Here is a 57,671-nt window from a genome sequence, read left to right as displayed (position 1 = left end):
CGGCCGAAATTGGCAATGCCTGAAGCAGCAAGAGTTTTAATCGGGCCTGCTGAAATACCATTGCATCGAATTCCTTCCTCTCCGAGGCAGGCTGCTGTGAAGCGGATACCTGCTTCCAATGATGCTTTAGCCATACCCATTACATTATAGTTAGGTATGGCACGTACTGCACCAAGATAGGTCAGGGCAAGAATAGAGCTGTTATGGCCACTCATTAACGGACGGGCAGCTTTAGCCAGTGCAGGCAAGCTATAAGCAGACACTTCATGAGCCGTCATGAATGCTTCGCGTGTAATACTATCCAGAAAATCCCCGTTTAAGGCTTCTTTTGGTGCAAAAGCAATAGCATGTACCAGACCGTCAAGCTGTGACCAGCTTTTCCCTAAATCAGAAAACAACTGGCTGATTTCATCATCACTTTGTACATCACAGCGATATACCAGTTCTGAACCCAGTTCGGCAGCCATTTTGCGTACCCGGTCTTCTAGTTTGTCTACAACATAGGTGAAAGCCAGTTCTGCTCCCTGTTCACGACAGGCTTTGGCAATGCCATAGGCAATAGAGCGTTCAGAAATCATACCGGTGATGAGGATTTTTTTGCCTTGCAAAAAGCCCATAATTATTATCCTTGAACGTGATTTGTGTTTAGCTTAAAGGTCGCATTATAACTAATATTTACTTTTACGCGAAATATAGCGCTAGAGTAGAAACTTTAAAACCGGCTGATGTGATGACATTCAGCCGGTCAGTTTATAACAATAAAAAATTATTCAGTTAATCCGGATAAATAATGGTCTGCATCCAGTGCAGCCTGACAACCTGATGCTGCGCTGGTAATGGCCTGACGGTATATGTGGTCTTTCACATCTCCTGCGGCAAATACGCCGGGAATGTTTGTTGCGCCGACATTGCCATCATTACCACCTTTGGTAATGAGATAACCTGTTGCATCCATATCCAGCTGGCCTTTGAAAATTTCGGTGTTGGGCTGATGGCCAATAGCAATGAATATGCCGGTTACTGCCAGAATTTCACTTTCATTATCGGCATAATTGATGCGTACTGAGTTTACTCCTTTGTCATCACCAAGAATTTCATCAACGGTAGCATTAAGTTTAAGAATGATTTTGCCTTCTTTTACCCGCTCCAGTAATCTGTCAATCATGATTTTTTCAGCACGAAAGTTGTCACGACGATGTATCAGGGTAACGGTACGTGCGATATTTGCCAGATACAAAGCTTCTTCAATCGCAGTATTACCTCCGCCGACAACAGCTATATCCTGATCTTTGTAGAAAAAGCCGTCACAGGTGGCACACGCGGAAACGCCTCTGCCAGCAAAAGTTTCTTCACTGGGTAATCCCAGGTACTTGGCAGAAGCACCTGTTGCAATGATTAATGCATCACAGCTGTAACTTCCCATATCACCAATAAGAGTAAACGGGCGCTGCTGTAAATTCACCTGATTGATATGGTCAAAAATCATATTGGTACCAAAGCGTTCGGCATGTTCCAGAAAACGCTGCATCAATTCAGGACCTTGCACACCATTGACATCAGCCGGCCAGTTATCCACTTCGGTTGTTGTCATCAACTGACCACCCTGTGCCATACCGGTAATCAGTGTAGGTTTCAAACCTGCACGGGCTGCATAAACTGCAGCTGTATAACCGGCTGGTCCGGAACCAAGGATAATTAATCGGCTGTGTGTGAGTTCGCTCATGACATTTCCTTATTATGTGGGCAATCCTAAGTAGGATAAATGGAGGTAACTGTACCACAATATCAAAAAAGAATTAAATTCTCCAATTTCGATTTAATAGAGTAGTTATTGGTTATCTGTACGCCTGAACAAAGTTAGTGATGATTGTCAGCAATACCATCCAGATGATATTGTTTGCCACAATAGGGGCATTCAATACTACTGTTAGACTGAATGGGTAAAAATACCCGGGGATGGCCATTCCATGTTTCATGTTCCGGGCCGGTACATATCAATGGTAAATCATGTGTTGTAATGGTTGTAACTGATTGGGCAGTATTACTCATAATTATTTCCCTTGGTTGAGCTGAGAGCTAATCATACAAAACAGGCCTGATTACAGCAAATAATGTTGTAATCAGGCCTTTTATTCAGATAATTAAATGATATAAGTCAGCCAGGATTCATATTTGGTATTTTTGCCATGAACAATGTCAAAATATCGCTGCTGAATCTCTGTAGTCAACGTACCGCGGGAGCCACAACCAATTACGCGACCGTCAACTTCACGGATAGGTGTGACTTCAGCTGCCGTGCCTGTAAAGAATACTTCGTCTGCGCAATAAACTTCATCACGGGTAATATGCTTTTCAGTAACGGTTAAATTCATATCAGCTGCGATAGCCATTACTGTACGCCGGGTAATCCCATCCAAAGCTGCATCCAGAGCCGGTGTGTAAAGTTTGCCATCATTGACGATAAATATGTTTTCCCCGGATCCTTCAGCAACAAAACCGTTTGAATCCAGCATTATTGCTTCATCATAGCCATTACGGGTAGCTTCGGTATTAGCCATAATAGAATTCATGTAGTTGCCATTGGCTTTGGCTTTAATCATGGTGATATTGGGGTGATGACGGGTGAACGAGCTGATTTGCACGCGAATACCCTTTTGCATACCTTCTTCGCCAAGATAGGCTCCCCATGGCCAGGCAGCCACAATTACCTGTACATCATTTTGATCTGGTGCTACACCCAGTTTGTTTGAACCATAAAAAGCCATAGGTCGAAAATAGCAGGAAGCCAGTTTGTTGGCTTTAACTACTTCAATGTGAGCCTGATTGATTTCTTCCATTGTGAATGGCAGATGCATGCCAGTAATTTTGGCGGAGTTAAACAGACGTTTAGTATGATCCTGTAAACGGAAAATGGCTGTTCCGTTTTGCGTTTCATAAGCACGTACGCCTTCGAAAACCCCCATACCATAATGCAATGTATGAGTTAAAACATGAGTTTGAGCATTTCTCCACTCAACAAGATTACCATTAAACCAGATAAAACCGTCTTGGTCGGCCATAGACATAATAAAACTTCTCCAAAATAAGACATTAAGCTGCGGTGGCCGGAACCCTGTGTTGCAATGGATAGGGCAAGGCAGGATTGGTGACTAGGCAGTACAAAAAATAATGGTAACAACAGCTGTTGGTCTTATCTTTAGCCAATAGCTGCTGTTACTTTATGTAAAAGTAAATATTATCACTGCCAGTTTTGCTTGCCAATGCTGAAAGCAGGGGGCAGTTTTTGCTAAAAAGGCGTGAAATCGTTTAAACTGTGTTGCTTCCTCAATAATCCGGCTTGTATCTGACGTCTGATTAAATCTTCAGAAAACAGTACAGAGTAAGGTGAATAAGTATGAAAATTATTTATGCATTAATAAAAATAGTGGTGTTGCTGATATTGTTGCTGCTTGCTGTAAGCAATACACAAATGACTGCATTCAATTATTTACCCGGACAAACTGTTAATTTGCCATTAATTGTCCTATTACTGATATTTTTTATTATTGGTGCTGTTTTTGGTGTGTTTGCCATGTTTGGGCGGTTATTACGTCTGCGCAGTCAGGTCAATCAGTTACAGGCTAAGCTTGATAAACAAATTAAGGCAGCCGCTCAGGCAGTACATACTGAAAATCTTGCCACTACTGCTACTCAGTCACAATCCGGTAATTCTGATCAGAAGAAAGTAAATAATTAATATGGATAGTAATGATTTCTGGATGTGGCTGGCACCGGTTATTTTGTTACCTGTATTTTTTGCTATGGGCTGGTTTGCTGCCCGGGTAGATATGCGGGCTGTGCTGAAACAGGCGAAAGCCATTCCGGAAGGATTTTATAAAAGTCTGGATGCTCTGGCTGAGAATAAAAGTGCGGTTGCAGTACGTGAACTGGCTGAGGTTGTCGATCAGCAAAATGATGCCCGTCAAAGCACGTATGAGCTGCATCTGACATTAGGGAAGTTGTACCGTCAGCGTGGTGAAAATGATAAGGCCATCGCTTTACATCAGAAATTACTGGAGCTGCCGGAAACTATCGCAGAACGTCGTGATATTGTTGCTTTCGAGCTTGGACAGGATTATCAGGCCGCCGGTCTGGTAGACCGTGCCGAGCAGATTCTGGTTGGTTTGCTCAATGGCAGTAAAGCCAGACAGGCACGGCAGATATTGCTGAATATTTATCAGCAGGATCGGGACTGGGAAAAAGCCATTAAGCTGGCAGAAGAACTCAGTACCGGAGACCAGGCTTATCAATTTGAAATTGCTCAGTTTTACTGTGAGCTAGCTCAGCTGGCTTTGTATCAGTCTGAGTACAATAAAGCACGTGAGTATATTTTTCAGGCTCTGGCTGTCAATCGCAAATGCAGCCGGGCTAATATGATTCTGGGTGATGTTGAACTGAAACAACAAAATTTTCAGGCTGCTGTAGATGCTTATAGCGCTATTGAAAAACAGAATTATGAATATCTCAGTCTGGTAGGTGAGCGTTTATATGATGCCTATGATGGAATGAATAAAGCCGCAGACGGTCTGGAAGTTCTGATTGGTTTTGCCCAGACGTTTCCGCAGCTGGATTTATCTGGTGTGATATATGAAAAGTCTTTACCTGTATATGGTGAAGACCGAGCTACCGAAATTGTTATTGATCTGGTGCGGCGTAAGCCTACTCTGACCGGAACTTACCGTTTACTCGGCGTTTTACAAAATACTATCAGTTCGAAGTGGAAAGCCGAAGTTGATATGATGCGTTCAGTAGTGGGCATGCAGATGCAAAAATCTGTGATGTACCGTTGCCGCCATTGTCATTTTAAATCTCAGGTATTCTTCTGGCATTGTCCGGCTTGTAATAAATGGGAAACATTTACGCCAAATCGTATTGATGTATAGTTGGCTGATAAGTCTTATCAGTTGCTGAATATTTGGTTTGATGTACAGAAATTCTGCACACAATCAGTTACAAATGATTTTTTAAAATCATAATTGCCTTTTAAAAATAATATGATATTAAATTAGAGTTTAATATCATAATTAAATGATTTCTATGAATAAGTCTTTAGCAATATACATATATGTGTATTGTTAAAGACAATATTGAATGATGACTTGCGTAATATGAATCCATTGATGCTTGATACTACTTTAATGAATCAGAAAGCTAAACCTGTCATTGTGGCACTGGATTTTGCCAATGCTGAAACAACGCTGGATTTTGTTCGTCAGTTGGACCCGGATTTGTGTCAGCTTAAAATAGGTAAAGAACTATTTACTGCTACTGGTCGCTATCTGGTTGAGCAGCTTGTATTACAAGGCTATCGGATTTTTCTTGATTTAAAATACCATGATATTCCCAATACCGTAGCGTCTGCCTGTAAAGTGGCTGCTGATATGGGCGTGTGGATGGTAGATATGCATGCATCGGGCGGCCGAAGAATGATGGAAGCTGCTGCTGAAGCTGTTAGTAATTGCAGCCAGCCGCCATTATTAATTGCAGTAACGGTATTAACCAGTATGACTCAGAATGAACTGGCAGAAACCGGTATAAACTCATCTATAGATGAAGCTGTTATTCGTCTGGCTGAATTAACCCGGCAATCCGGTCTTGATGGCGTGGTTTGTTCTGCTCAGGAAGCATCTTTATTACGCGAACAGCTCGAGCAGGATTTTTTACTGGTTACGCCCGGTATCAGATTACAAAATTCAATTACAGATGATCAGCGGCGTATTATGACTCCAAAAGCAGCTTTAGCAGCAGGCAGCAGCTATCTGGTAATGGGCAGACCGGTAACGCAAAGTCAGAACCCGATTGAGCTATTACAACAAATTAATAACGGTCTGATTTAAGCAGAAAAATTTTGATAAAAAATAGCTGCTAACACATATATAGTTAGCAGCTATTTTATTGGTTGTATAAATTGGATTATCCGGTTAGCTGTTTGCTAATCAGTTTTTTCACCGGAGGCAGATTATTGCTGATACGCAATACCAGTGAACGCATCAGTCGGGCAGGGTGGCTGTCGTTAGTAAATAAAGACACCATAGCGTTAGTTCCGTGATACAGAATCCGGGTATGAGGCATATGCTGTCTCTGGTATTGAGCCAGTAATGTCTGACTGCCAATATCTTTTCCTTTAGAGACGGCTTCGTTAATCAGTTTGGACAATATGCCTACTCCGCTTAGTCCAAGATTAAAACCATGAGCTGTTACTGGGTGCATACCAACTGCCACATCTCCAATAAGCGCACTGCGCTGAGCATAAAATGCATTGGCATGGACGCCGACAAGCGGGTAATGATGAACAGTGCTAACCAAATGCATCTCACCTAGTTTACCTTTGAGCTGTTGGGTAATATCTGCGGCCAACTCAGCAGGAGACATGGCTAGAATGTCTCCTGCATGTTCATTATTAATAGTAACAACACAATTAGTGAGATTTTCTTCAAGTGGCAGCAGAGCAAGAGTACGCCCGTAATGGAAACACTCCAGTGCAGTATGCTGATTACTCAATGTATGCTGCATTCGGAAAACAATTACTGTACGCCCGAAATCATGAATCTGAGCCGAAACACCCAACTGGCGGCGTGTGTTGGAAAAACGGCTATCGGCAGCAACAAGTAATTTCCCTTTGATTAGCCGGCCATCATCCAGCTTGGCTTCAATTTGATTTGCATGATCATTTTTTACATCAATAATACTATGGCCAGTAATAATATTTACATTATTAAAGGCTTTGACTGCTTCGTATGCAGCACGCCGGATATTATGATTACTGATTAAAAAACCCAGTGTATTGGCCGGTTTGCCGCGAGCCATTGTTGGCTGTTCAAAATGGAGCTGATAGTTAGAATAGCCGTTAATTACTTTAGCATCACGCAAAGGATAAATTTCATCTGGTGCAATTTTGTCCCACATATCTAACTGCTGCATTAATTCCTTTGAATAATGTGTCAGAGCAATTTCCCTGCCATCAAAAGGCGGGTGCGCCAGTACAGCCATTTCCTGTTTTTCAACTACAGTAATTGAAAGCCCTGATGGAGCTAAAGCGCGTGCCAGACTTAAACCAGCAGGTCCGGCTCCGACGATAATGACATCAGTTTCTTTATCTGAGTGTGAAGACACATTATTTGCTGCCATAAAATCCATTCCTGAATGAATATATTCAATACAGCGTTAGAATAACTGAAAATGAACTTGAATCCTATATCCGTTTGAAAGAAAGTTAATAAACGTCAAGCTTAACCCTTAAATTATTGCTCTGTTAAAATCATGGTAATAGGATTTATATATGAATGATTATACAAATGGTTAAAAACTCATTTCAGGATCAATTGCAGCAACTGGGTAAACAGGCTAAAGCGAAACGTCTGGCAGAAGAGCAGCAGGCAAAAGAAGTACAAAAGCGCCAGGCAGATGTCAATTTTGCTGAAGCGATCGGAAAAGATATTACGCCATTAAAGGCAAGAAATCAGTTTCAGCATCCGCGTGATACCAGCCCGATTAAATTGCGAACCCGTCAGGAAGAATCAACAGACGAAAGCAGCTATTTTTATGTTGGTGAAAATCAGAATGATACTGCACCGCCAGTATTCAGTAAAAATGGTCGCGGTACGGCTGATATTAAGCGCCTGCAGGCGAAGCAATGGCCTATCGTAGCTTATGTGGATTTACATGGCTATCGTCAGGATGAGGCCCAGGAAGTACTGAATGAATTTATAGATTATATTCAGCAATATGGAGTAGTAGGTGAAATAGTTCATGGCAGCGGACTGGGATCAAAGGATTATCAGCCTGTATTGAAAACACTTGTACGCCGCTGGTTAATGGCACACCCCGAAGTGCTGGCTTATGCCCAGCCAAATGAGCGTAATGATGGTGCAGTATATGTGCTGGTTAAAAAGAAGCATCGTGCGTTTGAACGGGAATAAATTTGTGTTTAAGTACCTGTCTTAACCCCTCAGCATAAAATAAAAGTGAAAATCAACAGAATCAGGTTAAACCGGATATTAGTATTAAGTTATTATCATAGAAAATGTCTGATTTTTTGTTTGATTTATAATTAAAAAAATAGGTTATGTTTTTTAGTATAAAAATCTGTATTGGTAATTTTCAAAATTGGTCTCGGCAAGATGATAAACATTAGCCTGACCAAATGGATTCAGTATATGCGGCAAAAAATGCCAACACAGGCATCATTATTTTCGTCTCCATGGTTTAAACCATTTGCACGCTGGTTTGACAGGCCATACTACTGGCAGCTCAATCGAGAACGTGCTGCCTCTGCTGTAGCTGTTGGCATGTTTTGTGGTCTCATGCCCGTACCTACCCAAATGCTTACCGCTCTGATAGTGGCTTATGTGGTACGCACACATTTACCCGTGGCACTTTTAACTACACTGTATACGAATCCGCTAACTTATATACCCTTATATTACTGTGCTTATCAGATTGGTGAGGGCTTATTATATGGTCAGTGGGGCAAAGCCATGCCTGAACTGCCAGAGTTTAAATTAGGTCATCTCGGGACTGAATTATGGCAATGGTTGATTCAGTTTGGTAAGCCTTTACTTTTGGGTGTGCCAGTATTGGGCATGATACTCGCAACCCTCGGATATATTGTGGTCTGGAATGGCTGGCAGTGGTTTGCCCGCAGACAGGTGACCACCATTCAGAAATAAAGACATGCAAAGATCATTAACGGATAACGAGTTGAGGTTGGTCAGAAAGTTTCTGGGTAATGCAGCAGACTGGACAAAAGTGCAGATAGTATGTGATGCATGGTGGCTAGTACATCCGCATGCTGCCATAACATGCGGAAATCATATTATTTTTCCGGCGGCATATTATGTTGATGATTTTACTCAGTCGGATTTGAGCATGCAAGGCTGGCTGATGCATGAGCTTATGCATGTCTGGCAAAGCCAGCATGGTTTTCCAATTTTATTTGCCGGAGTTTGTCTTGCACTTAAAGCAGGCTACTATCAGGCGCGTGCCTACCGGTATCCGCCTCCGGAAACAATTATCAGCCTTAATCAGCTGAATATGGAGCAACAGGCGAATATAGTACAGCATTATTTTCTGGCATTAAACGGTGATAAACGGTATCAGCATTCACAGGTGGATTTTCGTCGCTTGCTTAAACCGCTTATCAGACATCCGGATAATCGTAGTCTGTTACCGCATTATTAACAGCCGGCTTTGGCCGGTTATTTTAGATAACTTTTTAACTGTTATAATTCACACTTGTTTTATTGCCGGAGTGATACATGTCTGTATTTGAAGCAGCAGCGCAGCAACTGCATACTGTACGTGATTTTTTACGCTTTACTGTAAGTCAGTTTCAAGAGGCAGAATTATTTTTTGGTCATGGAAATGATAATGCCTATGATGAAGCTGCCTACCTGATTTTACATACCTTACATTTGCCACTGGACACATTAGAGCCGTTTCTTGATGCCCGTTTGCTCGACACAGAAAAGTCACTGCTGTTACAGCTTGTTCAGCGCCGTACCAGTGAACGCATACCAGTGGCTTATCTTACCCATCAGGCATGGCAGGGAGCATATGAATTTTATGTTGATGAAAGAGTAATCGTGCCGCGTTCATTTATTTATGAGCTTTTAGGTGCACCGCTTCATCCATGGATTGAATATGATGAACTGGTACACAGAGCACTGGATTTATGCACGGGCAGCGGTGCACTAGCTATTCAGATGGCGGACATTTATCCGGATGCGATGATTGATGCAGTAGATATCAGCCTTGATGCGCTTGAAGTAGCAGGTATGAATATTGAAGACTATGGATTAGAGGATCGAATCAATCTGATTCATACCGACCTGTTTACCGGTATTGATACAACTTATGATTTAATCGTGTCAAATCCGCCCTATGTAGATGCCGAATCAGTCGCACAATTGCCAGAAGAGTATCTGCATGAGCCAGAACTGGCATTAGGAAGTGGGATTGATGGTTTGGATGCTACTCGGCAGATTATTCAGCAGGCTGCCAGATATCTTAACCCAAAAGGGGTATTGCTGGTTGAAATCGGGCATAATCGCGAAGTACTGGAGCAGGCATTTCCGGAATTACCATTTACCTGGATGCCTACCAGTGGCGGAGATGGTTTTGTCTTTTTGCTGACACGCGAACAATTATTAGGTGAAGCGTAGATTAACTGTGATATATCTGGTTAGATTGTTCAGAAGTCTGCAAATTAAGAATTCTGCCACGATGTAAAAGGCTTTCTGACCAGATTATTATTGTAATATCTGGGATCATCCGATACTTCCTGTCCTATCCAGTCAGGAAAAATAATATGCTCATCAGTGTGGTTTAATTCAACTTCAGCCACAATCAGGCCTTGATTTACACCTAAAAATTCATCAATTTCCCAGTTAAGTCCATTTAAAGGTATGCGGTAACGATATTTTTCAATTATTGGCTGCTCTGCCATATGAGTGAGCATATGTCTGGCATCTGCAACCGGAATTGAGTATTCAAATTCAGTACGAGTAATGCCACGATTTGTGCTTTTAATCGTTATCCATGCTTTATCATCACAAATACGGATACGTACGGTTCGTTCTTTAACCGTCGATAAATAGCCCTGACAAAGATATTTAGCTGATGCCAGATTCCGCCACGCATTGCCTACTACCAGAAATTTACGTTCAATTTCCTGTGCCATAATAAAATCTTGTGAATTAACCTATATGCTAAAAAGCACCAGAAACTGTTTGGCAGTAAACTGGTGCACAGATTTGTGTCAAACTAAATAATAACAGTTAGGATGCAAGTCTGTTAGCAATTGCATTAAACATTAAAGATGCTTCCAGTGGCTGTTCCAGAAAAGAGGGCTCAGCTTTAGGCCAGGTAGACCATTGCACAATAACCAGCTTCTGTTTCTGATTAACCATAATAATCTGTCCGTAAATTCCTAAAGCCCACATGCTGTCCTGACTGTTCAGCCCTGTTTTTGGAGAAACATCATTTACAGTAGCCGGTACACTATTATTCCACCATTCATAGCCATAACTTCCTTCCGGATGCAGTTTGCTGACTGAATTTTTCGCCTGATTCCAGTTACGGGAATCTTTAACCCAGTTTTTAGGTAATATTTGCCTGCCATCTGACAGCGTACCATTATTCATCACGAAGAGGCCAAATTTACCCCAGTCTTCAAGCGTGGCATTAAATCCGTGTGCACCCACATCATGTTGTCCCACGGTATAACTGTGCCACACACCATCTCTGTTCATACCGAATGGTTGCCAGATTTTATTCTGTAGATATCGGGCAATACTTTCACCAGTTGCTTTTTCCAGTGTGTCTCCTAGCAGCCATGCACCACCGGATGAATAAGACCATGCTTTACCGGGTTTAGCATATGACTTGCGGCCGGGTGCTTTTACCAGACTGTTAACGCACGTATAAGTATTAGGATTGGCCTCACATTGAGTAAGTTGTGAAAAATCAGATTTCGGATCAGTGTAATCTTCGTTCCAGTTCACACCAGAAGTATGTTGAAGCAGTTGACGAATTGTCACGTGCTCCCATGCTGTTCCCCGCACATCAGGATTATATTTCACTATCTCATCATTCAGCGATTTGATTTTACCTTCTTTAAGAGCAATACCTACAAGTGTAGAAACCACCGATTTACCCACTGAGCGTGATGTCCAAAGTGTAGTAGGATTATTACCATTGGCGTAATAATCCCATACTACTTTGCCATCTTTAATTACCATCATTCCAGTTACATTATTACGCCTTAAATAATCTTTTAGCAGATATGACTGACCATGAATCTGATAATTTACATTAGACAGATTTTGAGGCGCTCTGGGCAGTGGCAGGCCATGAGCAGCGTGAAAAACATCACCGGGATAAGAGCGATAGTCATTACGAAAGCCAATTGCCCGTTGTTGCTGATTCCAGCTTAACATGTTTTTGACATCCGGTAATTTTTTGTCCAATGGAGCAGGGCAATTGTTGAGACCTAATGATTTACAGCTATTTGGCGTAGTTGCTGCATGAATGTTAAAACTGGTAGTTAAACACAGAGTTAATAAAGCAGTTTTAAAAGTTTTATTTATCATTTTCATAAAATATTCTGTATATCATCTAAATTATTATCAGGTATCTTATAAGCTTATAAATGCCACCAATATTTAAAGTGATAATTTCAATGATTTTGGTTTATTAATTATATAAAACAAATATATAAAGCTGATTTGAAATTAAAAAGAAACCTGCTTTACAGCAGGTTTCTCAATTAATAATCAGGCAAAAGTCAAAATACCATCCTGAGCCGTTAACATAATTGTACTGTTAGGAGCATAGTCTCCAGCCAGTAATTCTTTAGCCAATGGATTTTCGATTTCAGTCTGAATGGCCCGTTTCAGAGGACGTGCGCCATAGACCGGATCAAATCCCACCTTAGCCAGTACATCCAAAGCGGCATCATCAACCTGTAAATGTAAATCCATTTTTTCCAGACGCTGACGCAGACCAGCAAGCTGGATATTAGCGATAGCACGAATATTGGATTGGTTAAGACTATGGAATACAACAACTTCATCAATACGGTTAATCAGTTCAGGGCGGAAGTATTGTTTAACTTCATCCATTACTACTGCCTTAATCGCAGCATAATCATCGCTTTCCATTTTCTGGATTTCCTGACTGCCAATATTGGAAGTCATAACGATAACCGTATTTTTGAAATCAACTGTACGTCCCTGACCGTCAGTTAAACGACCATCATCCAAAACTTGTAGCAAAATATTGAATACATCCGGATGAGCTTTTTCGACTTCGTCCAGCAAAACCACACTATAAGGATTGCGGCGTACCTGCTCAGTTAAAAAACCGCCTTCTTCATAACCAACATAGCCGGGAGGCGCACCAATTAAACGCGCAACGGAATGTTTTTCCATATATTCCGACATATCTACCCGAATCAGATGGGTTTCGCTATCAAACAAAAAGCTTGCCAGAGTTTTACACAACTCAGTTTTACCCACACCGGTGGGGCCAAGGAACAAAAAGCTGCCATATGGTTTATTCGGGTCTGATAAACCGGAGCGTGAGCGGCGGATTGCATCTGCTACAGCGCGTACAGCTTCATCCTGTCCCACTACACGTTCATGCAATACTTCTTCAATTCTCAATAGTTTTTCCCGTTCACCGGCCATCATTTTGGATACCGGAATACCGGTCATACGCGAAACAATTTCGGCAATTTCTTCTGAGCCTACTTTAGTGCGTAACAGCTTGTTAGGCTGATTATTCTGTTGCCCGTTGTCAGCAGCCTGTAACTGGGATTCAAGCCGGGGTAATTCTTCATACTGGAGCTTGGCCACTTCTTCCCATTTACCATTACGCTTAAGCGCATCCATCTTAACTTTTAGCTGATCAATCTGCTCTTTAATTGTAACGCTGCCTTGAGCTTTGGCTCGTTCCGCTTTCCAGATTTCATCCAGATCAGCAAACTCACGCTTAACATTATCCAGCTCTTCATCTAGCAGTGCCAGACGTTTTTTGCTGGCTTCATCATCTTCTTTCACCAGAGATGCGCGTTCAATTTCCAGCTGTATTTCACGGCGTTTAAGCTTGTCCATACTTTCAGGCATAGACTGGCTTTCAACTTTAATTAATGATGCAGCCTCATCAATCAGGTCAATGGCTTTATCTGGTAAGAAACGGTCGGTAATATAACGATTAGATAATTCAGCAGCAGCTACTATTGCCGGATCAGTGATTTCTACACCATGATAGATTTCATAGCGTTCCTGTAAGCCACGTAAAATGGCAATGGTATCTTCAACTGTTGGTTCTTTTACCAATACTTTCTGGAAACGGCGTTCCAGAGCAGGGTCTTTTTCAATATATTGACGATACTCATCCAATGTTGTCGCGCCGATGCAATGCAATTCACCCCGCGCAAGAGCCGGCTTGAGCATATTACCTGCATCCATAGCACCATCGGCTTTACCAGCTCCTACCAGTGTATGTATTTCATCAATAAAAATAATGGTATTGCCTTCGTCTTTAGCCAGATCATTAAGTACTGCTTTCAGACGTTCTTCAAATTCACCCCGGAATTTTGCACCGGCAATCAAACTAGCCAGATCCAGCAAAAGCAAACGCTTATTTCGCAAAGAATCCGGAACTTCATTATTCACAATTCGTTGAGCCAAACCTTCAACAATGGCAGTTTTACCTACACCCGGTTCACCGATAAGTACAGGGTTGTTTTTAGTACGCCGTTCAAGCACCAGAATAGTGCGCCGGATTTCATCATCTCGCCCGATTACGGGATCCAGCTTACCCGAACGTGCTTTTTCAGTCAGGTCGGTTGTATATTTTTTCAATGCTTCTCGTTGATCTTCTGCGTTAGGATTATCCACACTTGCGCCTCCGCGAACGGCATCTATCGCCGAATTCAATTTATCTTCTGTAACACCAGCCTGTTTCAGAATACGTCCGCATTGTCCGTTTTCCTGAACAGCACCAAGCAAAAACAACTCGCTGGCAATATAAGCATCATTACGTTTAATAGCAGCTTTATCCATCAGATTGAGAATGTGCTGCAATTCAGTACTGGGTAGAATTTCACCCCCCTGACCGGATATTCTGGGTAAACCATTAATAGTAGAGTCAACCTGCTGTTTAACCTGTGCAACATTTGCACCAGCCTGGGTAAGTAAAGCAGCACAGCCACTATCATTATCATTCAGTAAAGCCTTCAATATAAATACGGCTTCCAGATAACCAGCATCCTGTCCTAAAGCAAGACTTTGTGCATCTTGTAAAGCTTGCTGAAACTTTGCGGTAAGCTTATCGAATCTCATCAAAATTTCCTTTAGTTATATTTTCATTAACAGATATATTGGTATCAGAAAATTAATGTCAAGTACCAGTATGAATAAATATTTTGATTAAATTTAATTTATTGATTTCTAAAAAAATCAACCTAAATATACTTATATTTTTTATTTATGTTTATTGAAGAATTCAAGTCTCAATTTCCTACTTTGTATAATTTTATAGTGCATCATCAATATTATTGAAACAAAATCTATACAAATAGAAATTGTGAGCGTTTGTCAGGATGCTTTTAATTCAAAATATCTAAAGCTACTGAACTTGAATTTCAATTATGTTGTTTTACTTTTTCAATTTGCTTAATAAATTAAAAATGTTTTAAAAACAAATATATATGATTGGTTATTTTTATTATTCAGCCTTTACTATCATTTCAAAGTCCTTCAGAATTTCACAAATTTTGTGAGTATATCTGTGGATAACTATAAAAAAACAAGGTGAATCAATCCAATTTAAGCGTGATTAATTTTTGTGCAATTGTTTAGCTTATATCTCTAATGTTTTGAGAAAAAAGTACTTGAAATTTTAATTCAGAATTTTAAATTTCTCTATTTCTGTGTTTGTGAGAATAAAGATAAATTTTTAACGAATGTAATATCAGATATTTATATCAATAATATCTGAATAACTTGAATATTAATTCAATTTTTCAATGCTAATTTCTGTAAATGGTGTAAAATTTAGATATTGAGATTTTTTTTAATATATTAGCCATGAGAACTGAAGAGTTTAATAAATGCCGTGAATTTCTTGAAGGGCAAATCATGCGAACTCCTGATAATAAAGAGTTGATTGCTACTTATCAAAAATTGCTCGAACTGAAAAGCATTTATGATACAGAAATTCATATATCAATGCTGGATAAAAAAGCCCGGAAAATGGAGTTTCAGCAACATGTTCAGACAAGTTTATCTTCAGGATCCAGTAGTACTGAAGATAATCCCGAGCTGAAAGATGGTAATTCCAAATATACTGAACTACAACAAAATCAACCTAATTTGATGTCAAATCAAACAAACTGGTATAACTATCAGCGAATCAAGCATCATGATTTCGGAAATAGTTAATTAGTTTCACATGGTAGAGTATAAAAAATATGTCTATGATATGTATGTTAAAATTGTAAAATAAAAGTTTCATGATATCGACGCAAAACTTTTATTTTACATATCACAATTATTTGCTGTATCTTTTAAAAACTATAGTAAGAATTTAGTTTTTTTATAAGTAGATAATCTTTCGTATAGAGTAGTCATTTCTACTAATATTTTCTAGCTAAGACAGTCTATGCAGTTTTCTGCTATTTATCCCATTAAAGCATTAATATCAAAAATTTTTTTGATAATTGGCAGAAATATTGCCAACCAAGAATAGTGAAATGAGTGGTAAAAATTATTTATTTCATTATGCAATTTACTTAGACTTATTCTTATAAAATATTCTAATATTTTGGAAATAACTGTGATCAGCAGGTTAAAGGTTTTGCTTAAGGCTTATCAGTCTTTATCTTAGCTTTTTTACAATCTACTTTCCTTTTTAATGTGTAATTCAATGCAGTATTTTATTTTTTATCTTCGACTTTAAGCTAGATAAATGAAATTTGAATAAAATTATCGTAGTAATATATCCGTTTTATAATTATTTAGTCTGTTAAAGTTGATTAGCATAGGACGGCATGCCGTAAACGGTGCAGAAAGACTGCCTCTGCGCATCGTTGGGAGAATCTGGGTATAAGTGGTGCGCGTAGCTGACGGACATGATAGAAAGACAATGGCAAGTCTATAGTGCATCGGTAGGGAGAACGACTAGGCAGTTAACCTGAAGTTTCGTTGATCGAAGCTCGCGACAAGACCTGCTAACTTTGTAAATAAGTTTGAAGCGGTATATCGACCCATCGAACAGAGAAACAAGACTGCGAAGCCTTGCGCATTCATTAATCGAAGGTAAAGACGTTCCGCGAATGCGCCCTAGTCGTGATTGTGAACGATTCGCGCGAACCCAAGTACGCATGCAATGGAAATCGAAGCTTCAAACCTACGCTTAACCGATTACTGTCGAACCTATCGTAAAAATATTATGAAGTCCGATGTTATCACCGTGCTTAAATCTATATGGCAGACAAAGATTAAAGAGAGAACTACCTTCACGGGTGCATCGAAACCATCTTGGATTATGCAAAAGCGATGGAATACTGCGAAGATGACAACCTCGCCGCATGGAAGAGAGCGCTAGAAACAATACTTGGTAAGGTAGGTTGAGAAGTGAAGGCGCAACCATCTTTATTTTACCGCGAAATCAGCACGTTCATTGTCGACTGCGTAAGCACGAAAACGTGTCACCGCGCGCCAGCCATGAAAGCGAAATTCGGAGTATAGCCGCGAACGGGCGATGCAAGCAGACGGTTCGACGAAGGTGTGTACGGCGGGCGATGCTCGAAAGCAAGGATGTTGCCGCCGTCATCTTCCATCCGCCCAGCTTCATTGTGGGCTTCAATGCCGAAACCCGTTCGAAGCTTTGTTACGATACGATGGAACGTTGGGTTTCAGACGTCCACAAGCGCATGACAGACAGCATCGCGCTTGGGGAATTTATACCGAAAGTCAACAAGGCTATCGGCAACATTTACAGCAGCTTATAAAATAGGCGTTTATTTCAAAAGCTTTGAAGTGCGTTCGTATGTGAATTCACAGTATCAGAAAGACTATGCCCGACCTTCATGCCGGGCTTTTTTTGTCTAGCTGCGGCTGTTCAGCCCCAAATCGCTTTCTTGGCTGCTTCGCTCAGAACGTCTACAATAATATTTCGAACACCGGATGCGATGGATTTTCCGGCCTTGCCCATTACCTTGTTGAAGCGAAGCGACGCAACTTGCGTTTTCGGACTGTCTTTCGTTAGCTCTGTCAAGTCGGAACGGAATTGTTGCATTTCTTCGGGGGATAGATCCGCCCCAACTTCGACCAACTCAACGGCGCTTGCGATCTTTCGTTCAGTCCAAGGAAACGCTTTACCGCAGTTGTGGCAGAACGCCGGAGGTTTATAGAAGGCGTCGAACCCGACTACTACTACGCGTTCATATTCAAATTTGCCCCGAATAGATGCGCTGCAATTTGGACATTGAGTGATGGTCGCTTCGCCACACTTCGAACAAAATGCTTCTTGACGTTCGGGCTGTACATCTGCGGTGGTTGTTACAACATGGCCGTTCAAACAGATCTGAGCGACTCGATACGTATCCATATCTTCCCTTTTCGGCAATGTCCGCTTCGTTGTAGATTTTTATGTGGGAGATAAAACTAACATTAATTAGTTAATTATTTATTTTATTTATTATTTGGCGGAAGCGGTGAGATTCGAACTCACGGAGGGCTATCAACCCTCGACGGTTTTCAAGACCGTTGCATTAAACCGCTCTGCCACGCTTCCGTCTTTGAAGATGCGCATAATAGACGATTAATACGGATTTGCCAAGTGTTTTGTATAAGCAAACAGCGAATTTCTGGTTAAATCGTTCATTTTATTTTTGATTAAATTTAGTGATGGCTGTTTTCGTCACGCAGGAATACCCACTCTGATTCACTGGATGAAGCTTTATCATAATAATAGCCATCATAATCGAATTCTTTTAACTGTTCTGGATCTGTTAGCTGATTTTCTGCTGCAAAGCGCATAAACAAACCTCGCGCACGCTTGGCATAAAAGCTGATAATTTTATATTTACCATTTTTTTGATCTTTAAAAACAGGTGCAATAACAGGTACAGATATTTTTTTAGTATTTATTGCTTTGAAATATTCTTGTGACGCGAGATTAATAAGTACTTTATATTCTTCTGACTGTATATTCTGTTCAATGGTGTTGGTAATGATGTCTCCCCAGAAAGTATATAAATCTTTGCCGCGAGCATTTTTAAGTTTAATACTCATTTCTAAACGGTAGGGCTGAATTAAATCTAAAGGTTTAAGAACACCATATAAACCTGACAGGATAGACATATGTTGTTGCAAATAATCTAATGCAGATTCAGTTAAATGCAGCGCATCCAAGCCTTCATAAACATCACCATTAAAAAGATATACAGCCTGTTTGGCGTTTTCAGGTGTAAAAGGGGGCTGCCAGTTATGATAACGTTCGGCATTTTGTAAAGCGAGTTTATCGGAGATACTCATAAGAGTAGCAATTTCGTGGGGAGCCTGTTGTTGTAGTAATGGCATTAGTTGTTGTGCCTGATCCAAAAGTTTAGCTTGCGTATACTTTTTTGTAGGAACCTCTACTGATTCATTTAATTTTTTTGCAGGTGAAATGACAAAATACATTTTTTATCCTTGTTTTCAAATATTTTTCCCAATATATATAATTTATCAAAATGTATGATAAACATATACTGAGGTGTTGCTATTTGCTTGATGTATGGGGCTTGAAATAAAGAATACTATATTCTTAATTTATAAAAGCCGGTTATTTGCACAATTATAAAAAAAGCGGCACAATTCTTTACTCAATATTTATAGATAAATTAAACAATCATGTCTACTTTACAATTGCATCCTGAAACTATCGCCATCCGGGGTGCTAAGGAACAAACTCCTTTCAATGAACACAATTCTGCACTGTTTCTGACCAGTAGTTTTATGTTTGAAAATGCAGAAACTGGTGCATCTTTATTTGCCGGTTCTACACAGGGTTATACTTATACACGTACTAATAATCCAACTGTTGCGGCTTTTCAGGCAAGGGTAGCTCAGCTCGAACAGGGAGAGGCTGGTCTGGCAACGTCTACAGGAATGGCAGCAATCAATGCTACTTTTCTTGCTCTGTTAAAAGCTGGCGATCATTTGGTAGCCAGTAAAAGTTTGTTTGGAACTACGATTGGATTACTGAATAATATTTTGCCACGTTTTGGGATTGAAGTGACACTGGTGAGTCAGACTGATATTACTGAATGGCAGGCCGCTATCCGTCCTAATACCAGAATGCTTTTTGTTGAAACGCCGTCTAATCCGCTGAATGAACTGGCTGATATCACTAGACTTGCAGAAATTGCACATAATAATCAGGCTATACTGGTTGTTGATAACAGTTTTTTATCGCCGGCTTTGCAACAGCCGCTGCGACTGGGGGCAGATTTATCAGTCGAGTCTGCTACTAAAGCGATTGATGGTCATGGTCGTGTAATGGGAGGAGTTATCTGCGGCAGTGCTGCATTGGTAAACGAAATTTTTTTACATGTCCGTACTACCGGCGAAGTGTTGTCACCTTTTAATGCATGGATACTTCTAAGTGGTTTGGAGACTTTGTATATCCGCATGGAAAAGCAGTGTGCTAATGCGCTGGAAGTTGCTCAGTTTCTTTCAACTCAACCACAGGTAATAACGGTACATTATACTGGTCTGTCTAATCACCCGCAGAAATCACTGGTGCAAAAGCAACAGCAAGGTGGCGGAATTGTTGTAGCTTTTGAGGTTAAAGGTGGTGAAAAAGCTGCCTGGCAGGTAATTGACATGTTAACTCTGTTTAGTAAAACCGGAAATCTGGGCGATGTTAAATCAACTGTCACTCATCCATGGACGACCACACATGGCCGCATGCCTCCGGAAGCCAAGCTGGAAGCCGGAATTCAGCCCGGACTGATTCGCTTATCTGTCGGTTTGGAGCATGCCTCTGATTTAAAAGCTGATTTGGCTAATGCATTAAGTAAGATAAGTATTTGATATATTGAAAATAATTTTCAGATTAATTTAAACAGCTATTAGTGTTTTGTGTACATGGTATCTGATTATCATGTAATCAGTTAGTTTTATTTTACTATTGCATTGATAGCTGATTAGCTATATTTTATATAGAAACCCGATAATAAAAGGAAACCATAATGAGTAGCGATTTAATTGTTCATGTAGGTGATGGCAATTTCGATAAAGAAGTTTTGCAGGCGAATGTGCCGGTACTACTGGATTTCTGGGCTCCATGGTGTGGGCCGTGCAAAATGATTGCGCCAATTCTGGACGAATTGGCTTCGGCTTATCAAGGTAAGCTGAAAATTGTAAAACTTAATGTAGATGAGAATCAGGATACTCCTGCTAAATTTAATGTTCGTGGTATACCCACATTAATGATATTTAAAGATGGCGCTAGTGTTGCTACAAAAGTTGGAGCTTTGAATAAAGGACAACTGGAAGCATTTATCAATGCATCTATTTAATAATTTCTAACTAAATTAAGAATTATTTCGTGCTTTTGAAAGACTGAATCATATATAAGCCAGATAAATAGCTTAATATGATTCAGTCTTTCAAAAGCATAATTTTTTATTATTTGTATGTATCTATTATTTTGTAGCTGGCAGGTTTTTCAAAATTTTCTCAAATCCATTAACTGCAAGTTTATTTGTATAAACTGAATAAATATTCTTATAATAAAGTTTTTTACTAGATTAATATAAAAATATATTTAATGTCTTATAGTTTTATTATTTATTGAATTTAAATAATAATTAATCCATCACCAAAACATATAATACTATCGCTATCAATATTTATAATTCATAAAATATTTGTTTATGTATTAATCTTGAGCTTAATTAAAATTGTGTTTATAAAACTTCATTTAATACTTTTGTTCATGCTATGATGTTTTTTGTGTCCTGTGTAAATATGGTGTAAATCAAAAATCCGATAATTAGTGAAATATAGTTATATTTGTAAAATTGAACAGAATATTTTATTAATTTGACATTTTGAAAGCATAATATTGTTCTAATAATGCTTAAGTTTGATTAATGTTTTATTTTTTTGTTTAAATTAATGTAATTTAATTATATTTTTTCTTATTTTAAGTATTTGGGAACTTTATTGTGTACGTAACACGGGTTTTGTTAGAATGATTTTGTGATATTTCATTCGGAATTAAACGAAAGCGAGTACGCTATGAATCATAAATCCAATATGTCAGTTTCTCCACCAAATGCTGATCAATCCAGTGCATTAAATAAAACGTTTATAATTGCCTGGTTTATTTGTGCCATTTTTTATTTTGTACAATATGCATTGCGCTCGGCCCCAAGTATTATGCAGGCTGAAATTATAGACACTTTGCATATTTCTAAAGTTGAAATGGCTGGCATTATCGGTCTGTATTTTTATTCATATGCTTTCTTTGCGCTGGTATCAGGTGTGATGCTGGATCGTATCGGGCCGCGTTTTACTGCCTCGTTGGGTATTATTTTAGTTGCTATTGGTTGCGTACTATTCTGTTCCGGAACAGTTATAACTGCTCAATTCGGTCGATTCCTGCAAGGTGCAGGTTCCGGACTTGCTTTTACCAGTGCAGTATTTCTGGCCACACGCGGTTTTCCGAAAAAATGGCTGGCAACTGCTGTCGGTATGACTCAGTGTTTCGGTATGCTTGGCGGATTTATGGGACAAGCTGTTGTATCGCCGATTATTAAAAATCAGGTGCTGACATGGCAGATGTTCTGGATAGTGGCTGCTGGTATACTGGTTGTGGTTTTCTTTGGCTCAGTGTTATCTACACCACGTACTCGTGAAGGTAAAATTGACTGGAGTGGTTTGAGCCATCCTTATATTGTGGTATTGAAAAATCCACAGTCTTACATTTGTGCTTTCATCGGTGCCATGATGTTCCTGCCTACCAATGTTGGTAATATTGCATGGGGAAATCAGTTTTTACAGGACGGACTGATTGCTAAAGATGATATAGCCTTACGTTTGGCAATGGTTCCGCTAGGCTGGGTAATTGGTTGTCCGATTTTAGGTTATTTATCTGATGTAATTGGTCGCCGTAAGCCAGTTGTGATGGGTAGCCTTATTGCTATGGGCATTACTGGTGGTTTTATTGTTTACTTGCCTGATGTTATGCCGCCTTTTGTGATGGGTTTATTATTCGGTATTGCTTCCGGCGCGGCAATGATCCCTTATACAATGATTAAAGAAGTGAATCCTGATGAAGTTAAAGGTACAGCTACTGGTGTGATTAACTTTTTCGTATTTGTGATTAGTGCAATTATGACCAATATGTTTAATATTCTGATTGACCATCTGACAAAAGCAGAAGGTCAGCTGAATTTGAAAGTTTTCCAGACTGCTGACTATGTTTTTGTAGGTGGTTTGATTCTTGCATTTATCATGACAATGTTTGTTCGTGAAACCGGCAGTCAGGCTAAAAAATAATGTTTGAGCGGATATAATAATCGGCTTTAAATTTAAAACGGCTACTTTATGTAGCCGTTTACTTTTATATATTCTAAGTCAGAAAATTATTGGACTAAAGAAAATTCAGTCCCAGTTTAAGTCCGGATTTTGAGCAATAACTGCTTTGAACTGAGCGATAATATTGGCTAAAGCCTGCTGATTATCAGCTTCAAAGCGTAATACTAGTACAGGAGTGGTATTGGAAGCTCTCATCAGGCCGAATCCATCTTTAAATTCCACACGCAGTCCGTCTATAGTGATGCGCTCAATCTCATTTTCAAATCGTGCATTTTGTGCCAGACTGGAAATAATTTCATGTCCGGTTTGTCCGGCCGGAACAGCAATATTCAGTTCTGGTGTAGAAACTCCTTCAGGTAAATCATTCAAAACAGCAGAAGGATTTTCATGTCTGGATAAAATTTCCAGCATACGTGCACCGGCATATAATCCGTCGTCAAAGCCTAGCCAGCGTTCTTTGAAGAATACGTGACCACTCATTTCACCGGCTAATAATGCATTGTGTTCTTTGATTGCTGCTTTGATAAAACTGTGACCAGTTTTGCTCATGATTGCTTCACCACCATGCTGTTCAATCCAGGGTTTTAATAATCTGGTGGATTTTACATCATAGATAATTTTTGCTTGCGGATTGCGTGCGAGAACATCAGCAGCAAAGAGCATTAGCTGACGGTCAGGATAGATAATCCGTCCATCTTTTGTTACAACACCAAGACGGTCACCATCTCCATCAAAAGCTAGTCCGATTTCGGCATCGCTTTTTTGCAGTACCTGAATTAAATCCTGTAAATTAGCAGGTTTAGCCGGGTCAGGATGATGATTGGGAAAATTGCCATCTACTTCGCAAAATAATTCCTGTACTTCACAGCCCAGAGCGCGATATAAATCGCCGGCATAGGCTCCAGCTACACCGTTTCCGGCATCAATAACAATTTTCATTGGTCGCTGGAGCTGAACATGATTAGTTATATAATTAATATATTCTGATGCAATAGGTAAGGGAACAACATTACCGGTATGTTCAGATTGAGCGGCAAGCTCGTCGGATTCGATAATTTTACGTAAAGCCTGAATATCATCTCCAGCCAGAGTAGTTCCAACCAGCATCATTTTAAAGCCATTATAGTCGGGCGGATTGTGACTGCCTGTAATCATGATGCCGCTGCCTTGGCAATGTTCAACAGCTGCAAAATACAGCATTGGTGTGGCAACCATACCTATATCGATTACATTGATACCACAGGCAGTAATGCCCTGAATCAGACTTGTTGCCAGAATCGGACCGGACAAACGGCCGTCACGTCCTATTGCAATCTGATCAACTCCTTTGCTGAGGGCTATTGTGGCAATAGCACGGCCAATCAGTTCGGCAGTATCTTTATTCAGTGAAACATCTACGATGCCGCGGATATCATATGCTTTGAATATGCCGGCATCTATCTGTTTGGTATTCATGTGTTTTTTCCTTGTTTGTTCCTGTATTTGGATCGAGGTATGTTTATATTTTATTGGTATTTGAAGATAAAACCGGAATATTGGTGCAACAATTAAGCTTTATTGCCGAGTGTAGGTAAACCAAAATGACTATAACTTAATTCAGTGGCCATGCGTCCTCGCGGCGTGCGCTGTAAGAATCCTTGCTGAATTAAATAAGGCTCGATAACATCTTCGATGGTATCAGTTGATTCACCAATTGCTGCGGCAATATTATCCAAGCCGACAGGTCCGCCTGAAAATTTGTATAAAATTGCTTCCAGATATTTACAATCCATAACATCCAGTCCGGACTGGTCAATATCCAGCATTTTTAAAGCCGCATCTGCTGTAACAGCATTTATTTCCCCCTGATGTTTTACTTCTGCATAATCTCGTACGCGTCTGAGCAGACGATTAGCAATACGCGGTGTACCGCGACTGCGTCTGGCTATTTCTGCCGCTCCGGTATTATCAATTTTGAGTTGCAGAAGCTGAGCCGATCGGCTCACAATCGTAGTTAAATCTGCATTATTATAAAATTCCAGACGTGAAACTATACCGAAACGATCTCGCAATGGGTTTGTTAACATGCCGGCGCGTGTAGTTGCTCCGACCAGAGTAAATGGCGGAAGATCGATTTTAACTGAACGCGCAGCGGGTCCTTCACCAATCATGATATCCAGCTGATAATCTTCAAGTGCCGGATACAATATCTCTTCTACTACAGGATTCAGCCGGTGAATTTCATCAATGAAAAGTACATCATGCGGTTCCAGATTGGTAAGCAGTGCGGCCAGATCGCCTGCGCGTTCGAGTACAGGTCCCGATGTCTGACGTAAATTGACGCCAAGTTCATGAGCAATAATATGTGCCAGAGTGGTTTTACCAAGTCCCGGCGGACCAAACAATAAAGTATGATCCAGAGCTTCGTGCCGTATTTTTGCTGCCTGAATGAATATTGAAAGCTGCTCTTTGGATTTGTGCTGACCTATATAATCTGATAACGCACGCGGACGCAGAGCTCGTTCGAGTAGCTCTTCCTGTGCTGAAGCAGTCTGCGGGCTGATGACGCGTTGTGGCTGTGCGCCTGATAGTTGGTCTGTTTGTAACATGAGTAAATAAAAAAATAAATTATATCAATATTGAACTGAAACCTGAGTAAATGGAAAACAGACTAAGTAAAATTGTGATTTTAAACAGGTGTACACATGCTGGCAAAAACCTGAAAATATTCAGGGAAGGTTTTATTGACACACTGCGGATCATCAATATAAACAGGTGTTCCCAGTAAACTGATAAGTGAAAAACACATGGCCATTCTGTGGTCATCATAAGTGCTAATATGAATATCTGAATGTAATTTTGCCGGTGGTGTAATGCTGATGCTGTCTTCAGTCTCTAATACTGTGGCACCTAATTTACGTAATTCACAAGCCATGGCATTGATTCGATCAGTTTCTTTAACACGCCAGCTGGCAATATTGCGAATATGACAGGTACTTTTGCTGGCGAGAGCGACGATAGCCAGTGTCATAGCTGCGTCAGGGATATTATTAGCATCAATATCAAAAGGCAGGATGTTCTGATGTGGTGCACGGGATATTTCAATAAATTGTTTACCCCAGTGTACAGTTGCTCCGATTTTTTCAAGCTCTTGCACAAATGCTACATCACCTTGAATACTTTGATTGTCTATACCATTGACACGAATAGGTTTTCCTGAAATCAGGCCGGCAGCAAGAAAGTAGGAAGCACTGGAGGCATCTCCTTCCACATAAATGTGAGCCGGAGCATGGTAATGTTGTCCTGCATTCAGTCTGAATGTCTGATAATGATCATGTTCAACGTCTACTCCAAACTGTTTGAGCAGATTCAGAGTAATTGCGATATAAGGTTTAGAAATTAATTCACCTGTAACTTCGATAGTATACTTTTTACCTGTTAATGGTAGGGCAATGAGTAATGCAGTTAAAAACTGGCTGGAAACATTACCTTTAACACTAATATGATCAGTATTCTGTTGCCGGATTTCATGAATTTGTAATGGCGGAAAGCCGTTTTGTCCTTTATACTCAATCTCGGCACCTGTCATTCGCAATGCATTAACCAAATCGCCGATAGGACGTTCATGCATACGATTTACACCATGTAAATAATATTCACCGCCTGTTATCGCCAGTACTGCTGTTAATGGTCTGAATGCAGTACCTGCATTACCAAGAAATAAATCAGCTTTCTGTTTAGGGAATTTACCCTGACAACCATATATTCTGATATTTAAACCAGAGTTAGTACTGTTTACGGGAAGATGTTCAACTCTAACGCCAAGTGTTTTCAGTGCTTCCAGCATATAGCGGGTGTCATCTGAATCAAGTAAATCATAAATTTCACTGACATTATCCGCCAATGCAGCAAGGAGTAAGGTGCGGTTGCTGATACTTTTGGAGCCGGGCAGATTAATACTGGCAGGATGACAGGTACAGGCTTTTAAATGCAAGGTCTTCATGTATAAATTGGTAAATTTGAAGTATTTGATTGAAAGTTTATCAGTTAATTGTACTGTGGGATATGCATATCAATCGCAAACAGGATAAATATACATAAAATCTGGAACCATGAAGGAGTATAATTCAGGTGAGCAGCAGTAATATTGGTTATAATAGCAAATATATTAATATATTAATTTAGTAAGTATAAATATGAATTTTGATTGGCGCTGGTCTAAATCCAGTACAGTTTGGTTATTAATGATACTGGCTGTTCCTTTTGTTCAGCAATTACATATTAATCCTGACTGGGTATCCTATGTAGAAAATACACAAACCATTTTTCTGCTATTTTGTTTTTTATTTACTTTACTTTCAACTTTATGCAGTGGTTTAAAAGGAAAAGAGAAAGCATTCTGGCTCTGGGCATCATTATGGTGGCTGGTATTGCTGGGTCGTGATCAGAACTGGGGCAGGCAAACTTTTTCCGGATATTCTCATGCTGTGTATCATGGAATTGCTGCTGTACTGATTTTAGGTCTGATTTTAATGTTGCTGTGGCCGCGGCTGCGTGCAGGAATCCAGTATTATTATCATCAGCCGTTTCCTGTATGGAATTTCCTTTTGGCTGCAGCCGGCTTTCTGCTGGCTGATGCAATTGAGCGTGGTCGCTGGATTGCACAGTTTATTTTGTTAAATCCAGTTTATGATGATATGCTTGAGGAATTGTATGAATGTCCGTTCATGCTTGCATTATTTACTGTCTCTGCAGTATTGCAATGGCGAACAATTATGCAGATGAAAAGATCTTTAAAGCAGGTTAAGGTGTAATATTTCATTGATACAGATAAAAATTGAGCCATCAGAGTTTGCTAACCAGTCTGATGGCTCATTAATTTTTGATATAAATGATATCAGTTTGTGTTTAGAACGAATTTTCTGATATATAAATATAATTCAGGACAATCTATAAGGCTGAAAAGAGCTTGTTAAAAGGTACTAATATGGTTGCAATACAATCAGAACCGCGATTAAAGGTAATTGCAATTGATGGTCCCAGTGCATCTGGAAAAGGAACGGTAGCAGCAAGGGTGGCGGCTATTTTGTCCAGAGATTATCTGGATTCCGGGGCACTTTATCGGTTAACTGCACTATATGCCCAGCAACAGAATATAAGCTGGCATAACGAACATGAAGTGGCTGCTCTTGCACAAGAGCTTCCGGTAGTTTTCAAGAATGATTCGATTATTCTGAATGATGAGGATGTAACTTCAGCTATACGGACAGAAAGTATTGGCATGGGTGCATCTGCTATTGCGGCATTGCCTGAAGTGCGGACTGCATTGTTGCAGCGTCAGCGAGATTTTTTAACTTCAAGAGGACTGGTTGCTGACGGAAGGGATATGGCTTCTGTTGTATTTCCGCAAGCCGAACTCAAAATATTTCTTACAGCCAGTGCACAAGTACGGGCGCAGCGGCGGGCTTTACAGTTAGGGCTGGCTATTGATGGTCCGGACTTTGTGCAAATTCTTACTGATATCGAAAAACGTGATCAGGCGGATCGTCAGCGTACTGTGGCACCGCTTAAGCCAGTCAGTGATGCAAAAATTTTAGACACTTCCTCTCTTAATATTGAAGAAAGTGTGAAAAAAGTACTTGATTGGTATCGAAAAATCTAAAATTAGGTTATAATTAAACTTTTTGTACTAACATTCTTAGCATTTCAATATTTGAAAATGTTTGAATTTTGTACTAAATAATTGTTTTACATGTTTTTATACTGACAGGCTTGTAATAGATGCCGGCAGTAATTATATGATTTGACTGGCACAGTCAGGGTGTGCCGGTTTTGATTAACTAACTTTTGTATCCCCTGACGATACCTGTTTGAGAACATAAATATATGACTATGGAAAATTTTGCCCAGTTGCTGGAAGAAAGTTTCACCTTGCAAGAGATGAATCCCGGCGAAGTCATCACCGCAGAAGTTGTTGCCATAGACAATAATTTCGTCACTGTGAATGCCGGTCTGAAGTCAGAATCTCTGATTGATGTGAGCGAGTTCAAAAATGCAGCGGGCGAGATTGAAGTTAAGGTTGGCGATTTTGTTACCGTAACTATTGAATCTGTGGAAAACGGTTTTGGTGAAACCAAGCTGTCACGTGAAAAAGCCAAACGTGCTGCTGACTGGATCAAGCTGGAAGAAGCCATGGAAAATGGTGAAATTCTGTCTGGCGTGATTAATGGTAAGGTTAAAGGCGGACTGACTGTGATGATTAACAGTATCCGCGCATTCCTGCCTGGTTCACTGGTTGATGTACGTCCGGTTAAAGATACTTCTCACTTTGAAGGCAAGGAAATTGAATTCAAGGTAATTAAACTGGATAAACGCCGTAACAATGTTGTGGTTTCACGCCGTGCTGTTCTGGAAGAAACTCTTGGTGAAGAACGCAAAGCCTTGCTGGAAAACCTGAAAGAAGGTTCAGTAGTAAAAGGTATTGTGAAAAACATTACCGATTACGGTGCTTTCGTTGATCTGGGTGGTATCGACGGTCTGCTGCATATTACTGATCTGGCATGGCGCCGTGTTAAACATCCAAGCGAAGTGCTGGAAGTTGGTCAGGAAGTTGAAGCTAAAGTATTGAAGTTTGATCAGGAACGCAGCCGCGTTTCTCTGGGCCTGAAACAGCTGGGTGAAGATCCGTGGAATGGTCTGGCCCGTCGTTATCCGCAGGGTACCCGTCTGTTTGGTAAAGTTACCAATCTGACTGATTATGGTGCATTTGTGGAAATCGAGCAGGGCATCGAAGGTCTGGTACATGTTTCTGAAATGGACTGGACTAATAAGAATGTTCATCCAAGCAAAGTAGTTCAGATGGGTGATGAAGTAGAAGTGATGATTCTTGAAATTGATGAAGATCGTCGCCGCATCTCTCTGGGTATGAAACAATGTCAGGCTAACCCATGGCAGGAATTCGAATCCAACCATGAAAAAGGCGATAAAATCAAAGGCGTTGTGAAATCCATTACTGACTTTGGTGTATTTGTCGGCTTGCCTGGCGGTATCGATGGTCTGGTTCATCTTTCTGATCTGTCATGGACTGACGGTGGCGAAGAAGCTGTACGTCAGTTCAAGAAAGGTGAAGAAGTTGAAGCTGTAGTTCTGGCCATTGATGTTGACAAAGAACGTATTTCTTTGGGTGTAAAACAGCTGGCTGGCGATCCGTTCAGCAACTATGTCAGCGTAAATGACAAAGGCAGCATCGTAACCGGTAAAGTGAAATCACTGGATGCTAAAGGTGCTGTTATCGCATTGGCTGATGATGTTGAAGGCTATCTGCGCGCATCAGAAGTTTCCAATGATCGTGTTGAGGATATTCGCAATGTCCTGAAAGAAGGCGATGATGTTGAAGCTGTGATTACTACGGTAGATCGTAAAAATCGCAATATCAATCTGTCTATTAAAGCTAAGGATGCTCAGGAAAGCAGTGCTGCTATGCGTTCGTTGTCTACTAACAACAATGCTTCAGCCGGTACTACCAGCCTGGGTGATTTGTTAAAAGCTAAATTATCTGGTGAAAGCGAATAAGCGGTTATGACGAAGTCGGAATTAATGATTCGCCTGGCGGAATTATATACTGCTAATAATGATAGTACTGTATTAAATGCTAAGGACGTTGAGCAAAGTATTAAGATTCTTGTTGATACGATGACTCGAGCTTTAGCTAAAGGTCAGCGAATTGAAATTCGTGGATTTGGTAGCTTTGATTTAAATCACCGTCCAGCTCGTGTTGGACGTAATCCTAAAACAGGTGAAAAGGTGTCAGTACCGGAAAAATATGTACCGCACTTCAAACCTGGTAAGGAATTACGTGAACGTGTTGACAAAGCTCTCGTATCTAAAGATAAATAATTCTGTTTTATTTTAGATAGACGTTAACGCCGCAGTTTCTGCGGCGTATTTTTATTTTATGGTGGTCGGATGTTAAGTAGGTATGCTAAGGTTACGTCTTTTAACTTTTGCTAAATACAATTCTGACATCCAGAAGAAATCAATTATATGACCACATCAGTCTTTGTTGCTCCCGAATTTAATAATCAAAGTCCTCTTACTTGGTATCAGGCTGCAGAACAGCAACCCGGATTTATACATGATGCAGCTCAGTTACGTGCAATTAAACAACTGGACAGACTCTGGACAGAGTTGATGATGTTCAAACGTAAACGAAACCGCTTTCTCGGGCGCAGTCTGCGTTCGCCGCGTGCACCGAAAGGTTTGTATATGTATGGCGGAGTCGGGCGTGGCAAAAGTTTTTTAATGGATGTTTTTTTTGGATGTTTACCATATCGGCGCAAACGCAGGGTACATTTCCATGCTTTTATGGCAGAAGTACAGGAACGATTAAAAGATCATCATAGTCAGACTAATCCATTAAGTGCAGTCGCACAGGATATTGCTCGTGAAGTAAGAGTGTTGTGTTTTGATGAATTTCATGTCAGTGATATTGCTGATGCCATGATTCTGGGAAGATTACTTGAGGGCTTATTTGAGCAGGGTGTGGTTATGGTGGCTACGTCCAATTATGCTCCGTCTGAGCTCTATCCGCAAGGTCAGAATCGTTCCAGCTTTTTGCCTACTATTGCACTAATTGAAAAAGAGCTGACTATTTTAAATGTAGATGGCGGTGAAGATTATCGAATGCGTACATTAAAGCCCGCAGATATATTCTATATACCAGCAGATGCAAGTAGTGAACAAAAATTAACAGAGTTATTTCACAAAATTAATGGTGAACAGGAAATTACTGGCGGAGAAATTGAAATACTTGGGCGTAAATTACCGTACAAAGCAATTTCTGATACAACAATCTGGTTCGACTTCAATACATTATGCTGTGGTCCGCGCTCACAAAATGATTATCTGGAACTGGCAAAAAAATTTCGCGTATTAATTTTGTCAGACATACCCAAAATGGGATCTGGTCAGATGGCTGAAGCACGGCGGCTTACCTGGTTAATTGATGTTTTATATGATTATCGTATTAAGCTATGTGCCAGTTGCGAGGTCGCTATAGACGATATCTATACAGACGGCGATTTCGCCAACGAGTTTACTCGTACAGCCAGCCGTCTTACAGAAATGCGTTCAGAAGAATATTTAACTTTACCTCATTTAACACTTGATAGTGAAAATGCAAGTATAGGAAAAGATATTAAATAAGACTGAATTTTGTTAAAATGACAAGATATGTTTTTTGAAGCAATTTTGCGGCAAAAAATTAGTATATTCAATATTTATGGAAACAAATATGACTATCGAGCGCACATTATCTATTGTTAAACCTGATGCAGTTGCTAAAAACGTTATCGGACAGATTTACAGCCGTTTTGAAAATAACGGGCTGAAAATTATTGCTGCTAAAATGAAACATTTGTCTCAAGCTGAGGCTGAAGGTTTTTATGCTGTTCATAAGGAACGTCCGTTTTTTGCAGATCTGGTAAATTTTATGATTAGCGGACCAGTGATGATTCAGGTGCTGGAAGGTGAAAATGCAGTCGCCAAGAATCGAGAATTAATGGGTGCAACTAACCCTAAAGAAGCCGCTGCAGGCACAATTCGTGCTGATTTCGCTGATTCAATTGATGCCAATGCTGTTCATGGCTCAGACAGCCTTGAAAATGCAGCTATTGAAATTGCATATTTTTTTGCAGCCGATGAGCTATGCGCTCGTTAATACTGTAAATAAATTTACTGAACTTAGTCCACCTGTACAGGTGGACTAATTTGTATAAATACAAGTAGGAGAAATAAAATGTCTGATTTTTTTAATTTATCTGTTTTGAAATCGCTTCCGGTTCAGAAATTTAATGAAACCAAACCATTTCCAAATCATTTGTTTAAAGAAATATTATTACCCGAAGCATTTAATGAATTGTATAACAATTTTCCCAGTCTGGATCTATTTGAAAAGCATGTGAACAGACCGCGCGGAAAAAGCGGGCAGCGGCCTCATAATCGATACTATCTGGCATTTGAAAAATCTATCTATCATAAAAATGATCAGGCCGGACTTGGTGTAACCAAAATTGAGCAGTTGCCGAATGTATGGCAGGAATTTGTACGTGAGGTACAAACATCGGAGCCTTATCTGGAGTTTTTAAATCGTTATTTGAATCTTAATGAATATACTATTCGTTACGCATGGCATGTAGGTGAAACTGGTTCTGAAGTTTCACCTCACTGTGATAGTCTTGATAAAATCGGTACACACATTTTTTATTTCAATACTTCAGCCGACTGGGAAATTGAGTGGGGCGGTTCCATTTTAGCTCTTGGCGGTAAAAAAACAGATAAAACGAATCCTGATATCAGTGATTTTGAAACGGTGGAAGGTTTTGATATCCGCGATAACAGCAGTTTTTTATTTAAAAATACTTCCGACGGATGGCATGCTACTGAAGTTTTGACTTGTCCTCCAAACCACTATCGTCGTTTATTTAATGTCATTGTTCAGAAAAAGAAAACGGAAACACCACTGAAAAAAATATGGCATTATCTGTCTGGTAAAAATTAAAGAATTGTATAGATTGTTGAATAAAGTTGTATTATCAGCATAATAGAATAACTGAAAACCAGTTATTACTATTTATTGCTTACTTAATGTATTACCCTGATGAAAACCAATTTGCTAAATTTTGACTTACCCGGTTTAACTGCCCATTTTGCTCAGATGGGAGAGAAGCCTTTTCGTGCCAGACAAGTGATGCGCTGGATGCACTTAGGCGGGATAGCCGATTTTACAGATATGACTGATCTGGCTAAATCTTTGCGTCATAAATTACTGGATAATGCTGAAGTGAAAGTACCGGATTTACTGATTGAGCAAAAGTCAGCTGATGGTACATGCAAATGGTTGCTTGATGTTGGTACTGGTAATGGTGTGGAAACGGTTTTTATACCGGAAGATACCAGAGGTACGTTATGTATTTCTTCGCAAATAGGCTGTGCATTGGAATGCATGTTTTGCTCTACCGGCAGACAGGGTTTTAACCGCAATCTGACCACAGCAGAGATTATCGGGCAGTTATGGTGGGCTAACAAAGCCCTTGGTGTTACGCCTAAGGATGAAAGAGTAATTTCCAATGTGGTTATGATGGGAATGGGCGAGCCATTAGCCAATTTTGATAATGTGGTGACAGCATTAAGTATCATGCTGGATGACCATGGCTATGGTTTATCACGTCGTCGTGTAACTGTATCGACCTCTGGTATGGTACCCCAGATGGATCGCCTGAAAGAAGTTATGCCTGTAGCATTGGCTATTTCACTGCATGCTTCTAACGATCAGGTGCGTGATAAACTCATTCCATTGAATAAGAAATATCCGCTTAACCAGTTAATGGCTGCATGTCAGCGTTATCTGGTAAAAGCACCGCGTGATTTTATTACCTTTGAGTATATTATGCTGAAAGGCATTAATGATGCTCCCGAACATGCGCGTGAATTAATCGCTCTGGTTAAAGATGTGCCGTGTAAATTTAATCTGATACCGTTTAATCCGTTTGCCAATTCGGGGTTTGAACGTTCAACAAATGAACGTATCCGTGTATTTCGTGAAATTTTGCAGGAAGCAGATTTTGTAGTAACAGTCAGAAAAACCCGTGGTGATGATATTGATGCAGCATGTGGTCAGCTTGCGGGAAAAGTAAAAGATAAAACGCAGCGACAACAAAAGTGGCAACTTGTACAGGGATGATTCGATGAAAAAATTGGGGTTAACTCTATTATGTGCACTGGTATTATCAGCCTGTGCTACTCAGACTATGAACAAAAAACCGACAGCGGCACAGCGAGCCAGAGAGGTAGCACAGATTAAAACTCAGCTGGCGGTAGAGTATTTGAAAAATCAAAATTACCGTCAGGCTGTTGAAGCAATTGATGAAGCGATAAAAAATAATAGTAGTTCACTTGATGCATGGTTGATACGCGCTCAGATATGGCAGTATTTAAAAGAACCGGCAAAAGCAGAAGAGAGTTTTCAGCGTGCTTTGTCATTAGCATCAGATAGTGCAGAAGTAAATAATAACTATGGCTGGTTTGTGTGTGATGTTTTGAAAAAGCCGAATGCATCATTAGCTTATTTTGATAAAGCTTTGGCTGATCCAACTTATCCTACACCGGAAATTGCCCAGTTCAATAAAGGTATTTGCAGTAGCCGAATGGGGCAGTATCAGCTGGCTAACAGCTATTTTGAACGATCTTTGGCAGCTAATCCGAATTTTATTGCTGCAAAGAAAGAAATGGCTCGTAATAATTTGCTGGCAGGTAATGCTTCGGATGCCAATTATCTGTTTAAGCAGTATCAGAGTCAGATAAATAACTTATCTGCCGATGATTTATTATTGGGGTGGAGAATTGCAAGATCTTTGGGTAATATGCAGGCCGCTTACGAATATGAAGCACAACTGCGTAATAATTTCCCTTATTCTGCTGAGTTAGAGCAGGTTTCTACAGGAAAATTCTGATGAATGAGCAAACCAAAAATCCCGAGTCCGGCCCAAATGCAGCAGTTACTCTGGGAACATTACTTTCACAGGCACGAAAACAGAAAGGACTGTCTGTAGGTGAAGTTGCCGAACGTTTAAAACTGCCGGCACGGCAAATTGAGGCAATGGAAAGCGGTAGCTATAAAGGTTTGCCAGAAGCTGTATTCATCAAAGGCTTTTTAAGCTCATATGCCCGTTTGCTCGAAGTAGATGAAAAAGAACTGAAGCAATATTTTCAGCAGATTTTTCCTGCTGCCAGTCATTTGTCAACTTCAGACAATAATAAAGTCGTTTCTGCGGATCTTGATTTTAAAGGTAAGCCGCAGCGTCGTCATTTTCCACGCTGGCTGATTGTTGTATTGGTAGTAATTTTAATCAGTGCAGTGGTATATGCATGGCAGACTAAATCTACATCTGAAAATGCCAGACAAACTGCTACGGCGGGTCAGGAAGTATCTGTGCAAACAGCTTCTATTAGTGATATCGCTGCCAGTAATATTCGTGTTGTACCAATGACGGACAATGAACACACCGGTTCCCAGACTGTTACCGAAGTTACTGCCGCCAGTCAGTCTGCTAGTACAAGCAATACTACAGATACACAGGTGTCTCAGCCTGCTGTATCAACTTCAGATACATTGGTAATAAAACTTGAAAACAGAGGCTGGTTACAGGTAAGTGATAAAAATGGCAAGCTGCTTATTAGTCAGGTAGTAGATCCCGGTAGTACACATCAGTTTAGCGGAGCTGCTCCATATAAAGTAATACTTGGTTATACCCCTGGTGCCAGTATCCGGTTTGCCGGCAAAGATATCGCTATTGAACAAAACAAGAAAAGAACCGCAGCAATGACGGTAGGTGGAAATTGAAATGACCTTGGCTGGAGTACGAAGGAAAACCTATCAAGTAAAAATTGATCATGTAGTTATCGGATCTGAAGCACCCGTCAGAGTACAGTCTATGACTAACACTGATACTGCTGATGCTGAACAAACAGCCATTCAGGTAAAAGCACTGGCAGATGCCGGTTCTGAACTGGTTCGAATTACAGTTAACTCACCTCAGGCGGCGGCCAGAGTATCTGAAATTCGCCAGCGTCTGAATGACATGGGCTGTAATGTCCCCTTAGTTGGCGATTTTCATTTTAATGGCGATCGCCTGCTTAAAGATTATCCGGATTGTGCGACAGCACTTTCAAAATACCGGATTAACCCGGGTAATGTGGGTAAAGGTGTGAAGGGCGATGAAAAATTTGCTTTCATGATTCATACAGCAGCAGAGCACGATAAAGCTGTTCGCATCGGAGTAAACTGGGGTTCGCTGGATCAGGCTCTTGCAAAGCGCATGATGGACAATAATCTGGCTTTAGCAACTCCTCAGCCTGCAGAAACAGTTATGAAAGAAGCATTGATTGTTTCTGCACTGGAATCTGCGCAAAAGGCAGAAAGTCTTGGTTTACCGGCTGACCGGATTATATTGTCTTGTAAAGTATCTAATGTACAGGATTTAATAGAGGTTTATCATAATCTTGCTTCCCGTTGTATGTATCCACTGCATCTTGGTTTAACCGAAGCAGGAATGGGTAGTAAAGGTATCGTAGCGTCTACTGCGGCTTTGGCTATTTTATTGCAACAGGGTATAGGTGATACCATTAGAGTATCGCTTACTCCTGAGCCGGGAAGTGCACGGACGCAGGAAGTAGTGGTTGCTCAGGAAATCCTGCAAACCATGGGATTGCGTTCTTTTACGCCGCTGGTAACAGCATGTCCCGGATGCGGACGTACAACCAGTACCGTGTTTCAGGAACTGGCGCGGGATATTCAGCAGTATTTGCGTGAAAAAATGCCAGTATGGCGGCTGCAATACCCGGGCGTGGAAAATCTGAATGTAGCGGTTATGGGTTGTGTTGTTAACGGGCCTGGTGAAAGTAAACTCGCTGACATTGGCATATCTTTGCCTGGTACGGGTGAAACACCTGTTGCTCCTGTATATGTGGATGGCGAGCGCAAAACTACCTTAAAAGGCGAGCATATGGCTGAAGAGTTTCTGGCCTTGGTAGAAGAATATATTCAGACCAATTATGGTGAGCAGGGTAAAAAGCGGGAAACAGCGAAAGTGATTCCGATTACGGCTTTATAAGATAAATATACTGTTATAGCTGTCAGCAGCTAATATAGTTTAACAGGGATAAACAAATTAATTAATATGGGTCAGAAAATCCAGGCCGTTAAGGGCATGAATGATTTACTGCCAGTAGAGCAGAAAGATTTTAAACTGACATCTGCACTCTGGCAGGCGTTTGAAGACGTAGTGGTCGCATGGACACGCAGTTTTGGTTACAACCAGATTCGGACACCGGTTGTTGAGCAAACTGGTTTGTTTGTACGTTCAATCGGAGAAGAAACCGACGTTGTGGGCAAAGAAATGTATACATTTGCCGATTCCAACGACAAGCTGAGCCTGAGCCTGCGGCCGGAAGGTACAGCCTCTTGTCTGCGTGCAGTTGTTGAGCACAACTTACTTTATAATAGTCCGCAAAAATTATGGTATATGGGACCGATGTTCCGACGGGAGCGCCCACAAAAAGGGCGGTATCGTCAGTTCCATCAGGTTGGTGTTGAGGCATTAGGATTTAACGGCCCTGATGCAGATGCCGAGCTGATTGCCATGACTGCTAATCTCTGGGAACGGCTGGGTATTCGGGAATACCTTACACTTGAATTAAATACTCTGGGTAATCAGCAGGAACGTACTGCTCACCGTACTGCACTAATTGCTTATTTACAACAGCATGAAGCCATTCTGGATGAGGATAGCCGGCGTCGTATGCATACTAATCCGTTACGTGTGCTGGATACCAAAAATCCCGATTTACAGGCAATGGCGAATGCTGCGCCACGTCTTATAGATTATCTGGGCGCAGAATCACTTGCACACTATAATACTTTAAAAAATATGCTGGACGGGCTGGGTATCACATATGTAGAAAATCCGCGTCTGGTTCGTGGTCTGGACTACTATAATCTGACCGTATTTGAATGGACGACAACTAAACTTGGCGCACAGGCAACTGTATGCGGTGGTGGTCGTTACAACGGGCTGATTGAAGAGCTTGGCGGTAAACCAGCGCCGGCTATTGGCTTTGCATTGGGTATTGAACGTCTATTACTGCTTGTACAGGAATTTGGCAAACTGCATATTAACAATGCGCCTGACGTATATATCATACATCAGGGAGAAGGAAGCAGTTTGATTGCCATGCAGCATGCCGCATTATTACGGGCAGCAGGTTTGAATGTTTATTTATACTGTGGTGATCAGAGTCTGAAAGCCCAATTGAAAAAAGCTGATGCCAGTGGTGCTGCAATAGCAGTAATTGTTGCTCAGGAAGAGCAATTAAACAATACACTAACGCTTAAGAATTTGAGTACTCATGAACAACAGACTGTTGCTGCCGAAGCAGCTTTACAGTTAATCCAACAATGGAAGAATGCATAATGGTTGTACATATTCAGGATGAACAGGAAGTTGCAAATTTCAAATATTTCTGGCAACGCTGGGGACGCTGGATTTTTGCTATACTGGTTATATTGTCATTGGCATATCTGGGTTATGTGCTGTATCAAAGCCATTTACGCAGTAATAATGAAAAAGCAGCAGAAGTATTTGATACATTTATTTCTCAGGCTAGTGCCAATAATTTGACTGAGAGTAAAAAGGCACTTGTACAATTACAGGAAAAATATCCTGATACCATGAATGCAACTCAGGCTACACTGATGATGGCCGGTTCAGCATTTGATGATGGTAAATATGATGAAGCCATCCGCCATTTGCAATGGGTTAAAGCCAGACAGCATGATGATTTATTGCAAACAATCGTTGCGCAGCGGCTGGCTACTGTATATTTACAGCAAGGTAAATACAATGAAGCTTTACAGGCGCTGGATGTAAAAGTAACCAATGAATTAAAGCCGGTTCTGCTTGAAACCAAAGGTGATGTTTTACAGGCGCAAAAGAAAAATACCGAAGCCGTTGCTGCCTACCAGCAAGCTTTGAATTTATTATCAAAAGATTCAGTACAACGCGAAGTCATCCAAATGAAAATAAGCAGTTTGAGTTAATCAATGCTTAATAAAACCTGAAATTCCGGCCGGAAAAACCGGTAGGAATTTCAGGTTTATCAGTTGTACTGAAAAGCTTGCCGCTGGCAGGCTATTGCTGTTTTAAAGCAATAGAAATTATCTGAAAGAATGAATATGAAACCAACGATTGTTCTGGTTGGTCGCCCGAATGTAGGCAAATCAACATTATTTAACCGCCTGACCCGTACACGTGATGCACTGGTTGCCGATTTACCCGGCCTAACCCGCGACCGGCATTACGGGCATGGCAGAGTGGGAAGTAAACCTTATCTGGTTGTTGATACCGGTGGTTTTGAGCCGGTAGTAGATAGCGGTATCTTATATGAAATGGCTCGCCATACTCTGCAAGCCGTAGATGAGGCGGATGCAGTTATCTTTCTGGTAGACGGACGTACTGGTCTGACACCACAGGATCAGATTATCGCCAACCATTTGCGCCAGAGTTCCCGGCCTGTATATCTGGCAGTGAATAAAGGTGAGGGCGCTAACAGACCGATTCTGGCAGCAGAGTTTTATGAATTAAGTCTGGGAGAGCCTGTCGTTATCTCAGGAGCGCATGGCGACGGCGTGTACGGACTGATAGAAACTGTACTGGAAGACTTTCCCGAAGAAGAGGAACCGGTAAACAGTCATCATCCGGTTTTTGCAGTTATTGGTCGGCCGAATGTCGGCAAATCAACTTTGGTTAACGCAATCTTGGGTGAGGAGCGGGTTATTGCTTTTGACATGGCCGGTACCACACGTGACTCAATTCACATAGATTTCGAGCGTAACGACAAACCTTTTACCATTATCGATACTGCCGGAGTACGTCGTCGTGGCAAAGTAGATGACGCTATTGAGAAGTTTTCCGTTATTAAAGCAATGCAGGCTATCGAAGCGGCTAACGTAGCTGTACTGGTACTCGATGCACAACAGGATATAGCCGATCAGGATGCAACTATTGCCGGCTTTGCTTTGGAAGCTGGTCGTGCTTTAGTTGTTGCAGTAAATAAATGGGACGGAATAACCGAAGAGCGCAAGCAACAGGTTAAGCGTGATATAGCACGTAAACTGTATTTTCTTGATTTTGCTAAATTTCATTATATTTCGGCATTGAAAGAAAAAGGAATTGACGGGCTCTTCAGTTCAATTCAGGCAGCCTATGATGCTGCAATGATTAAACTGCCTACCCCGAAAATTACCCGCGTATTACAAAGTGCGCTGGAACGACAGCAACCTCCGCGCGCCGGCTTAATTCGCCCTAAAATGCGTTATGCCCATCAGGGCGGCATGAATCCGCCAGTTATAGTCATACATGGTAATGCCTTACAGCATATCAGTGATGCTTATACCCGATATCTGACACAAACATTTCGCAAAGCATTTCATTTACAGGGTACACCTTTACGTATTCAATATAATGTAAGCGAGAATCCATATCAGGAAAATGACAGCAAACCAGCGCAGCCATTGCGTCGTGTCAAACTAAGTAACCGGATTGCCAAGCGTGAACAGATAAAACAATCGAAAAAGCAGGTAAAGCGTAAAAATAAAGTCAGTTCAAAGAAAACAAATGCCCATTAATGTGATAGCATTGACACTGCTTTCTAAATCGCTGTACGCAGGTGCAGCTAAGCGATAACATAATCAAAAAAACAGGAGTAGCCAAATGAGCGCCAAAGGACAAATGTTACAAGATCCTTTCTTGAATGCACTGCGAAAAGAGTATGTGCCAGTTTCAATTTATCTGGTAAACGGTATTAAACTACAGGGTCAGGTGGAATCATTTGACCAGTATGTTGTACTTTTACGTAATACTTCAGTAACACAAATGGTATACAAACATGCGATTTCCACAATTGTGCCTGCACGTGCAGTAAGCTTGCAGCATGAACCGAAACCTGCATCAGCAGAATAATACAGTCATACTGCATTAGCAAAAAGCCGTGGATTTCCACGGTTTTTTTGCTAATAAGTCATCGATTTGGAAAACAGATTAATCACAATAACACCCACCAGTATCAGACCGATGCCAATAATTGCCGGCATATCCAGCTTTTGTCCGAATTTGATCCAGGCTATGATTGACACACAAACAATGCCCACTCCGGACCACACTGCATAAGCAATGCCTACAGGCATAGTTTTCAGAGTTTGTGCAAGCGAATAAAACGAAATAATATAGCCCAGAACAGAACAAATACTGGGCATCAGCCGGGTAAAACCATTACTCAGCTTAAGCATACTGGTTGCAAATATCTCAGCCAGTATAGCGATGGAAAGAAAAATCCATTGATTCATGTTTATCCTTCTCGTTACTGCATTAGTTTCCTTGTGCAGCTATATTACGTATGGTTGGTATAAACTGAGTACAAATTTATCGAGTTTTACATAATGTTCAACCAAAAAATTTCAATATCAGCTTGAATGAAAATAAAGCCATTCCTGAAAAATTTAACCTGAACACTTTCCACTTTCCCATATAAAAACGGATTCAAGTCTGAATCCGCTTTTAGAGAGTAATACTGATGAAGTGACTCAAAATACAACCAATGATTAGCAAAAATACTTAAGCCTTTTCTTCAGTACCATAAAATTTCGTACCAATTTTAATGCTTTCTCTGCCATGCTCACGCCGCCAGGCATTGCTGTCACGTAAAGAATAAGCACAGCCACAGTATTCCTGCTGATAAAACTGCTCACGCTTACTAATCTCAATCATACGCTGGCTGCCGCCGCCTTTACGCCAGTTATAATCCCAGTAAACAAGATTAGGATATTTTTCTGCTGCAAGTTTGCCGCAATCGTTTATTTGCTGCATATTTTTCCAGCGGGAAATTCCTAATGAACTGGTAATAACCGAAAAACCATTTTCATACGCGTACAATGCTGTGCGTTCAAAGCGCATATCAAAACACATAGTGCAGCGAATGCCGCGTTCCGGTTCAAACTCCATTCCTTTAGCGCGTTCAAACCAGTTGTCCATATCATAATCAGCATCAATAAAAGGAATATTGAATTTTTCCGCAAATGCCTTGTTTTCATTCTTGCGGATTTCATATTCTTTTTTTGGGTGAATATTAGGATTATAGAAGTAAATCGTATAATCAATACCTGAGGCCAGCATTGCTTCCATAACCTCACCAGAGCAGGGCGCACAGCAAGAATGAAGCAATACTTTATTTTCCCCGTTGGGAGGAGTTAATTTCGGGCGTTGTATATCGGTAGTCAGTTTTTGTGGGTTCATTGATGTGATTTCCTGTTATTCTAGTTAAATATCTTTATCAGTAGATTTTAACAAAGCTGCCAGCGCAACGACATAGCCCGAAAGAAAAAAAGCGTTCAGATATCTGAACGCTTGTATGAAAAAGCCATTTTAAAGAGCGGCTAATGCCTGCTCATAATCCGGCTCTGTCGTAATTTCAGCCACTAACTGACTGTATAAAACCTGATTATTTTCATCCAGCACAATAACCGCACGGGCACATAAGCCGGCTAAAGCACCGCTGCTCAGTTTAACCCCGTAGTTTTCCTTAAATTCAGGATGACGGAATGTTGACAGAGTTTTTACCTGATCCAGTCCTTCTGCACCACAAAAGCGAGCCTGCGCAAATGGCAAATCGGCAGAAATACACAACACAACAGTATTAGAAAGATTGGCCGCAGCTGCATTAAAATGGCGTACAGATGCAGCACAAACACCTGTATCTACACTAGGGAAAATATTCAGTACTTTACGTTTACCGGCAAAATCGGTAAGCGATAATTCATTTAAACCGGCATCAGTCAGCGTAAAAGCTGGTGCTGTACTGCCTGTTTTTGGAAACTGACCACTGACTTCAACAGCGGTACCTTGCAGAGTTACTGTACTCATGACTGCATCCTTCTGATGTTTAATTTGATTAACAATGTGCAGACTTATTGTGGGGGATTGGCAGGGAACTGTCAAAGATTATCTATGCTGATTATATGCAGTAAATAGCAGACAAATATAGCGCCTGCATAAACGCAGAAAACCAACATTTTTCTGACAATTCAGCAAAAACGTAAATCTTAGAAAATACAACTAAGAAAATTTACAGCATCATCAATCAGCCAGTCTGCATTGCAGTCTCTGATTTCAGAGCAATCGGAATGAATACAAACTGGCTTGCGCAATAAAACTTACTCAACACCAGACCGGCGTACATAATGCTGTAAATCATAAGCAATATTATTTTTACTGCTTACATGACTGCTGCTTTCAGTTTGCTGCCAGATATCCGTATCAATTGCCGGAAAAAAAGTATCTCCGGCAACATCAACATGAATTCTGGTTAACCGCAAATCGGTAGCCAGAGGCATCGCCTGAGTATAAATTTGTGCCCCGCCCATAATAATAATTTCAGAGCAACCTGCTAATTGTCTGAGCGCATCTTCAACACTGTGACACAAAATTGCTCCGCTGAATGTCTGCGCATCCTGCCGGCTGATAACATAATTGGCGCGGCCCGGAAGCGGTTTTCTGGGCAGCGACTCCCACGTTTTACGTCCCATAACAACCGGCTTGCCCATAGTGTAACTTTTAAAAAATTCAAAATCTTCGGGTACATGCCAGGGAATACGATTATTTTCGCCAATACAGTTATTATCCGAAAGAGCGGCAATCAGCGTAATTTTATTCAGAGTATTCATACAGCTACTGGTGCTTTAATGTGAGCATCCGGATGATAATCAGTAAGCGTAAAATTTTCAAACTGAAAAGAAAACAGATCTTTTACATCAGGATTCAGATGCATTTGCGGCAGTTTTTTCGGTGTGCGGCTTAACTGCAGTTTAGCCTGTTCAAAATGATTACTATATAAATGAGCATCACCCAGCGTATGAATAAATTCCCCCGGCTCTAAATCACATACCTGAGCAATCATCATCGTAAGCAGAGCATAGCTGGCAATATTAAAAGGCACACCCAGAAAAATATCAGCACTGCGCTGATAAAGCTGACAGGAAAGCTTGCCTTCAACCACATAAAACTGAAACAGAGCATGGCAGGGCGGTAAAGCCATCTCATCTACCAGTGCCGGATTCCATGCAGAAACAATCAGGCGGCGGCTGTCGGGATTGTGTTTAATCTGTTGCAGCAGATTACTGATCTGGTCGATATGGCGGCCATCCGGTGCCGGCCAGCTACGCCACTGATAACCGTATACCGGCCCCAGATTACCATCAGCATCTGCCCATTCATCCCAAATAGAAACATTATGTTCATGCAAATAGCCGATATTAGTATCGCCGCGCAGAAACCAGAGTAACTCATAAATAATTGAACGTAAATGCAGCTTTTTAGTAGTCAGCACAGGAAAGCCATCAGCCAGATTAAAACGCATCTGATAGCCAAAAACCGAGCGCGTACCCGTGCCAGTACGGTCTGCTTTATCTGTGCCACGGTCTAAAACATGTTGCATTAAGTCAAGATACTGTTGCATGCGGATTTATCCAAATAAAAACGGCCTAATTGTAACTTAAATCAACTCAGACTGGTTTGCGGCACCTTCTTTTACCGCCTGCCATGCTTCCGCAATCAGGCTGGCATCGTTATTTTTTAATAACGAAGCATCAGACAGCATCCTCCGCCACTGGCGCGCACCGGGTAAACCATGCATCAGCCCCAGATAGTGCCGAGCCATATGGCGCAATGAAATATCCGGATTAGCCAGCTGCCGGTGAGCGTAGTCAAGTAACTGATTAACCAGATCTTCATATTCAACAGCCGGCTGGTGACTGGCGTAAAATTCAGCATCCCAGCTGCGCATCAGCATCGGATTATGATAAGCCTCACGTCCGACCATTACCCCGTCTACATGCTGCAAATGCCGGTGAATTTGTGCATTATCAGTAACCCCGCCATTAAGAATAATTTCCAGATCAGGAAATTCCTGTTTCAGACGATAAACATAATCATAACGCAAAGGCGGAATATCACGGTTATCTTTCGGCGATAACCCATCCAGCCATGCATTGCGTGCATGAACAACAAAAATACGGCAGGCCGTTTTTTCACGTAGCGTACCGACAAAATCAGCCAGAGGCTGATAGGCTGTTTCCTTATCCAGACCGATGCGATGCTTAATCGTAACCGGAATATTAACCGCTTCCTGCATAGCATTTAAGCATTGTACTACCAGTTCAACTTCACGCATCAGGCAGGCACCAAAAGCACCTTGCTGTACCCGCGGGCTAGGGCAGCCGCAGTTAAGATTAATTTCATCATAGTCATAACCGGCAGCAATTTTAGCAGCCTGTACCAGAACTGCCGGCTCACTGCCACCCAGCTGCAAAGCAACAGGTTGCTCCTGCGGATGATAGGCCAGTAATCTGTCACTGTTGCCATGGATAATTGCATTAGCATTAATCATCTCTGTATACAGCCACACATTTCTGCTAATCAGTCTGGCCATATAGCGGTAATGCCTGTCTGTCCAGTCCAGCATCGGCGCTACGGATAAAGTTCTTTTCGGTTTGGCATTTTGCCGGAGTTGATGTGCATCACTCCCTGCTGTATATTCTGCGGCAATTAACTGTTTATGTTCCTGCATAATCCGGCACTCTTTTAACACCGCCAAAGAAATACCGAACGGATATTTCCGGCCGGTATTTAGTCGGTTAAATTTCTGATACAGGCAGATTATACATGGGATAACCGAACTGCCAGTTTAGCAATAGCAGTAAAGCTGATATTTTAATCAATCCTGCTGTTTTAGCCTGAATCAGCGCAGCGGCATTTCAGATTTAATCAGCTTAATTTCTCTTTCACGCTGTTTCTTTTTAAAATGATTTTGCAGCCATATTTTATGCTGCATCTTACATTGCGGACCCAGATAAATATTATCAATATATTCTTCTACATACGTATATTCGACATACAAACTGTTAGCTGACTGATAATCTTGTGGTTCAACAATATTATCATCTGCGATATGAGTAATATAAATCATCCGGCACTCATCTTCATCTTCAAAAGCAGCATGTTTTATCAGGCAGGAAATGGGTAATACAGCCAGACTGAGTAGTTCATGCAGATTGGAGATTTTTTTTAACTCAGGATTATTCGAAATTTCTTCAATCAACTCTTTTATTTTTTCTAAATTGTCACGAATACAACGGATTTTTTCAGGTTCATCTAATAATTTAATATATTTATCCCATTCACTATCTATAATTTCTGGTGTTTTTTCATTTTTGTTTTCCAGATAAAAAGATTGCTTATTGCGTTTGGCTAACGTCATATATCCTGTTTTCGGGTCAAAATACAGGCAACGGTATAAAGGCAATGGAAAAATAGTATCATCACTTTTAATTTTAATATGTTCAGTTTCAACTTCAATTCGTTTATTCTCATGCGGATTAGTAGATTTAATACTATATAATGATATTATTTTGTTATTAATACTGCGTTCTGTATTCAGACCAAAAAAATTTTTATTAAAAGCAATACTGACGCCGGAACCAACAATATTATTTTCATTACCATATAATCGAAATTGATTTAAAGAGTTGTGATTAAATGAAAAACTGGCTAAAAAGCTTTTAATTTCATTATCCGGATGATTACCGATATTCAGCCAGCTGGTTAATACTTGATTTTCACTGGGGTCATTCATAAAATCAACAATATTAAGGCGGAATTTGCTGGGATTTTCCCCTTTAAGTAGATTAAATAAGACAGCTGGCTTAGTATAATGAGCGACCCGTCGTTCCGGCTTTTTTTCAATATGTTTATTATTATCTAATTGATTAAAAACTAATAAAGTATTTTTTATATCATTAGCTAAATCACATATTTTTTTAATTCTAGCAAAGATTATTTTATTAAGCTTTGCAAATTTATTTTTATTTGAAATAAAGCTGGAATCATTTTGTTTTAATTTTAAAATAAATTGGGCACAAATATAATAATATGGATGACAATTAGAATAAGTAGCTGTTTTGGCAGCTTCAAAAAAGCAGCTTTGAGCTTTAGTGAAATTTTTAAAAATTTTACTACTATAGATTTTGCCTAATTCGAATTTAGCTTGAATATATGCTTTAGGATTATCTTGTATAGAAACATTGAGATAACAGTCTATAGCATTACTATAATTGTGTTTTCTATCATAACATCTACCTAAATTAAACTGGGCATTAGCATAAAGTTCAGGATTATCTTTTTTGATGATATTTAAATAAAAAGCTTTAGCCTGATCGTAATCGTGTTTTATTTTAAAATATATATATCCTAATCCAAATTGAGCTTGAGTATAAATTTGAGGATTGTCTTCTTTGGTGATATTTAGAAAATATGTTTCAGCCTGATTATAATCTTGTTTTATTTTAAGATATATATACCCTAAACTCAACTGAGCGTTAGCATAAGCTTCAGTATAGTCTTCTTTAGTGATATTTAGAAAATATGTTTCAGCCTTATCATAATTGTGTTTTATTTCAAGATATATAACTCCTAAATTTGACTGAGCTTGAGCATAAAGTTTAGGATTATCTTTTTTCTTTATATTTAAATAAAAAAGTTCAGCCTTATCGTAATCACGTTTTATTTCACGATATATATATCCTAAACTAAACTGAGCTTCATCATAAACTTCAGAATTATCTTTTTTGTTTATATTTAAATAAAAAAGTTCAGCCTTATCATAATCATGTTTTATAAAATAATATATATATCCTAAAGCAAACTGAGCTAGAGCATAACGGTTTGGACTATCTTCTTTGTTGATATTCAAATAAAAAGCTTCAGCCTTAGCATAATTGTGTTTTATATCTTGATATATATATCCTAAATTAAACTGGGCTTGAGCATAAACTTCAGGATCATCTTTTTTGTTAATATTTAAATAAAAAGCTTCAGCCTTATCATAATCGTGTTTTATTTTTTGATATATATATCCTAAATAAACCTGTGCTTCAGCATAGTTTTCAGGATTGTCTTCTTTGTTAATATTTAAATAAAAAGCTTCAGCTTTATCATAATCGTGTTTTATTTCTTGATATATATATCCTAATTTAACCTGTGCATAAGTATAAATTTCAAGATTATTTTTATTAGTAATATTTAAATAAAAAGCTTCAGCCTTATCATAATCATGTTTTATAAAATAATATATATATCCTAAACCAAACTGAGCTAGAGCATAACGTTCTGGACTATCTTCTTTGTTGATATTCAAATAAAAAACTTCAGCCTTATCATAATCGTGTTTTATATCTTGATATAAATATCCTAAACTACACTGGGCTAGAGCATAAAGTTCAGGATCATCTTCTTTGTTGATATTTAAATAAAAATCTTCAGCCTTATCATAATCATTTTTTATTTCTTGATATATATTTCCTAATTTAAACTGTGCTTGAGCATAAGTTTCGTTACCATCTTCACGGGTAATTTTATTTAATTCTTCGATTTGTTGATTAATATCTTTTTCTTCCATTACTATTCCTGTTTATTTATGGCTAAGCAATTAATCTGTATGCTGTTCGTAACATAGTCTGGTAGTAATCAAATATATTGAAATTCTTAACCTTGTCGAAAAAGGAACAAATTTATTAATTTACAATTTAACTAATAATAACAAAAATTAAACTTAATATCATAAAATTCATAACTATCTACAGCTGTATTCAGTCAGATGGATTTTTATTGATAGATAAAGAAAATTGTTAATAAATTGATATTGAGTTAATTAACTGCATGATTTACCAATTAATTATTTTTATATGTAATTAGCTGCAAATATTGGCTTTTTCCATTGCTTACTACTAATTGTCTCTCTAAGATAAATTATTGAAGGATAAGAATTTACTTGTGTTTAATTGAATACTGTTGCATGCAGTAGACATACAGAATGGAGATGGTTATGAGCGATAATGGATTTGTAGATAAAGCCAAAGGCGAAGTAAAACAGAATGTGGGTAAAGTAGTGGGTGATACTAAAACCCAGTCTGAAGGAATGGTTGATAAGGCCGTTGGCGGCGTGAAAGAAGCTGTGCATGATGTGGCTAATGCCATAGATGGTGCAGTAGATTCAATCAAGAAAAAGTTTCAGGATTAATTCTGAAAAATGTGCACAAGGCCGCTTATTTCAGCGGCCTTTGATTTGAGTTTATATTTCTTTTAAATCAAAACAATTAGCTACAGCTTAAATTTTTCTGCATTGGCGGCATTAGATATAGAAATGTATAAGTGAAATATATTGGTTTTACTGCACCGGCTTATGCATTGTTTTACTGAATAGTAACTGAAACAGGCTGAATAAGGTGATTAAAGAAGCAATTAAATAAAGTATTTTCATATTGCCGAAATCAATAATTCCCGCTCCGATAATCGCCCCAATGCCTACGGCTCCATTAAAAATAGCTGCATAAATAGCAGAGGCGGGTAAAGCGTTATCGTTTCCTGCCAACCGGATTACCCATGCCTGAATACCAACAAATAATATGGCTACACCCAAACCCCACGCAAACACCAATACCATCAGCATGATTGGATTATGTGACAAGACTGCGCTCAGCAGAATCAGACTGCCACAAATCAGCACTAAGCCTGCACCAAGTATATTTTTCAGATACCTGTCTATAAACAGACCACATAACAGATTACCAACTACACCGGCTATACCGAATACAAACAGACAAACAGCAATCCAGTTGGCAGCAATAGCCATTTCTTCGGCCATAAATACTTCAATATAGGTAAAAGCAGCAAAATGGGCGATAATGGCAGCAGTAGCAATCAGATAAACTTGGCGTAACTGCTTAATCTGAAGAACTGCTGAAAATTGTTTTCGCCCCATTCGGGAAGTACCGGATACAGCCGGCAGGGTAAAAGCCAGAATAATTGCGGTAATTATGACCAATACGCCCAGTAACAAAAATGATAAACGCCAGCCAATAGTGCTGCTAATCCAGTTAATAAAGGGAACACCGAGTATACTGGCTATCGAAACACCGCTGAATATAATTGCTGTGGCTCTGCCGGTATATTTGTCTGATACCAGTTGTGCTCCCATAGTGCCCGCCATCGCCCAGAATGCACCATGAGCAATAGCACCGGTCAGACGAGCGATTAAAAGTACAGAAAAATGCTCACTAATAGCCGCAATACCATTCGATGCAGCCATCAGCAACATTAATACAATCACTACTGGTTTACGAGGCAGATGGCTGAATGTGGTAACTGAAACAAGAGCAGAAACAGCCCCCAGCCATGCATACAGAGTAACAACCAAACCAGTAGCACCGCTGTTTTGTCCCATAGACAAGGCTATAGCGGATAACATACCAATCGGTGCCAGCTCGGTAGCCACCACAATAAATGACGCTATTGCAAGCATGCAAACAGCCATCCAGTTACGCCTTTGTGTCTTATTTTCTGAATTATTCACTAAATTATTTCCTCTTTTGCAATCAATTTTTCAAACAGATAGAGTTTGACCTGATATACGAACCTAAAAGGTCGGCAATTGTTTACATCCGGCTGAAAACAGATTGTATTGAGTTGTTATAAATCTGCTTTTAAACATAGTTATTAGCTTGGTGAAAGCAGCGTTAATTCAGTATACTTTGCGAAAATAGACAGATATATAGCTAAATCTGGTAACTGGTTTTCCAGAATCGGAAATTAAATATGAACAAAAAACTATACTGGGATGATACTAAAGTATTTCTGGCAATCGTACGTGAAGGCACATTGAGTGGTGCTGCAAAGACATTAAAACTTGGCATTGCTACAACTTACCGCCGTCTGGAACGTATGGAAGAGGTACTGGGATATCGGTTATTTATCCGCGATCAGCAAGGGTATAAACTAACAGATGAAGGCAGAATACTCGTTTCGCAGGCAGAAATACTGGAACAGGCCGGGCACGCATTTGATGCCATGGCTACCGGAGTCAATGCCAGTGTCAGCGGGCACGTGCGTTTGGCTACGGCTCAGGGGCTGGCTGATCATCTTATTATTCCGGCTTTACCCAAGCTATATTCAGCTCATCCTGATTTGACCCTGGAACTGGTTACTGGAGTATCAACTATCAATCTGCAAAGAAGAGACGCTGATATGGCCTTGCGTCTGGTTCGCCCGGAGCAGGGTAAAGTAACCATCCGCCGTTTAGGCGAGCTTGGTTTTGGTTTGTATGCCTCTGAAAGCTATTTACAGCGCAAACCGCTAAACAAAGAAGAAACAATGTTAAAAAACGCTGATTTTATCGGCTGGCCGGAAACACACCAGAACTTGCCGGCAGCAAAGTGGATAGAAAAAAACAGCCGTGGCAAATGTTGTCTGAGAGCCGGCAGCATGTCTGCACACATCAGTGCAGTTGAAGCAGGTATCGGAATGGGTATCTTACCGAATTTTATTGCCTTAACCAAAAATCTGATTTGTGTTCGCAACGATATTGGCTGCAATCAACCCATTTGGCTAGTCATCCACTCCAACCTTACTAACTCCGGAAGAATAAGAGTGGTGGCTGATTTTCTGAGTAATTTAGTGCAAGAAAATCAAACTCGACTTGCTTGAGCAGCTTATCCAGACGATAGATTTATTTCTTCACCACTCATTAAATTAATCAATTAATATTCCTAAATACAAACAATATATCATTGGTTTAGCTAATGCTGTTTACTTATAATAATTAGTAAACTATGTTATATTTTAGGTTAATGCTCTTAACTATAATCGATGTATGGATATTAAACTTGGCAAAAACGATAAGCGTTATATAGAAGGTTCAGATGATGTATTCAGCATCATGCAACGCGTACTTCTTCGTGAAAATAAGATAGACAAAGAAAAAGAGCATTTCTGGATTATCGGCATGAACGAAGCAGGGTATATCCTCTATATCGAATTAATTGCTTTAGGTTCAGTAAAGGCCGTTAATATAGAGCCTATGAATGTATATCGTGTTGCCGTAATGAAAAATGCGACACGTGTCATTGCTATTCACAACCATCCCTCAGGGCGTCTTGTCCCTTCTAAAGCAGATTTAGATATCACTGATCGTCTTATCCAGGTAGGTCGTATACTTAATATTGCACTCGTTGATCATCTTATAATCAGCACAGAAGCCTATGAAAGTTTCAGAAGCATGGGCATTATGGATGATTTAGAGAAAAGTCTTACCTATGTCCCGACTTATCAGGTGGTTGAGCAGATTAGGAAGGAAGAGAAAGCCATTGCCCGAAATGCTATAAAGGCAACAAAAGAAATGCTAAAAACTGAGAGAGCTCAAAAGGAAGCTTTAGTTTTTGCTTTGTTAGAACAAGATGTTTCTGTTGAAACAATAGCAAAAATTCTAAATATAGAATCAAAAGAAGCTAAAAAGATAATTAATAAAATTAACAGGTAAAACTATTATGGAAGGTAGAGATAATAATGCTGGAGTCCATTCTAATAATGGATTTGCTTTGCAAAAACATATTGCGCTATATATTCTTTTATCAGATTATATGAATAAATTTAAGGATGCAAACTATTTTATTTGTTTAGAACATCATGATGATTTTCTGTTCTGTTTTTTAGATAATAATCAACATTGTGAAAGAATAGATGTATATCAATCTAAAAAAACTTCTTCCTATTGGACTATAAACGATAAACTTGATGAAATCCTAAACAAACTTTTGGAAACAGGAAGCCAATTACAGCAAGATAAAATCCCTAAAACTGCGGGTTATCATCATAATTTACATTTTACATCGAATTCTCCAATTAAATTGATTAAGAAAGAAAAGGGGAAACGTGATATTTCAACAATAGTCAATGAAGCAAATTGTTTGATTTGCTTTAAAGATATTAATATAGTTTTACAAAATATAATCAAAGAACGATTAAGCAAGCTTCCTAGTTCTAATATTTCAGAATTAAATAATCTTCATTTTTTATTTGTGGATATTAATAAAACTCATAAAGAACAAAAGAACCTTCTTATTGGCCAAATCAACACACTTTTTGGTCATCAAATAAATGATGCCAGTGCTGCAGTTGAAACAATACTATCTTTGTTTACTAATATTGAGAATGTTTTCAATCAAGGAAATAAAGTCAAATTACTTGATGTTAGTAAACGCGTAACAAGTCAAGAAATTAATCAAGCAATAAATTTAATTACCTCTAAATCTAAAGCCTTTGATTATTGGCGAAGGCAAGAGCGTCAAATAAGAGAAACTCTGAGAATAAAACATGCTGATGGAGATACCTTCAGTTATATGTTTCAAACATCATTTGATCTATTTAAAAGCATAGAAAATCAAAGCCATAGAATGATATTGAGATTTGTACAAGATAATTACTGTAATACTAACAGTTTACATTTAGAAGAAATAATTCAGGAGCTATATAATCTTTTCCTACGAACTAACAACAACTACTTTAATGAAATCGAAACAAAAGCAATTATGTATGCTGCTTATTTTGAAGCAACAAATAATAAAGGACTAGAAAAATGGGAAAAATAATAAAGTATGAAAAATTTTTTGTTTATTCATCATTAAATAATAAATATTTTTATACAGAATTTAATGATGGCATTAATTTAATTTATGGAAAAAATACATCTGGTAAGAGCACATTAATCCAAGCCATTCATTATACTTTTGGTATTAATGACGAAAAACATAAATTAAAAGAAATTTTAGATGAAAAAGTGTTATTTCGACTAGATTTTCTTTTAATTGATAAGAAATATTCAGAGAAAATTTCAATAATTCGCGATAATGATGTTTTAATTATAAAAAGAGAAAATTATTCCATAAAAAAATTTATAGGAATAAATAGTAATAATTCTTATGAACATAAATTATTAAAAATATGTTTAGCTAAACTTTTAGGTTCTACTCTTTATTTACAAAGTACTGATGGCTTTAAACCAGCCTCAATAGAGGCTATGTTTTTACCTTATTATGTAGCTCAAGATGTAGGTTGGATTGCTAGACATAAATCTTTTCGTGATTTAGATTTTATTAAAAATTTCAAAAATGATTTTTTTGATTATTATTTAGGTATAACAGATGTTTATGATAGAGAAGAAAAAGAAAGGTTGATAAACAAAAAAAGATCTTTGAATAATGAAATTTCAACTCTCGAAGAGACAGAAACAAAAGATAAAGAATTTCAATTAGCAAAATTGCTAGATGAACAATATATTAACATTACAAATAATTATCTTGAAAAATTTAAGATTGATAAAGACAATTTAATTACATTTGAGAAAGACCACATCGAATTGTGTAATAAACTTTCATTTAAAGAAAAGCAAATTAGATTACTATCGAAAGTTAAAAGCTCATTACAAAAACAACAGCCAGGCATTGATAAATGCCCAACATGTAATCAATACTTTTCTGGTAATTTAGAAGATATATATGAATATCATCAAAATAAAAATGATACCGAGCAACAAATAAACAACATTAAAGAAGAGTTAAAAAAAATAAAATCAAAGATCGACTCAATACAAGGTAAAACAAAAGATTTAAAAGATATTATCTCTAAAAATTATTCAATTTTATCATTATATAAAATCGATAATTTAACTTTAGGGAGTTGGATTGATAATAAAGTAAATATTAAATTATCTGAAAAAATATTGAGTAGAGTAGTAAGCAAAAAAATGGAGTTAAATAATATTTTAAAAGAATTAAAAAAATTTAAAACAGATGATCAAATAAATATTGAACGTAATAATTCGAGCAATCAATTTAGAATTTTATTTAAAAAACATCTTGCTGAACTTGGAGTAAAAACTTTAAGTGAGCAAAAATATTACTTACTTTATCAAATGCCAACTTTTCTCCCTAAACAAGGGGTAGAATTGTTAAAAACAATGTTAGCATATAATTTTGCATTTATTAAATTGATAAGTAATACAGAATATGTGCACAAATTACCTTTAATGTTAGATGCAATTTTCAAAGAGGATGTAGACACATCGAATAGAAATAATATTTTGGAATTCATTTATAATAACAAATCAATAAGCCATCAAATGATTATAACCATTGCTGATTCAGAAATTAATAGTATCAAGGTAACGGATTACAATAAGCAATATTTTAAAAATACAGCAAACTTGATTCTCATAAGTGAAATAAAAGAGAGAGCATTTTTGTCTGAATACAACAATGAATGTTCAGAATACTTAGAAGAAACAATAGATTATTTATCTTAAGGGCTACAGGGAGAATTGTAATGTCTAATGAAGTTGATAATATAAACGATTTAATTTTACCAGCACTACCAAAAAGAACTTTACCTGCAATTAGTGAATTAGTAAGTACTCTTAATATTCCAAGTAATATCTTAGCACAAAAAGAGGAAATAGAAGCAGCGTGGTCTGCTTTATCTAGAGAATTAAAAATTATTCCTATTGATTTAAGAAATGAGCTAATTGCTAAAATGTGTGTAGCAGTAAGTGTTGGGTTATTCGATGGTGCTCTCAACTATATCTGGAATGCTGCTATATTACAATTAAGGCAGAAAATTCGTAACTTTGGACTAGCTGTTGTTGCTGACATTATAAGAAAAGATTTTGAAGAAAACCATCTCTTAGAATTACAAGATAGCCAGCTTTTAGAATTGTGTTTGAAATTAAACATAATTGATGAAGATGGTTATTTTTTCTTAGATCAATGTAGAAGTATGAGAAATAATTTTTCAGCAGCACATCCAGCAAAGGGAACTATAAATGATAGAGAATTTATAATGTTTCTTAATCGTTGTGTGCGCTATGCATTAGCAGAATCAGGTTCATTAAAAGGCATAAATATAGGTAAATTTATATCTGCAATTAAAGGTACTCGTTTTAAACAACAACAGTTGGATTTTTGGAAAGAAAGATTATTACAAACACACGATGCACAAAGACAGTTGGTAATTGGCATGGTTCATGGTATATATTGCGATTCTGCAGTAGCTGAACAAAATCGCCTTAATTCATTAGATATTTGTTGTGCTTTACGAGATAACTTAAGTAATTCAGTTAAATTAATCTTAATAAATAATCATACAGAATATGTAGCTAAAGGACTTACAGAAAAACACACAGCATCTTCTCAATTTTTTGAAAAATTAGGACTCTTATCATTACTAAATCAATCAGAGCAACATTCTATTTTTTATCGCGCAGTTGAACGTTTATGGAACATTCATAATAATATAAATAATTTTTACAACGAACCGCCTTTTGCAGAATATCTTTTAGAATTATCAAAACAAATTGCTATTCCAGAAACTGTTCAAGAAAATCTAGTAAAAGTCATTGCATGCTGTACTGTAGGAAATGGATATGGAGTTTCCAATGCTGCAGTAACTTATTATCATCAAATTATACAAAGTTTTTCACCTAAAGAAATAGCAATACTAGTTCGTTTATCTACTGATAGTAATTCTATTTTATTTCATAGACTCAAAAATGATTCTCGAGCACAAAAGCGACTTAAAGCAGCATTATTGCTTATAGACCCAAATAGTGTTCCAAAAATTTCGAAAAATGAATATGATAAATTAATCAGATAAATAAAAATGTATGATATATATATTAGTTTAAATCTATTTAACAGTTACACGTTCTTATTAAAAGTAGCGCATAAAACTTGTAGCGCTACTTTTAATTATAACCAATAGATAAATTATTTCCTCCATTTTAATCAACAAGCTCATCAATCCAAGCATCAATATTGCTTTCAAATTATGCATTAGCGTGTTTACCTATCTTGAACTACTTATGTAACTATCCCCTAAAATAGTACAGCAAGAAAGTAGAAAATTCTCTATGATATTTTTAAGGAGAATTTCAATATGAAAAAATTTTCAGAGCATCAAATTGTATCTATTTTAAATGAAGCTGAAGTTGGCATCTCTGTCA

General features: G+C 39.0%; 54 protein-coding genes and 1 tRNA gene (1 of these 55 running past the window's edge). 33 read left to right on the top strand and 22 right to left on the bottom strand.

What is annotated here, in order from left to right; genetic code table 11:
• The 4 genes from fabI to GYX91_RS06015 all read right to left on the bottom strand — a co-directional run.
• A protein-coding gene (gene fabI / locus GYX91_RS06030) for an enoyl-ACP reductase FabI (RefSeq protein ID WP_078475778.1) crosses the window boundary here: on the bottom strand, positions 1 to 617 show its 5' portion. Its footprint begins 193 nt before the window's first position; only the first 617 of its 810 coding nucleotides appear in the window; it begins with the start codon at positions 615 to 617; its stop codon lies beyond the left edge, outside the window.
• Positions 618 to 766: 149 nt separating this feature from the next.
• Positions 767 to 1,723, bottom strand: a complete 957-nt coding sequence (gene trxB / locus GYX91_RS06025; protein ID WP_174830202.1) for a thioredoxin-disulfide reductase — start codon at positions 1,721 to 1,723, stop codon at positions 767 to 769.
• Between the two features lie 134 nt (positions 1,724 to 1,857).
• The gene (locus GYX91_RS06020) at positions 1,858 to 2,049 is read right to left on the bottom strand and encodes a zinc-finger domain-containing protein (protein WP_174830200.1); all 192 of its coding nucleotides are present in this window, start codon (positions 2,047 to 2,049) and stop codon (positions 1,858 to 1,860) included.
• 92 nt (positions 2,050 to 2,141) lie between these two features.
• Entirely contained in the window at positions 2,142 to 3,065 is a 924-nt protein-coding gene (locus tag GYX91_RS06015; protein WP_041879414.1) for a branched-chain amino acid transaminase, read from the bottom strand.
• Positions 3,066 to 3,394: 329 nt separating this feature from the next.
• Between GYX91_RS06015 and GYX91_RS06010 the strand changes: the two genes are divergently transcribed.
• From GYX91_RS06010 to pyrF, 3 genes are all read left to right on the top strand, one after another.
• The gene (locus GYX91_RS06010) at positions 3,395 to 3,736 is read left to right on the top strand and encodes a lipopolysaccharide assembly LapA domain-containing protein (protein ID WP_025330836.1); all 342 of its coding nucleotides are present in this window, start codon (positions 3,395 to 3,397) and stop codon (positions 3,734 to 3,736) included.
• 1 nt (position 3,737) lies between these two features.
• Positions 3,738 to 4,922: a lipopolysaccharide assembly protein LapB gene (gene lapB, locus GYX91_RS06005; RefSeq protein WP_174830199.1), complete on the top strand. Its 1,185-nt coding sequence runs from the start codon at positions 3,738 to 3,740 to the stop codon at positions 4,920 to 4,922.
• A 225-nt stretch (positions 4,923 to 5,147) separates the two neighbouring features.
• On the top strand, positions 5,148 to 5,876 hold the full coding sequence (pyrF, locus tag GYX91_RS06000) for an orotidine-5'-phosphate decarboxylase (RefSeq protein WP_174830197.1): 729 nt from the start codon (positions 5,148 to 5,150) through the stop codon (positions 5,874 to 5,876).
• Positions 5,877 to 5,952: 76 nt separating this feature from the next.
• Here pyrF and ubiM read toward each other — a convergent pair whose 3' ends face one another.
• Positions 5,953 to 7,167: a 5-demethoxyubiquinol-8 5-hydroxylase UbiM gene (ubiM, locus tag GYX91_RS05995; protein ID WP_174830195.1), complete on the bottom strand. Its 1,215-nt coding sequence runs from the start codon at positions 7,165 to 7,167 to the stop codon at positions 5,953 to 5,955.
• Between the two features lie 167 nt (positions 7,168 to 7,334).
• Here ubiM and GYX91_RS05990 point away from each other — a divergent pair, with 167 nt between their 5' ends.
• The 4 genes from GYX91_RS05990 to prmB all read left to right on the top strand — a co-directional run bounded on the left by GYX91_RS05990 (position 7,335) and on the right by prmB (position 10,202).
• The gene (locus GYX91_RS05990; protein ID WP_084551285.1) at positions 7,335 to 7,958 is read left to right on the top strand and encodes a Smr/MutS family protein; all 624 of its coding nucleotides are present in this window, start codon (positions 7,335 to 7,337) and stop codon (positions 7,956 to 7,958) included.
• Positions 7,959 to 8,195: 237 nt separating this feature from the next.
• A complete protein-coding gene (locus GYX91_RS05985; RefSeq protein ID WP_144363194.1) occupies positions 8,196 to 8,708 on the top strand; it encodes a DUF2062 domain-containing protein in 513 nt (170 codons plus the stop codon).
• Between the two features lie 4 nt (positions 8,709 to 8,712).
• On the top strand, positions 8,713 to 9,219 hold the full coding sequence (locus tag GYX91_RS05980; protein WP_144363193.1) for a type IV secretion protein Rhs: 507 nt from the start codon (positions 8,713 to 8,715) through the stop codon (positions 9,217 to 9,219).
• 77 nt (positions 9,220 to 9,296) lie between these two features.
• Positions 9,297 to 10,202: a 50S ribosomal protein L3 N(5)-glutamine methyltransferase gene (gene prmB, locus GYX91_RS05975; RefSeq protein ID WP_078475784.1), complete on the top strand. Its 906-nt coding sequence runs from the start codon at positions 9,297 to 9,299 to the stop codon at positions 10,200 to 10,202.
• A 44-nt stretch (positions 10,203 to 10,246) separates the two neighbouring features.
• On the opposite strand, the gene GYX91_RS05970 is transcribed toward prmB, so the two are convergent.
• From GYX91_RS05970 to clpB, 3 genes are all read right to left on the bottom strand, one after another.
• Positions 10,247 to 10,720 (bottom strand): CYTH domain-containing protein, encoded by a 474-nt coding sequence (locus tag GYX91_RS05970; RefSeq protein WP_084551208.1) that lies wholly within the window; start codon positions 10,718 to 10,720, stop codon positions 10,247 to 10,249.
• Between the two features lie 97 nt (positions 10,721 to 10,817).
• Positions 10,818 to 12,137, bottom strand: a complete 1,320-nt coding sequence (locus GYX91_RS05965; protein ID WP_202983730.1) for a serine hydrolase — start codon at positions 12,135 to 12,137, stop codon at positions 10,818 to 10,820.
• A 177-nt stretch (positions 12,138 to 12,314) separates the two neighbouring features.
• A complete protein-coding gene (clpB, locus tag GYX91_RS05960) occupies positions 12,315 to 14,888 on the bottom strand; it encodes an ATP-dependent chaperone ClpB (protein WP_174830193.1) in 2,574 nt (857 codons plus the stop codon).
• Positions 14,889 to 15,686: 798 nt separating this feature from the next.
• Here clpB and GYX91_RS05955 point away from each other — a divergent pair.
• Positions 15,687 to 15,989: a hypothetical protein gene (locus GYX91_RS05955; protein ID WP_100126317.1), complete on the top strand. Its 303-nt coding sequence runs from the start codon at positions 15,687 to 15,689 to the stop codon at positions 15,987 to 15,989.
• Between the two features lie 1,361 nt (positions 15,990 to 17,350).
• Positions 17,351 to 17,560: a hypothetical protein gene (locus tag GYX91_RS05950; RefSeq protein ID WP_078474902.1), complete on the top strand. Its 210-nt coding sequence runs from the start codon at positions 17,351 to 17,353 to the stop codon at positions 17,558 to 17,560.
• Between the two features lie 110 nt (positions 17,561 to 17,670).
• Here GYX91_RS05950 and GYX91_RS05945 read toward each other — a convergent pair whose 3' ends face one another.
• The 3 genes from GYX91_RS05945 to yaaA all read right to left on the bottom strand — a co-directional run bounded on the left by GYX91_RS05945 (position 17,671) and on the right by yaaA (position 19,235).
• Entirely contained in the window at positions 17,671 to 18,159 is a 489-nt protein-coding gene (locus GYX91_RS05945; protein WP_078474901.1) for a DUF2321 domain-containing protein, read from the bottom strand.
• 95 nt (positions 18,160 to 18,254) lie between these two features.
• A tRNA-Ser gene (locus GYX91_RS05940) sits at positions 18,255 to 18,345 on the bottom strand.
• 107 nt (positions 18,346 to 18,452) lie between these two features.
• On the bottom strand, positions 18,453 to 19,235 hold the full coding sequence (gene yaaA / locus GYX91_RS05935; RefSeq protein ID WP_174830191.1) for a peroxide stress protein YaaA: 783 nt from the start codon (positions 19,233 to 19,235) through the stop codon (positions 18,453 to 18,455).
• A gap of 210 nt (positions 19,236 to 19,445) precedes the next feature.
• Between yaaA and GYX91_RS05930 the strand changes: the two genes are divergently transcribed.
• The 3 genes from GYX91_RS05930 to GYX91_RS05920 all read left to right on the top strand — a co-directional run bounded on the left by GYX91_RS05930 (position 19,446) and on the right by GYX91_RS05920 (position 23,105).
• On the top strand, positions 19,446 to 20,630 hold the full coding sequence (locus GYX91_RS05930; protein ID WP_174830189.1) for an O-succinylhomoserine sulfhydrylase: 1,185 nt from the start codon (positions 19,446 to 19,448) through the stop codon (positions 20,628 to 20,630).
• A 158-nt stretch (positions 20,631 to 20,788) separates the two neighbouring features.
• Positions 20,789 to 21,118 carry a thioredoxin TrxA gene (gene trxA, locus GYX91_RS05925; RefSeq protein ID WP_037395093.1) on the top strand — a complete coding sequence of 110 codons (330 nt, stop codon included), beginning with the start codon at positions 20,789 to 20,791 and terminating at the stop codon, positions 21,116 to 21,118.
• 724 nt (positions 21,119 to 21,842) lie between these two features.
• The gene (locus GYX91_RS05920) at positions 21,843 to 23,105 is read left to right on the top strand and encodes an MFS transporter (protein ID WP_025330819.1); all 1,263 of its coding nucleotides are present in this window, start codon (positions 21,843 to 21,845) and stop codon (positions 23,103 to 23,105) included.
• 105 nt (positions 23,106 to 23,210) lie between these two features.
• On the opposite strand, the gene GYX91_RS05915 is transcribed toward GYX91_RS05920, so the two are convergent.
• From GYX91_RS05915 to aroA, 3 genes are all read right to left on the bottom strand, one after another.
• Positions 23,211 to 24,599 (bottom strand): phosphomannomutase/phosphoglucomutase, encoded by a 1,389-nt coding sequence (locus tag GYX91_RS05915; RefSeq protein WP_174830188.1) that lies wholly within the window; start codon positions 24,597 to 24,599, stop codon positions 23,211 to 23,213.
• 92 nt (positions 24,600 to 24,691) lie between these two features.
• Positions 24,692 to 25,732 carry a Holliday junction branch migration DNA helicase RuvB gene (gene ruvB, locus GYX91_RS05910; protein ID WP_174830187.1) on the bottom strand — a complete coding sequence of 347 codons (1,041 nt, stop codon included), beginning with the start codon at positions 25,730 to 25,732 and terminating at the stop codon, positions 24,692 to 24,694.
• Positions 25,733 to 25,812: 80 nt separating this feature from the next.
• Positions 25,813 to 27,126, bottom strand: coding sequence for a 3-phosphoshikimate 1-carboxyvinyltransferase (gene aroA, locus GYX91_RS05905; RefSeq protein WP_174830186.1), 1,314 nt, complete (start codon positions 27,124 to 27,126; stop codon positions 25,813 to 25,815).
• Between the two features lie 193 nt (positions 27,127 to 27,319).
• On the opposite strand from aroA, the gene GYX91_RS05900 reads away from it, so the two are divergent.
• From GYX91_RS05900 to hfq, 15 genes are all read left to right on the top strand, one after another.
• Positions 27,320 to 27,937 (top strand): hypothetical protein, encoded by a 618-nt coding sequence (locus GYX91_RS05900; protein WP_084547712.1) that lies wholly within the window; start codon positions 27,320 to 27,322, stop codon positions 27,935 to 27,937.
• Positions 27,938 to 28,110: 173 nt separating this feature from the next.
• Entirely contained in the window at positions 28,111 to 28,785 is a 675-nt protein-coding gene (gene cmk, locus GYX91_RS05895; RefSeq protein WP_084547713.1) for a (d)CMP kinase, read from the top strand.
• 224 nt (positions 28,786 to 29,009) lie between these two features.
• Positions 29,010 to 30,695, top strand: a complete 1,686-nt coding sequence (gene rpsA / locus GYX91_RS05890; protein ID WP_025330813.1) for a 30S ribosomal protein S1 — start codon at positions 29,010 to 29,012, stop codon at positions 30,693 to 30,695.
• 6 nt (positions 30,696 to 30,701) lie between these two features.
• Positions 30,702 to 31,019, top strand: a complete 318-nt coding sequence (locus tag GYX91_RS05885; protein WP_037395076.1) for an integration host factor subunit beta — start codon at positions 30,702 to 30,704, stop codon at positions 31,017 to 31,019.
• A 147-nt stretch (positions 31,020 to 31,166) separates the two neighbouring features.
• Complete coding sequence (gene zapE / locus GYX91_RS05880) at positions 31,167 to 32,327, top strand: cell division protein ZapE (RefSeq protein WP_041879476.1); 1,161 nt, start codon at positions 31,167 to 31,169, stop codon at positions 32,325 to 32,327.
• 88 nt (positions 32,328 to 32,415) lie between these two features.
• Positions 32,416 to 32,841, top strand: coding sequence for a nucleoside-diphosphate kinase (ndk, locus tag GYX91_RS05875; protein WP_084585077.1), 426 nt, complete (start codon positions 32,416 to 32,418; stop codon positions 32,839 to 32,841).
• 78 nt (positions 32,842 to 32,919) lie between these two features.
• The gene (locus tag GYX91_RS05870; protein WP_100125499.1) at positions 32,920 to 33,681 is read left to right on the top strand and encodes a hypothetical protein; all 762 of its coding nucleotides are present in this window, start codon (positions 32,920 to 32,922) and stop codon (positions 33,679 to 33,681) included.
• A 99-nt stretch (positions 33,682 to 33,780) separates the two neighbouring features.
• Positions 33,781 to 34,863: a 23S rRNA (adenine(2503)-C(2))-methyltransferase RlmN gene (gene rlmN, locus GYX91_RS05865; RefSeq protein WP_174830185.1), complete on the top strand. Its 1,083-nt coding sequence runs from the start codon at positions 33,781 to 33,783 to the stop codon at positions 34,861 to 34,863.
• Between the two features lie 4 nt (positions 34,864 to 34,867).
• Positions 34,868 to 35,632 (top strand): type IV pilus biogenesis/stability protein PilW, encoded by a 765-nt coding sequence (gene pilW / locus GYX91_RS05860; RefSeq protein ID WP_041879487.1) that lies wholly within the window; start codon positions 34,868 to 34,870, stop codon positions 35,630 to 35,632.
• Complete coding sequence (locus GYX91_RS05855; RefSeq protein ID WP_174830184.1) at positions 35,632 to 36,522, top strand: RodZ domain-containing protein; 891 nt, start codon at positions 35,632 to 35,634, stop codon at positions 36,520 to 36,522. The genes pilW and GYX91_RS05855 overlap by 1 nt, the downstream gene beginning before the upstream one ends.
• 1 nt (position 36,523) lies before the next feature.
• Entirely contained in the window at positions 36,524 to 37,792 is a 1,269-nt protein-coding gene (gene ispG, locus GYX91_RS05850; protein ID WP_078474907.1) for a flavodoxin-dependent (E)-4-hydroxy-3-methylbut-2-enyl-diphosphate synthase, read from the top strand.
• A gap of 66 nt (positions 37,793 to 37,858) precedes the next feature.
• Positions 37,859 to 39,151, top strand: a complete 1,293-nt coding sequence (gene hisS / locus GYX91_RS05845) for a histidine--tRNA ligase (RefSeq protein WP_041879492.1) — start codon at positions 37,859 to 37,861, stop codon at positions 39,149 to 39,151.
• Positions 39,151 to 39,777 (top strand): tetratricopeptide repeat protein, encoded by a 627-nt coding sequence (locus GYX91_RS05840; RefSeq protein ID WP_041879496.1) that lies wholly within the window; start codon positions 39,151 to 39,153, stop codon positions 39,775 to 39,777. Before hisS ends, GYX91_RS05840 begins: the two co-directional genes overlap by 1 nt.
• A 135-nt stretch (positions 39,778 to 39,912) precedes the next feature.
• Entirely contained in the window at positions 39,913 to 41,364 is a 1,452-nt protein-coding gene (der, locus tag GYX91_RS05835) for a ribosome biogenesis GTPase Der (protein WP_084547720.1), read from the top strand.
• Positions 41,365 to 41,449: 85 nt separating this feature from the next.
• Positions 41,450 to 41,698, top strand: a complete 249-nt coding sequence (gene hfq / locus GYX91_RS05830; protein WP_025330801.1) for an RNA chaperone Hfq — start codon at positions 41,450 to 41,452, stop codon at positions 41,696 to 41,698.
• 50 nt (positions 41,699 to 41,748) lie between these two features.
• On the opposite strand, the gene GYX91_RS05825 is transcribed toward hfq, so the two are convergent.
• The 7 genes from GYX91_RS05825 to GYX91_RS05795 all read right to left on the bottom strand — a co-directional run bounded on the left by GYX91_RS05825 (position 41,749) and on the right by GYX91_RS05795 (position 49,241).
• Positions 41,749 to 42,081, bottom strand: coding sequence for a multidrug efflux SMR transporter (locus tag GYX91_RS05825; protein WP_174830183.1), 333 nt, complete (start codon positions 42,079 to 42,081; stop codon positions 41,749 to 41,751).
• A gap of 268 nt (positions 42,082 to 42,349) precedes the next feature.
• Positions 42,350 to 43,027: an epoxyqueuosine reductase QueH gene (locus GYX91_RS05820; protein ID WP_174830182.1), complete on the bottom strand. Its 678-nt coding sequence runs from the start codon at positions 43,025 to 43,027 to the stop codon at positions 42,350 to 42,352.
• Positions 43,028 to 43,156: 129 nt separating this feature from the next.
• Entirely contained in the window at positions 43,157 to 43,654 is a 498-nt protein-coding gene (tpx, locus tag GYX91_RS05815) for a thiol peroxidase (protein ID WP_037395044.1), read from the bottom strand.
• Positions 43,655 to 43,944: 290 nt separating this feature from the next.
• Entirely contained in the window at positions 43,945 to 44,454 is a 510-nt protein-coding gene (locus tag GYX91_RS05810; RefSeq protein WP_172396979.1) for a dihydrofolate reductase, read from the bottom strand.
• Complete coding sequence (locus tag GYX91_RS05805; RefSeq protein ID WP_174830181.1) at positions 44,451 to 45,245, bottom strand: thymidylate synthase; 795 nt, start codon at positions 45,243 to 45,245, stop codon at positions 44,451 to 44,453. Before GYX91_RS05805 ends, GYX91_RS05810 begins: the two co-directional genes overlap by 4 nt.
• Positions 45,246 to 45,281: 36 nt before the next feature.
• Positions 45,282 to 46,355, bottom strand: a complete 1,074-nt coding sequence (dusA, locus tag GYX91_RS05800; RefSeq protein ID WP_174830180.1) for a tRNA dihydrouridine(20/20a) synthase DusA — start codon at positions 46,353 to 46,355, stop codon at positions 45,282 to 45,284.
• Between the two features lie 171 nt (positions 46,356 to 46,526).
• Complete coding sequence (locus GYX91_RS05795) at positions 46,527 to 49,241, bottom strand: lipopolysaccharide assembly protein LapB (protein ID WP_174830179.1); 2,715 nt, start codon at positions 49,239 to 49,241, stop codon at positions 46,527 to 46,529.
• A gap of 426 nt (positions 49,242 to 49,667) precedes the next feature.
• On the opposite strand from GYX91_RS05795, the gene GYX91_RS05790 reads away from it, so the two are divergent.
• Positions 49,668 to 49,862: a CsbD family protein gene (locus GYX91_RS05790; protein ID WP_025330793.1), complete on the top strand. Its 195-nt coding sequence runs from the start codon at positions 49,668 to 49,670 to the stop codon at positions 49,860 to 49,862.
• Positions 49,863 to 50,009: 147 nt separating this feature from the next.
• Here GYX91_RS05790 and GYX91_RS05785 read toward each other — a convergent pair whose 3' ends face one another.
• On the bottom strand, positions 50,010 to 51,194 hold the full coding sequence (locus tag GYX91_RS05785) for an MFS transporter (protein ID WP_174830178.1): 1,185 nt from the start codon (positions 51,192 to 51,194) through the stop codon (positions 50,010 to 50,012).
• 242 nt (positions 51,195 to 51,436) lie between these two features.
• On the opposite strand from GYX91_RS05785, the gene GYX91_RS05780 reads away from it, so the two are divergent.
• From GYX91_RS05780 to GYX91_RS05760, 5 genes are all read left to right on the top strand, one after another.
• Complete coding sequence (locus tag GYX91_RS05780) at positions 51,437 to 52,324, top strand: LysR family transcriptional regulator (protein ID WP_174830177.1); 888 nt, start codon at positions 51,437 to 51,439, stop codon at positions 52,322 to 52,324.
• A 166-nt stretch (positions 52,325 to 52,490) separates the two neighbouring features.
• Entirely contained in the window at positions 52,491 to 53,156 is a 666-nt protein-coding gene (locus tag GYX91_RS05775) for a JAB domain-containing protein (RefSeq protein ID WP_174830176.1), read from the top strand.
• 7 nt (positions 53,157 to 53,163) lie between these two features.
• Positions 53,164 to 54,264: a dsDNA nuclease domain-containing protein gene (locus GYX91_RS05770; protein ID WP_174830175.1), complete on the top strand. Its 1,101-nt coding sequence runs from the start codon at positions 53,164 to 53,166 to the stop codon at positions 54,262 to 54,264.
• Entirely contained in the window at positions 54,252 to 55,976 is a 1,725-nt protein-coding gene (locus tag GYX91_RS05765; RefSeq protein WP_174830174.1) for a hypothetical protein, read from the top strand. Before GYX91_RS05770 ends, GYX91_RS05765 begins: the two co-directional genes overlap by 13 nt.
• Positions 55,977 to 55,996: 20 nt before the next feature.
• Positions 55,997 to 57,322 (top strand): hypothetical protein, encoded by a 1,326-nt coding sequence (locus GYX91_RS05760; protein ID WP_174830173.1) that lies wholly within the window; start codon positions 55,997 to 55,999, stop codon positions 57,320 to 57,322.
• Positions 57,323 to 57,671: the final 349 nt, after the last annotated feature.

The sequence above is a fragment of the Snodgrassella sp. ESL0304 genome (assembly GCF_013344995.1).
Lineage (GTDB): Bacteria > Pseudomonadota > Gammaproteobacteria > Burkholderiales > Neisseriaceae > Snodgrassella > Snodgrassella alvi.
Note: the sequence above shows the minus strand (reverse complement) of the source record. Positions and strands in the feature narration are given on the sequence as shown.

Bases quoted from the DNA above. Each gene is read 5' to 3' on its own strand.
- zapE (WP_041879476.1), top strand. From the start codon at position 31,167: ATGACCACATCAGTCTTTGTTGCTCCCGAATTTAATAATCAAAGTCCT.
- lapB (WP_174830199.1), top strand. From the start codon at position 3,738: ATGGATAGTAATGATTTCTGGATGTGGCTGGCACCGGTTATTTTGTTA.
- GYX91_RS05795 (WP_174830179.1), bottom strand. From the start codon at position 49,241: ATGGAAGAAAAAGATATTAATCAACAAATCGAAGAATTAAATAAAATT.
- GYX91_RS05760 (WP_174830173.1), top strand. From the start codon at position 55,997: ATGTCTAATGAAGTTGATAATATAAACGATTTAATTTTACCAGCACTA.
- GYX91_RS05825 (WP_174830183.1), bottom strand. From the start codon at position 42,081: ATGAATCAATGGATTTTTCTTTCCATCGCTATACTGGCTGAGATATTT.
- GYX91_RS05775 (WP_174830176.1), top strand. From the start codon at position 52,491: ATGGATATTAAACTTGGCAAAAACGATAAGCGTTATATAGAAGGTTCA.
- GYX91_RS05950 (WP_078474902.1), top strand. From the start codon at position 17,351: ATGCTCGAAAGCAAGGATGTTGCCGCCGTCATCTTCCATCCGCCCAGC.
- ubiM (WP_174830195.1), bottom strand. From the start codon at position 7,167: ATGGCAGCAAATAATGTGTCTTCACACTCAGATAAAGAAACTGATGTC.
- ndk (WP_084585077.1), top strand. From the start codon at position 32,416: ATGACTATCGAGCGCACATTATCTATTGTTAAACCTGATGCAGTTGCT.
- ruvB (WP_174830187.1), bottom strand. From the start codon at position 25,732: ATGTTACAAACAGACCAACTATCAGGCGCACAGCCACAACGCGTCATC.
- GYX91_RS05980 (WP_144363193.1), top strand. From the start codon at position 8,713: ATGCAAAGATCATTAACGGATAACGAGTTGAGGTTGGTCAGAAAGTTT.
- GYX91_RS05915 (WP_174830188.1), bottom strand. From the start codon at position 24,599: ATGAATACCAAACAGATAGATGCCGGCATATTCAAAGCATATGATATC.
- aroA (WP_174830186.1), bottom strand. From the start codon at position 27,126: ATGAAGACCTTGCATTTAAAAGCCTGTACCTGTCATCCTGCCAGTATT.
- GYX91_RS05805 (WP_174830181.1), bottom strand. From the start codon at position 45,245: ATGCAACAGTATCTTGACTTAATGCAACATGTTTTAGACCGTGGCACA.
- yaaA (WP_174830191.1), bottom strand. From the start codon at position 19,235: ATGTATTTTGTCATTTCACCTGCAAAAAAATTAAATGAATCAGTAGAG.
- tpx (WP_037395044.1), bottom strand. From the start codon at position 43,654: ATGAGTACAGTAACTCTGCAAGGTACCGCTGTTGAAGTCAGTGGTCAG.
- der (WP_084547720.1), top strand. From the start codon at position 39,913: ATGAAACCAACGATTGTTCTGGTTGGTCGCCCGAATGTAGGCAAATCA.
- GYX91_RS05930 (WP_174830189.1), top strand. From the start codon at position 19,446: ATGTCTACTTTACAATTGCATCCTGAAACTATCGCCATCCGGGGTGCT.
- GYX91_RS05855 (WP_174830184.1), top strand. From the start codon at position 35,632: ATGAATGAGCAAACCAAAAATCCCGAGTCCGGCCCAAATGCAGCAGTT.
- GYX91_RS05810 (WP_172396979.1), bottom strand. From the start codon at position 44,454: ATGAATACTCTGAATAAAATTACGCTGATTGCCGCTCTTTCGGATAAT.
- GYX91_RS05790 (WP_025330793.1), top strand. From the start codon at position 49,668: ATGAGCGATAATGGATTTGTAGATAAAGCCAAAGGCGAAGTAAAACAG.
- trxB (WP_174830202.1), bottom strand. From the start codon at position 1,723: ATGAGCGAACTCACACACAGCCGATTAATTATCCTTGGTTCCGGACCA.
- GYX91_RS05990 (WP_084551285.1), top strand. From the start codon at position 7,335: ATGGTTAAAAACTCATTTCAGGATCAATTGCAGCAACTGGGTAAACAG.
- rlmN (WP_174830185.1), top strand. From the start codon at position 33,781: ATGAAAACCAATTTGCTAAATTTTGACTTACCCGGTTTAACTGCCCAT.
- hisS (WP_041879492.1), top strand. From the start codon at position 37,859: ATGGGTCAGAAAATCCAGGCCGTTAAGGGCATGAATGATTTACTGCCA.
- GYX91_RS05870 (WP_100125499.1), top strand. From the start codon at position 32,920: ATGTCTGATTTTTTTAATTTATCTGTTTTGAAATCGCTTCCGGTTCAG.
- clpB (WP_174830193.1), bottom strand. From the start codon at position 14,888: ATGAGATTCGATAAGCTTACCGCAAAGTTTCAGCAAGCTTTACAAGAT.
- GYX91_RS06020 (WP_174830200.1), bottom strand. From the start codon at position 2,049: ATGAGTAATACTGCCCAATCAGTTACAACCATTACAACACATGATTTA.
- ispG (WP_078474907.1), top strand. From the start codon at position 36,524: ATGACCTTGGCTGGAGTACGAAGGAAAACCTATCAAGTAAAAATTGAT.
- GYX91_RS05985 (WP_144363194.1), top strand. From the start codon at position 8,196: ATGCGGCAAAAAATGCCAACACAGGCATCATTATTTTCGTCTCCATGG.
- GYX91_RS05840 (WP_041879496.1), top strand. From the start codon at position 39,151: ATGGTTGTACATATTCAGGATGAACAGGAAGTTGCAAATTTCAAATAT.
- GYX91_RS05945 (WP_078474901.1), bottom strand. From the start codon at position 18,159: ATGGATACGTATCGAGTCGCTCAGATCTGTTTGAACGGCCATGTTGTA.
- hfq (WP_025330801.1), top strand. From the start codon at position 41,450: ATGAGCGCCAAAGGACAAATGTTACAAGATCCTTTCTTGAATGCACTG.
- trxA (WP_037395093.1), top strand. From the start codon at position 20,789: ATGAGTAGCGATTTAATTGTTCATGTAGGTGATGGCAATTTCGATAAA.
- GYX91_RS05765 (WP_174830174.1), top strand. From the start codon at position 54,252: ATGGGAAAAATAATAAAGTATGAAAAATTTTTTGTTTATTCATCATTA.
- rpsA (WP_025330813.1), top strand. From the start codon at position 29,010: ATGACTATGGAAAATTTTGCCCAGTTGCTGGAAGAAAGTTTCACCTTG.
- GYX91_RS05780 (WP_174830177.1), top strand. From the start codon at position 51,437: ATGAACAAAAAACTATACTGGGATGATACTAAAGTATTTCTGGCAATC.
- GYX91_RS05920 (WP_025330819.1), top strand. From the start codon at position 21,843: ATGAATCATAAATCCAATATGTCAGTTTCTCCACCAAATGCTGATCAA.
- GYX91_RS06010 (WP_025330836.1), top strand. From the start codon at position 3,395: ATGAAAATTATTTATGCATTAATAAAAATAGTGGTGTTGCTGATATTG.
- prmB (WP_078475784.1), top strand. From the start codon at position 9,297: ATGTCTGTATTTGAAGCAGCAGCGCAGCAACTGCATACTGTACGTGAT.
- GYX91_RS05820 (WP_174830182.1), bottom strand. From the start codon at position 43,027: ATGAACCCACAAAAACTGACTACCGATATACAACGCCCGAAATTAACT.
- pyrF (WP_174830197.1), top strand. From the start codon at position 5,148: ATGAATCCATTGATGCTTGATACTACTTTAATGAATCAGAAAGCTAAA.
- pilW (WP_041879487.1), top strand. From the start codon at position 34,868: ATGAAAAAATTGGGGTTAACTCTATTATGTGCACTGGTATTATCAGCC.
- GYX91_RS05900 (WP_084547712.1), top strand. From the start codon at position 27,320: ATGAATTTTGATTGGCGCTGGTCTAAATCCAGTACAGTTTGGTTATTA.
- dusA (WP_174830180.1), bottom strand. From the start codon at position 46,355: ATGCAGGAACATAAACAGTTAATTGCCGCAGAATATACAGCAGGGAGT.
- GYX91_RS05885 (WP_037395076.1), top strand. From the start codon at position 30,702: ATGACGAAGTCGGAATTAATGATTCGCCTGGCGGAATTATATACTGCT.
- GYX91_RS05970 (WP_084551208.1), bottom strand. From the start codon at position 10,720: ATGGCACAGGAAATTGAACGTAAATTTCTGGTAGTAGGCAATGCGTGG.
- GYX91_RS05770 (WP_174830175.1), top strand. From the start codon at position 53,164: ATGGAAGGTAGAGATAATAATGCTGGAGTCCATTCTAATAATGGATTT.
- GYX91_RS06015 (WP_041879414.1), bottom strand. From the start codon at position 3,065: ATGTCTATGGCCGACCAAGACGGTTTTATCTGGTTTAATGGTAATCTT.
- GYX91_RS05965 (WP_202983730.1), bottom strand. From the start codon at position 12,137: ATGAAAATGATAAATAAAACTTTTAAAACTGCTTTATTAACTCTGTGT.
- GYX91_RS05955 (WP_100126317.1), top strand. From the start codon at position 15,687: ATGCGAACTCCTGATAATAAAGAGTTGATTGCTACTTATCAAAAATTG.
- cmk (WP_084547713.1), top strand. From the start codon at position 28,111: ATGGTTGCAATACAATCAGAACCGCGATTAAAGGTAATTGCAATTGAT.